Origin of the sequence: Streptomyces sp. NPDC088097, assembly GCF_044741845.1 — a bacterium.
Taxonomy (GTDB): domain Bacteria; phylum Actinomycetota; class Actinomycetes; order Streptomycetales; family Streptomycetaceae; genus Streptomyces.
This window is the reverse complement of sequence record NZ_JBIUTJ010000001.1, coordinates 1,185,512-1,239,272: the sequence shown is the minus strand read 5'-3', so window position 1 is coordinate 1,239,272 and position 53,761 is coordinate 1,185,512. Positions and strand designations below refer to the sequence as shown.

60 protein-coding genes and 1 tRNA gene (2 of these 61 cut by a window edge) are annotated in these 53,761 nt (G+C 71.9%); 21 read left to right on the top strand and 40 right to left on the bottom strand.

Annotation, left to right across the window (positions count from 1 at the left end; genetic code table 11):
* A protein-coding gene (locus ACIOD1_RS05740; protein WP_401900324.1) for an MDR family MFS transporter crosses the window boundary here: on the bottom strand, window positions 1-46 show its start. It extends 1,301 nt beyond the left edge of the window; the window shows 46 of its 1,347 coding nt (coding positions 1-46); it begins with the start codon at window positions 44-46; its stop codon lies off the left edge, out of view.
* 162 nt (window positions 47-208) lie between these two features.
* On the opposite strand from ACIOD1_RS05740, the gene ACIOD1_RS05735 reads away from it, so the two are divergent.
* Window positions 209-970 (top strand): phosphoglyceromutase, encoded by a 762-nt coding sequence (locus ACIOD1_RS05735; RefSeq protein WP_365620529.1) that lies wholly within the window; start codon window positions 209-211, stop codon window positions 968-970.
* 94 nt (window positions 971-1,064) lie between these two features.
* Here the strand turns inward: ACIOD1_RS05735 and ACIOD1_RS05730 are convergent, their stop codons facing one another.
* Window positions 1,065-1,643, bottom strand: coding sequence for a hypothetical protein (locus tag ACIOD1_RS05730; RefSeq protein ID WP_401900322.1), 579 nt, complete (start codon window positions 1,641-1,643; stop codon window positions 1,065-1,067).
* A 398-nt stretch (window positions 1,644-2,041) separates the two neighbouring features.
* Complete coding sequence (gene phoU, locus ACIOD1_RS05725) at window positions 2,042-2,719, bottom strand: phosphate signaling complex protein PhoU (protein ID WP_365620524.1); 678 nt, start codon at window positions 2,717-2,719, stop codon at window positions 2,042-2,044.
* 206 nt (window positions 2,720-2,925) lie between these two features.
* Between phoU and ACIOD1_RS05720 the strand changes: the two genes are divergently transcribed.
* Window positions 2,926-4,164, top strand: a complete 1,239-nt coding sequence (locus ACIOD1_RS05720) for an ATP-binding protein (RefSeq protein ID WP_365620521.1) — start codon at window positions 2,926-2,928, stop codon at window positions 4,162-4,164.
* Entirely contained in the window at window positions 4,161-4,841 is a 681-nt protein-coding gene (locus ACIOD1_RS05715; RefSeq protein ID WP_030387286.1) for a response regulator transcription factor, read from the top strand. The genes ACIOD1_RS05720 and ACIOD1_RS05715 overlap by 4 nt, the downstream gene beginning before the upstream one ends.
* 123 nt (window positions 4,842-4,964) lie before the next feature.
* On the opposite strand, the gene ACIOD1_RS05710 is transcribed toward ACIOD1_RS05715, so the two are convergent.
* Complete coding sequence (locus tag ACIOD1_RS05710; protein WP_365620518.1) at window positions 4,965-5,636, bottom strand: DUF461 domain-containing protein; 672 nt, start codon at window positions 5,634-5,636, stop codon at window positions 4,965-4,967.
* Window positions 5,637-6,190: 554 nt separating this feature from the next.
* On the opposite strand from ACIOD1_RS05710, the gene ACIOD1_RS05705 reads away from it, so the two are divergent.
* From ACIOD1_RS05705 to rlmB, 5 genes are all read left to right on the top strand, one after another.
* Complete coding sequence (locus ACIOD1_RS05705; RefSeq protein WP_206960214.1) at window positions 6,191-6,673, top strand: CarD family transcriptional regulator; 483 nt, start codon at window positions 6,191-6,193, stop codon at window positions 6,671-6,673.
* Between the two features lie 191 nt (window positions 6,674-6,864).
* The gene (gene ispD, locus ACIOD1_RS05700; RefSeq protein ID WP_365620515.1) at window positions 6,865-7,629 is read left to right on the top strand and encodes a 2-C-methyl-D-erythritol 4-phosphate cytidylyltransferase; all 765 of its coding nucleotides are present in this window, start codon (window positions 6,865-6,867) and stop codon (window positions 7,627-7,629) included.
* Entirely contained in the window at window positions 7,619-8,137 is a 519-nt protein-coding gene (gene ispF, locus ACIOD1_RS05695; protein ID WP_365620513.1) for a 2-C-methyl-D-erythritol 2,4-cyclodiphosphate synthase, read from the top strand. The genes ispD and ispF overlap by 11 nt, the downstream gene beginning before the upstream one ends.
* Window positions 8,138-8,269: 132 nt before the next feature.
* Entirely contained in the window at window positions 8,270-9,670 is a 1,401-nt protein-coding gene (cysS, locus tag ACIOD1_RS05690) for a cysteine--tRNA ligase (protein WP_401900317.1), read from the top strand.
* Between the two features lie 113 nt (window positions 9,671-9,783).
* The gene (gene rlmB, locus ACIOD1_RS05685; protein WP_365620507.1) at window positions 9,784-10,755 is read left to right on the top strand and encodes a 23S rRNA (guanosine(2251)-2'-O)-methyltransferase RlmB; all 972 of its coding nucleotides are present in this window, start codon (window positions 9,784-9,786) and stop codon (window positions 10,753-10,755) included.
* Window positions 10,756-10,846: 91 nt separating this feature from the next.
* Here rlmB and ACIOD1_RS05680 read toward each other — a convergent pair whose 3' ends face one another.
* Complete coding sequence (locus ACIOD1_RS05680; RefSeq protein WP_401900314.1) at window positions 10,847-11,086, bottom strand: hypothetical protein; 240 nt, start codon at window positions 11,084-11,086, stop codon at window positions 10,847-10,849.
* Window positions 11,087-11,663: 577 nt separating this feature from the next.
* Here ACIOD1_RS05680 and ACIOD1_RS05675 point away from each other — a divergent pair.
* The gene (locus ACIOD1_RS05675; RefSeq protein ID WP_401900312.1) at window positions 11,664-13,250 is read left to right on the top strand and encodes a hypothetical protein; all 1,587 of its coding nucleotides are present in this window, start codon (window positions 11,664-11,666) and stop codon (window positions 13,248-13,250) included.
* A 185-nt stretch (window positions 13,251-13,435) separates the two neighbouring features.
* Here ACIOD1_RS05675 and ACIOD1_RS05670 read toward each other — a convergent pair whose 3' ends face one another.
* The 3 genes from ACIOD1_RS05670 to ACIOD1_RS05660 all read right to left on the bottom strand — a co-directional run bounded on the left by ACIOD1_RS05670 (window position 13,436) and on the right by ACIOD1_RS05660 (window position 16,050).
* On the bottom strand, window positions 13,436-14,206 hold the full coding sequence (locus tag ACIOD1_RS05670; RefSeq protein ID WP_401900309.1) for an NDP-sugar synthase: 771 nt from the start codon (window positions 14,204-14,206) through the stop codon (window positions 13,436-13,438).
* 54 nt (window positions 14,207-14,260) lie between these two features.
* Window positions 14,261-14,674: a hypothetical protein gene (locus ACIOD1_RS05665; protein WP_365620497.1), complete on the bottom strand. Its 414-nt coding sequence runs from the start codon at window positions 14,672-14,674 to the stop codon at window positions 14,261-14,263.
* Window positions 14,675-14,955: 281 nt separating this feature from the next.
* Window positions 14,956-16,050, bottom strand: a complete 1,095-nt coding sequence (locus ACIOD1_RS05660; protein ID WP_365620494.1) for a sn-glycerol-3-phosphate ABC transporter ATP-binding protein UgpC — start codon at window positions 16,048-16,050, stop codon at window positions 14,956-14,958.
* Window positions 16,051-16,205: 155 nt separating this feature from the next.
* On the opposite strand from ACIOD1_RS05660, the gene ACIOD1_RS05655 reads away from it, so the two are divergent.
* Together ACIOD1_RS05655 and ACIOD1_RS05650 are read left to right on the top strand one after the other, a co-directional pair.
* A complete protein-coding gene (locus ACIOD1_RS05655; protein ID WP_401900306.1) occupies window positions 16,206-16,886 on the top strand; it encodes a hypothetical protein in 681 nt (226 codons plus the stop codon).
* A gap of 107 nt (window positions 16,887-16,993) precedes the next feature.
* Window positions 16,994-17,068, top strand: a tRNA-Thr gene (locus ACIOD1_RS05650).
* A 47-nt stretch (window positions 17,069-17,115) separates the two neighbouring features.
* On the opposite strand, the gene ACIOD1_RS05645 is transcribed toward ACIOD1_RS05650, so the two are convergent.
* The 17 genes from ACIOD1_RS05645 to ACIOD1_RS05565 form a co-directional block, all read right to left on the bottom strand.
* Window positions 17,116-18,525: a tyrosine-type recombinase/integrase gene (locus ACIOD1_RS05645; RefSeq protein ID WP_401900305.1), complete on the bottom strand. Its 1,410-nt coding sequence runs from the start codon at window positions 18,523-18,525 to the stop codon at window positions 17,116-17,118.
* A 79-nt stretch (window positions 18,526-18,604) separates the two neighbouring features.
* Entirely contained in the window at window positions 18,605-18,805 is a 201-nt protein-coding gene (locus ACIOD1_RS05640; protein ID WP_401900302.1) for a helix-turn-helix domain-containing protein, read from the bottom strand.
* A gap of 173 nt (window positions 18,806-18,978) precedes the next feature.
* Window positions 18,979-20,232 carry a DUF3631 domain-containing protein gene (locus tag ACIOD1_RS05635; protein WP_401900300.1) on the bottom strand — a complete coding sequence of 418 codons (1,254 nt, stop codon included), beginning with the start codon at window positions 20,230-20,232 and terminating at the stop codon, window positions 18,979-18,981.
* Window positions 20,232-20,552 (bottom strand): hypothetical protein, encoded by a 321-nt coding sequence (locus tag ACIOD1_RS05630; protein WP_401900298.1) that lies wholly within the window; start codon window positions 20,550-20,552, stop codon window positions 20,232-20,234. Before ACIOD1_RS05630 ends, ACIOD1_RS05635 begins: the two co-directional genes overlap by 1 nt.
* On the bottom strand, window positions 20,549-21,436 hold the full coding sequence (locus ACIOD1_RS05625; RefSeq protein ID WP_401900296.1) for a bifunctional DNA primase/polymerase: 888 nt from the start codon (window positions 21,434-21,436) through the stop codon (window positions 20,549-20,551). The genes ACIOD1_RS05630 and ACIOD1_RS05625 overlap by 4 nt, the downstream gene beginning before the upstream one ends.
* Window positions 21,437-21,608: 172 nt before the next feature.
* Entirely contained in the window at window positions 21,609-22,337 is a 729-nt protein-coding gene (locus ACIOD1_RS05620; RefSeq protein ID WP_401900293.1) for a DNA methylase, read from the bottom strand.
* Between the two features lie 93 nt (window positions 22,338-22,430).
* Window positions 22,431-23,069 (bottom strand): XF1762 family protein, encoded by a 639-nt coding sequence (locus ACIOD1_RS05615; protein WP_401900291.1) that lies wholly within the window; start codon window positions 23,067-23,069, stop codon window positions 22,431-22,433.
* Window positions 23,070-23,131: 62 nt separating this feature from the next.
* On the bottom strand, window positions 23,132-23,632 hold the full coding sequence (locus ACIOD1_RS05610) for a hypothetical protein (protein ID WP_401900496.1): 501 nt from the start codon (window positions 23,630-23,632) through the stop codon (window positions 23,132-23,134).
* A gap of 19 nt (window positions 23,633-23,651) precedes the next feature.
* A complete protein-coding gene (locus tag ACIOD1_RS05605; RefSeq protein ID WP_401900289.1) occupies window positions 23,652-23,840 on the bottom strand; it encodes a hypothetical protein in 189 nt (62 codons plus the stop codon).
* Between the two features lie 237 nt (window positions 23,841-24,077).
* The gene (locus ACIOD1_RS05600) at window positions 24,078-26,180 is read right to left on the bottom strand and encodes a hypothetical protein (protein WP_401900287.1); all 2,103 of its coding nucleotides are present in this window, start codon (window positions 26,178-26,180) and stop codon (window positions 24,078-24,080) included.
* Window positions 26,180-27,823, bottom strand: a complete 1,644-nt coding sequence (locus ACIOD1_RS05595) for a hypothetical protein (RefSeq protein WP_401900284.1) — start codon at window positions 27,821-27,823, stop codon at window positions 26,180-26,182. The genes ACIOD1_RS05600 and ACIOD1_RS05595 overlap by 1 nt, the downstream gene beginning before the upstream one ends.
* An 84-nt stretch (window positions 27,824-27,907) precedes the next feature.
* Window positions 27,908-28,369, bottom strand: a complete 462-nt coding sequence (locus tag ACIOD1_RS05590) for an NUDIX domain-containing protein (RefSeq protein WP_401900282.1) — start codon at window positions 28,367-28,369, stop codon at window positions 27,908-27,910.
* 21 nt (window positions 28,370-28,390) lie between these two features.
* Window positions 28,391-28,729: an RRQRL motif-containing zinc-binding protein gene (locus ACIOD1_RS05585; protein WP_401900280.1), complete on the bottom strand. Its 339-nt coding sequence runs from the start codon at window positions 28,727-28,729 to the stop codon at window positions 28,391-28,393.
* Window positions 28,726-29,583: a hypothetical protein gene (locus ACIOD1_RS05580; RefSeq protein WP_401900278.1), complete on the bottom strand. Its 858-nt coding sequence runs from the start codon at window positions 29,581-29,583 to the stop codon at window positions 28,726-28,728. The genes ACIOD1_RS05585 and ACIOD1_RS05580 overlap by 4 nt, the downstream gene beginning before the upstream one ends.
* Window positions 29,580-29,858: a hypothetical protein gene (locus ACIOD1_RS05575; RefSeq protein WP_401900275.1), complete on the bottom strand. Its 279-nt coding sequence runs from the start codon at window positions 29,856-29,858 to the stop codon at window positions 29,580-29,582. The genes ACIOD1_RS05580 and ACIOD1_RS05575 overlap by 4 nt, the downstream gene beginning before the upstream one ends.
* On the bottom strand, window positions 29,855-30,127 hold the full coding sequence (locus ACIOD1_RS05570; protein ID WP_401900274.1) for a DUF6284 family protein: 273 nt from the start codon (window positions 30,125-30,127) through the stop codon (window positions 29,855-29,857). Before ACIOD1_RS05570 ends, ACIOD1_RS05575 begins: the two co-directional genes overlap by 4 nt.
* A gap of 82 nt (window positions 30,128-30,209) precedes the next feature.
* On the bottom strand, window positions 30,210-30,380 hold the full coding sequence (locus tag ACIOD1_RS05565) for a hypothetical protein (RefSeq protein WP_401900272.1): 171 nt from the start codon (window positions 30,378-30,380) through the stop codon (window positions 30,210-30,212).
* 661 nt (window positions 30,381-31,041) lie between these two features.
* Between ACIOD1_RS05565 and ACIOD1_RS05560 the strand changes: the two genes are divergently transcribed.
* A complete protein-coding gene (locus ACIOD1_RS05560) occupies window positions 31,042-31,782 on the top strand; it encodes an XRE family transcriptional regulator (protein ID WP_401900271.1) in 741 nt (246 codons plus the stop codon).
* 2 nt (window positions 31,783-31,784) lie between these two features.
* Window positions 31,785-32,258: an NUDIX domain-containing protein gene (locus ACIOD1_RS05555; protein WP_401900269.1), complete on the top strand. Its 474-nt coding sequence runs from the start codon at window positions 31,785-31,787 to the stop codon at window positions 32,256-32,258.
* Here ACIOD1_RS05555 and ACIOD1_RS05550 read toward each other — a convergent pair.
* The 4 genes from ACIOD1_RS05550 to ACIOD1_RS05535 all read right to left on the bottom strand — a co-directional run bounded on the left by ACIOD1_RS05550 (window position 32,251) and on the right by ACIOD1_RS05535 (window position 36,096).
* Entirely contained in the window at window positions 32,251-32,814 is a 564-nt protein-coding gene (locus tag ACIOD1_RS05550; protein WP_401900266.1) for an HD domain-containing protein, read from the bottom strand. The genes ACIOD1_RS05555 and ACIOD1_RS05550 overlap by 8 nt on opposite strands.
* A 25-nt stretch (window positions 32,815-32,839) precedes the next feature.
* Window positions 32,840-33,274 carry a GntR family transcriptional regulator gene (locus tag ACIOD1_RS05545; RefSeq protein ID WP_401900265.1) on the bottom strand — a complete coding sequence of 145 codons (435 nt, stop codon included), beginning with the start codon at window positions 33,272-33,274 and terminating at the stop codon, window positions 32,840-32,842.
* A 142-nt stretch (window positions 33,275-33,416) separates the two neighbouring features.
* Window positions 33,417-34,328, bottom strand: coding sequence for a hypothetical protein (locus ACIOD1_RS05540; RefSeq protein ID WP_401900264.1), 912 nt, complete (start codon window positions 34,326-34,328; stop codon window positions 33,417-33,419).
* Window positions 34,329-34,716: 388 nt separating this feature from the next.
* Window positions 34,717-36,096, bottom strand: a complete 1,380-nt coding sequence (locus ACIOD1_RS05535; RefSeq protein WP_401900263.1) for an NAD(P)/FAD-dependent oxidoreductase — start codon at window positions 36,094-36,096, stop codon at window positions 34,717-34,719.
* Window positions 36,097-36,257: 161 nt separating this feature from the next.
* Here ACIOD1_RS05535 and ACIOD1_RS05530 point away from each other — a divergent pair, with 161 nt between their 5' ends.
* Both ACIOD1_RS05530 and ACIOD1_RS05525 read left to right on the top strand, forming a co-directional pair.
* Entirely contained in the window at window positions 36,258-37,154 is an 897-nt protein-coding gene (locus tag ACIOD1_RS05530; RefSeq protein ID WP_365620487.1) for an aminoglycoside phosphotransferase family protein, read from the top strand.
* 31 nt (window positions 37,155-37,185) lie between these two features.
* Window positions 37,186-37,662 carry a GNAT family N-acetyltransferase gene (locus ACIOD1_RS05525; RefSeq protein WP_365620484.1) on the top strand — a complete coding sequence of 159 codons (477 nt, stop codon included), beginning with the start codon at window positions 37,186-37,188 and terminating at the stop codon, window positions 37,660-37,662.
* A 69-nt stretch (window positions 37,663-37,731) separates the two neighbouring features.
* Here ACIOD1_RS05525 and ACIOD1_RS05520 read toward each other — a convergent pair whose 3' ends face one another.
* Window positions 37,732-38,724 (bottom strand): zinc-binding dehydrogenase, encoded by a 993-nt coding sequence (locus ACIOD1_RS05520; RefSeq protein WP_401900494.1) that lies wholly within the window; start codon window positions 38,722-38,724, stop codon window positions 37,732-37,734.
* A gap of 433 nt (window positions 38,725-39,157) precedes the next feature.
* On the opposite strand from ACIOD1_RS05520, the gene ACIOD1_RS05515 reads away from it, so the two are divergent.
* The gene (locus tag ACIOD1_RS05515) at window positions 39,158-39,805 is read left to right on the top strand and encodes a pentapeptide repeat-containing protein (RefSeq protein ID WP_401900492.1); all 648 of its coding nucleotides are present in this window, start codon (window positions 39,158-39,160) and stop codon (window positions 39,803-39,805) included.
* Between the two features lie 56 nt (window positions 39,806-39,861).
* Here the strand turns inward: ACIOD1_RS05515 and ACIOD1_RS05510 are convergent, their stop codons facing one another.
* From ACIOD1_RS05510 to ACIOD1_RS05495, 4 genes are all read right to left on the bottom strand, one after another.
* Window positions 39,862-40,365 carry a hypothetical protein gene (locus tag ACIOD1_RS05510; RefSeq protein ID WP_365620476.1) on the bottom strand — a complete coding sequence of 168 codons (504 nt, stop codon included), beginning with the start codon at window positions 40,363-40,365 and terminating at the stop codon, window positions 39,862-39,864.
* Between the two features lie 72 nt (window positions 40,366-40,437).
* On the bottom strand, window positions 40,438-40,560 hold the full coding sequence (locus ACIOD1_RS05505) for a M4 family metallopeptidase (protein WP_365620473.1): 123 nt from the start codon (window positions 40,558-40,560) through the stop codon (window positions 40,438-40,440).
* Window positions 40,561-40,854: 294 nt separating this feature from the next.
* Window positions 40,855-41,487 carry a response regulator transcription factor gene (locus ACIOD1_RS05500; RefSeq protein ID WP_365620470.1) on the bottom strand — a complete coding sequence of 211 codons (633 nt, stop codon included), beginning with the start codon at window positions 41,485-41,487 and terminating at the stop codon, window positions 40,855-40,857.
* On the bottom strand, window positions 41,484-42,608 hold the full coding sequence (locus ACIOD1_RS05495) for a sensor histidine kinase (protein WP_365620725.1): 1,125 nt from the start codon (window positions 42,606-42,608) through the stop codon (window positions 41,484-41,486). Before ACIOD1_RS05495 ends, ACIOD1_RS05500 begins: the two co-directional genes overlap by 4 nt.
* Before the next feature lie 447 nt (window positions 42,609-43,055).
* On the opposite strand from ACIOD1_RS05495, the gene ACIOD1_RS05490 reads away from it, so the two are divergent.
* Window positions 43,056-43,589, top strand: a complete 534-nt coding sequence (locus tag ACIOD1_RS05490; protein ID WP_365620467.1) for a heme-binding protein — start codon at window positions 43,056-43,058, stop codon at window positions 43,587-43,589.
* A gap of 95 nt (window positions 43,590-43,684) precedes the next feature.
* A complete protein-coding gene (locus tag ACIOD1_RS05485; RefSeq protein WP_401900257.1) occupies window positions 43,685-45,133 on the top strand; it encodes a M1 family metallopeptidase in 1,449 nt (482 codons plus the stop codon).
* 16 nt (window positions 45,134-45,149) lie between these two features.
* Here the strand turns inward: ACIOD1_RS05485 and ACIOD1_RS05480 are convergent, their stop codons facing one another.
* Window positions 45,150-45,665 carry a GNAT family N-acetyltransferase gene (locus ACIOD1_RS05480; protein WP_365620461.1) on the bottom strand — a complete coding sequence of 172 codons (516 nt, stop codon included), beginning with the start codon at window positions 45,663-45,665 and terminating at the stop codon, window positions 45,150-45,152.
* Between the two features lie 81 nt (window positions 45,666-45,746).
* Entirely contained in the window at window positions 45,747-46,322 is a 576-nt protein-coding gene (locus ACIOD1_RS05475; protein WP_365620458.1) for a TerD family protein, read from the bottom strand.
* A gap of 156 nt (window positions 46,323-46,478) precedes the next feature.
* Here ACIOD1_RS05475 and arfB point away from each other — a divergent pair, with 156 nt between their 5' ends.
* Window positions 46,479-46,904 carry an alternative ribosome rescue aminoacyl-tRNA hydrolase ArfB gene (gene arfB, locus ACIOD1_RS05470; RefSeq protein WP_365620455.1) on the top strand — a complete coding sequence of 142 codons (426 nt, stop codon included), beginning with the start codon at window positions 46,479-46,481 and terminating at the stop codon, window positions 46,902-46,904.
* Between the two features lie 77 nt (window positions 46,905-46,981).
* On the opposite strand, the gene ACIOD1_RS05465 is transcribed toward arfB, so the two are convergent.
* The gene (locus ACIOD1_RS05465; RefSeq protein WP_365620452.1) at window positions 46,982-47,572 is read right to left on the bottom strand and encodes a flavin reductase family protein; all 591 of its coding nucleotides are present in this window, start codon (window positions 47,570-47,572) and stop codon (window positions 46,982-46,984) included.
* A 339-nt stretch (window positions 47,573-47,911) separates the two neighbouring features.
* Here ACIOD1_RS05465 and cdgB point away from each other — a divergent pair, with 339 nt between their 5' ends.
* Together cdgB and ACIOD1_RS05455 are read left to right on the top strand one after the other, a co-directional pair.
* On the top strand, window positions 47,912-49,642 hold the full coding sequence (cdgB, locus tag ACIOD1_RS05460) for a diguanylate cyclase CdgB (RefSeq protein WP_365620449.1): 1,731 nt from the start codon (window positions 47,912-47,914) through the stop codon (window positions 49,640-49,642).
* 68 nt (window positions 49,643-49,710) lie between these two features.
* On the top strand, window positions 49,711-50,766 hold the full coding sequence (locus ACIOD1_RS05455) for a CBM35 domain-containing protein (RefSeq protein WP_365620446.1): 1,056 nt from the start codon (window positions 49,711-49,713) through the stop codon (window positions 50,764-50,766).
* Between the two features lie 28 nt (window positions 50,767-50,794).
* On the opposite strand, the gene ACIOD1_RS05450 is transcribed toward ACIOD1_RS05455, so the two are convergent.
* The 3 genes from ACIOD1_RS05450 to ACIOD1_RS05440 all read right to left on the bottom strand — a co-directional run.
* A complete protein-coding gene (locus tag ACIOD1_RS05450; RefSeq protein WP_401900252.1) occupies window positions 50,795-51,718 on the bottom strand; it encodes a 1-phosphofructokinase family hexose kinase in 924 nt (307 codons plus the stop codon).
* Between the two features lie 124 nt (window positions 51,719-51,842).
* On the bottom strand, window positions 51,843-52,994 hold the full coding sequence (nagA, locus tag ACIOD1_RS05445) for an N-acetylglucosamine-6-phosphate deacetylase (protein ID WP_365620441.1): 1,152 nt from the start codon (window positions 52,992-52,994) through the stop codon (window positions 51,843-51,845).
* Window positions 52,994-53,761, bottom strand: partial view of an ROK family protein gene (locus ACIOD1_RS05440; RefSeq protein ID WP_365620723.1) — the 3' portion only. It continues 165 nt past the right edge of the window; the window shows 768 of its 933 coding nt (coding positions 166-933); its start codon lies beyond the right edge, outside the window — the gene reads right to left on this strand; it ends in the stop codon at window positions 52,994-52,996. Before ACIOD1_RS05440 ends, nagA begins: the two co-directional genes overlap by 1 nt.

Below are 53,761 nucleotides of genomic sequence, written 5' to 3'. Positions count from 1 at the left end.
CCGACACGCTCTCCCGGGCGGCCCGTCTCAACCCATCAACGGACATAAGGAATCCCCCCGGTGCGGTAAGCGTCTCTGGTGCTCCTGGCACGTTACGAGCGGGGCCCCGCGACCGCCACTGGATTGACGCCGGGCGTCAATCGAGGGGCCTTCGACGGGTCCCCGCCGCGCGCGCGGGGTGGCCGGGGCGTCCATTAGGCTCGTACGCATGGCCGACGCACCGTACAAGCTGATCCTCCTCCGCCACGGCGAGAGCGAGTGGAACGCGAAGAACCTGTTCACCGGCTGGGTGGACGTCAATCTCAACGAGAAGGGCGAGAAGGAGGCGGTCCGCGGCGGAGAGCTGCTGACGGACGCCGGTCTGCTCCCCGACGTCGTGCACACCTCGCTCCAGAAGCGCGCGATCCGCACCGCGCAGCTGGCGCTGGAGTCCGCCGACCGCCACTGGATCCCCGTGCACCGCTCCTGGCGCCTGAACGAGCGCCACTACGGCGCCCTCCAGGGCAAGGACAAGGCCCAGACCCTCGCCGAGTTCGGCGAGGAGCAGTTCATGCTGTGGCGCCGTTCCTACGACACCCCGCCGCCGGCCCTTGAGGACGGCACCGAGTTCTCGCAGTCGGCCGACCCGCGCTACGCGGACATCCCGCCGGAGCTGCGCCCCAAGACGGAGTGCCTCAAGGACGTCGTCGTCCGCATGCTGCCGTACTGGTACGACGCCATCGTCCCGGACCTCCTGACCGGCCGCACCGTCCTGGTCGCCGCGCACGGCAACTCCCTGCGCGCGCTGGTCAAGCACCTGGACGGCGTCTCCGACGCCGACATCGCGGGCCTCAACATCCCGACTGGCATCCCGCTCTCCTACGAGCTGGACGCGAACTTCAAGCCCCTCAACCCGGGCGGCACCTACCTCGACCCGGACGCCGCGGCGGCGGCCATCGAGGCGGTCAAGAACCAGGGCAAGAAGAAGTAACCCTCGCGATCACGCCTCCCACCCGCGCGTACGGCGGGGGTGGGAGGCATTTTCATGCTCCGGGGCCGGCTGGGGGCCCTGGGGGCGATGCCTTTCAGGTGTGCGAGGTGAGGCCGGTGGCGGGGTCGTGGGAGAGCAACGTCGCCATCCCCGGGTCGTATCGGACGGTCTCGCCGGTCAGCAGAGCCGGTCGTCGGGCGGCCGTCGCGACCTCGACCAGGAAGCGCAGCACGGCGGCCACGCCCGCTAGGTCGAGAACGTCCTCGGGTCGGACGGAGAACTCGATCTCCTCTTCCTCGCAGGGCAGGGCGAAGAACCACACGGCGCCGAACCGAGCCCGGAAGCAGAAGCCCGATCTCTCGTCCTCCGGCTCGTCCGCCCACGCGCGGAAGAGGTCGGCGGCGGCGGGACGCACGGGATCGAGCCGGGGATAGGGGTGCTCCACCTCGGTCTCGTCGGCCATGACCCGCAGGCGTTCGAGGACCGCGATCCACTCGACGCGGCTCGTGTCGAGGACCCGGATGTCCCTCAGGCTGCCGTCGATGTGGAAGACGCGGCACATCCACGGCTCCGGCAGGCACCGCGCGCGGGCACCGTGCTCACAGGCGTGGACGGCCTCGTGCGCGACCTCGTGCGCGACCTCGACCCGCCCCCTCGCACCCGTCTCTCCCATGGCACCACGGTAGGCGGTCGCCACGGTGGTGGAACGTGCCCCGCCCCCCGGGGGCCGGGAGGGGGCGGCACGCGAAGGGCCCCGTCCGGGGTGGACGGGGCCCTTGTGGCGCGGGCGGGGTCAGCCGCCGCACTGGCACGGGGCGCCGGACTGGCAGCCGCAGCCGCAGCCGGAGCCACAGCCGCAGGCCGCGAGCAGAGGGAGCCGCAGGGGCTCCGTACGGGGCGGCTGCTGATCCTTTTCCGGGGTGATGGGGACGGGGGAATCGGGCATGGATCCTCCTCGTGGGCGGCGTACGGGACTTCGTACGACGGACCGCCTTCGCCTCATTCATGCCCAGCCACCCCGGCGCGTCAACGGCGCATTGGGGCTCGGACGCGCAGGGGACGCGGGGTCGGTCAGACCCCGTCGACCTGGGTCGCCTGCTGGAGCTCGTCCGCGTGCTCACCCGTCACCAGGTAGACGACGCGCTTGGCCACCGACACCGCGTGGTCCGCGAAGCGCTCGTAGTAGCGGCCCAGCAGGGTCACGTCCACGGCGGTCTCGATGCCGTGCTTCCAGCGGTCGTCCATCAGGTGCTGGAACAGCGTGCGGTGCAGCTGGTCCATCTCGTCGTCGTCCTGCTCCAGCTGGAGCGCCAGGTCGACGTCCTTCGTGATGATGACCTCGGCGGCCTTCGCCATCAGCCGCTGCGCGAGCTGACCCATCTCCAGGATGGTCGCGTGCAGGTCCCTCGGCACCGCGGTGTCCGGGAAGCGCAGCCGCGCCAGCTTCGCCACGTGCTGCGCCAGGTCGCCGGAGCGCTCCAGGTCGGCGCTCATGCGCAGCGAGGTCACCACGATGCGCAGGTCGGTCGCGACCGGCTGCTGGCGGGCCAGCAGTGCGATGGCGCGCGCTTCGAGGTCGTGCTGGAGGTCGTCCACCTTCTGGTCGGCGGCGATGACGCTCTCCGCCAGCTTCAGGTCGGCGTCCAGCATCGAGGTCGTGGCCCGCCCGATCGCGGAACCGACGAGCCGGGCCATCTCGACCAGGCTTTCTCCGATCGAGTCCAGTTCCTCGTGGTACGCGTCGCGCATGGTGTCCCTCTCTTAACCGCTTCTACTGCCTGCTCGCCTGCTGCGTGGCCTCTTGCCCCACGGTTACACGTTCGGTCGCCAACGCGTCCGACTCCGGCACCACAAGTGAATCAGCCCCGTCGTCAGGGTGAACTCTGGGCGACGAGTGTTCGAGGTGCCACCCGAACGGCTGTGGAAGTGTCGTTCTGCCTGCTTAACCTGGACACATGGACGTGAACGCGGCGGTCGCCGCAGCTGCAGCGATAGCCGGTCTTTGTACCGGTGTCATCGCCATGCTGGCGTTCCGCTGGAGCGAGCGCGACCAAGCCCGCCCCACCCGGAGCTCCATGCGCCCCGACATCAACGCGGTGCTCCCCCCCGGTGTGGACACCGTCCTCTCCGTGCTCCGCTCCTCCGCCGTCGTGCTCGACGAGGGGGACGCGGTGGTCAAGGCCAGCTCGGCGGCGTACGCCCTCGGGCTGGTCCGCGGCGGCAAGCTCGCCGTGGAGCCCATGCTGCACATGGCCCGCGACACCCGCCGCGACGGGGAGATACGCCAGATCGAGCTCGACCTGCCCCGGCGCGGAACGGGCCGGGGTGAGGCCCTGGCGGTCTCCGCCCGGGTCGCCCCGCTGGGATCCCGGCTGGTGCTCCTGCTCGTCGAGGACCTCACCGAGGCCCGCCGCATCGAGGCGGTGCGGCGCGACTTCGTCGCGAACGTGTCGCACGAGCTGAAGACCCCGGTCGGAGCGATCTCCCTGCTCTCCGAGGCGGTCATGGACGCCGCGGAGGATCCCGAGGCGGTCACCCGCTTCGCGGGCCGCATGCAGATCGAGTCCACCCGCCTGATCAACCTCGTGCAGGAGCTGATCGACCTCTCCCGGGTGCAGAACGACGAGGCACTGGAGGACGCCGAGCCCGTGCGGGTGGACACCCTCGTGGCCGAGGCCATCGACCGGTGCCGCCACACGGCGACGTCGAAGCAGATCATCATGGCCGCCGGCGGCACCGCCGACCTGCGGGTATGGGGTCACCGGGGGCAGCTGGCGGCAGCCCTCGGCAACCTGGTCGAGAACGCCGTGAACTACAGCCCGGCCCGCACCCGCGTCGGCATCGCCGCGCGCCGGGTGACCGCGCCGGGTGGAGACTTGATCGAGATAGCCGTGACCGACCAGGGCATCGGCATCCCGGAAAAGGACCGCGAGCGCGTCTTCGAGCGCTTCTACCGCGTGGACCCGGCCCGCTCCCGCGCCACGGGAGGAACCGGACTGGGTCTCGCGATCGTGAAGCACGTGGCGGCCTCGCACGGCGGGGAGGTGTCGGTATGGAGCTCCGAGGGCCAGGGCTCCACGTTCACCCTGCGCCTGCCCGAGGCGGCCGCGCAGATCCCGACGGACGCCCCCGCACCCGCCCGACCCCAGCCTGAAACCGAAACGCCCATCCCTGCCCCGGAGGTCCTTCCGTGACCCGAGTGCTCGTCGTCGAGGATGAGGAATCCTTCAGCGACGCCCTGTCCTACATGCTCCGCAAGGAAGGCTTCGAGGTCGCGATCGCGGCCACGGGCCCCGACGGGCTCGACGAGTTCGAGCGCAACGGCGCCGACCTCGTCCTCCTCGACCTGATGCTGCCCGGCCTGCCGGGCACCGAGGTCTGCCGGCAGCTGCGCGGACGCTCCAACGTCCCCGTGATCATGGTGACCGCCAAGGACAGCGAGATCGACAAGGTCGTCGGGCTGGAGATAGGAGCCGATGACTACGTCACCAAGCCCTTCTCCTCCCGCGAGCTCGTCGCCCGCATCCGCGCGGTGCTGCGCCGTCGCGGCGAGCCCGAGGAGGTCACCCCGGCGGCCCTGGAGGCCGGACCCGTACGGATGGACGTGGACCGGCACGTGGTCACCGTCGCCGGCGGCAAGGTGGACCTCCCGCTGAAGGAGTTCGACCTGCTGGAGATGCTGCTGCGCAACGCGGGCCGCGTGCTCACCCGCATGCAGCTCATCGACCGGGTCTGGGGCGCGGACTACGTCGGCGACACCAAGACCCTGGACGTCCACGTCAAGCGCCTGCGCGCCAAGATCGAGCCGGACCCGGGCGCGCCGCGCTATCTCGTGACGGTCCGCGGCCTGGGCTACAAGTTCGAGCCGTAGGCCGACGACGGACGCCGGCTCGGCCGCACGGACGAGCCGTAAGCCGACCCGCGCGAGCGAAGAGGTACGAGGAAGGCCCCCGACCGAAGTGGTCGGGGGCCTTCCTCGTGCGTGCCGATGGGCTCAGTGGCCCGCGCTGCGCGAGGGCGAGCCCGACGGGGTGCCCGAGGCGGAGCCCGACGCGGTGGCGCCGGCCGCTGGGGAACCGGAGGGGCTGCCGGACGGGGTGCCCGACGCGCTGCCGGACGGGCTGGCCGACGGGCTCGGGGCCGCGGCGGGTGCCTCGGTGGGGCCGAAGCCGGCGTACATGCCGGTGGACGGGACCACGTAGGCGGCCAGGGCGACGTCGCCGGCGCGGCTGAGCTGGAAGACGACTTCCTGCGCGTTGCCGGGCTCGACGGCCGCGCTGCCGCCCTCGATGACGGCGGAGGCGTTGCCCTTGCCACCGATGACCACGGAGCCGCCGGCGGGGACGGTGACCTTGCCCGAGCCCTCGGCCCCCTTCAGGAGGACCTTGGACTTGCCACCCGGGAGGGTGATGCCGTCGAGGGTCTGCGGGGCGGCGCCGGCGTTGAACACGGTCGCGGAGACCGAGGCCGGGCCCTTCTTGCCCTTCTCGCCCTGGGTGATCACCAGTGCGTTCTGGACCTTGATGTCGCCCTTGGTGACGGCGGCGTTGTCCGGCTTGATCTCTAGAGTCTGCGCGTCGGTTCCCGCACCACACGCGGCGAGCGAGGCGAGCGAGAACACGACGGCGGAAGCGGCGAGGGCGCCGCGTCGAAGGCTGCGGCTCACGGCGGCGGCATCTCCTAGGACGTACGGACGGGAGGGTGGGCTCTCGGGACGGCCGAGGTAAAGCCGCCCTAAGGGTGTGTCAGCGGGCTTAGGTTACCGAGCCGCCGCCCCGCCCCCGCACCCGACCCTCCGCAGGGCGCGCACCGTGCTGCGGCGCTCCCGCGATCTTGCATTCCGGATTTCGCTCCGGCACCGCCCGGTGATCAATTTCCCGATTCCCTCGAACATCGCCCCGTGATCAATTCCCGATTGGGCCGGAACCGACTGCGTACGCGTGGCCGCCAGTCGAACGGAGTACGCCGGTTTCGCGCCATGAAACCCGGCAAAACGGGACGTACGGCACACTGGTGGGCTCCTCCTCCAGGTGTAACGTGGCCGTTTCGCCCGGTCCGCACAGCGCCTCCGACCTGCGAATACCCGCTTCCGTGAGCCCTTCGCAGCACGATCGTGTCGCTGTTGTCAAGCCCCGAGATGTGCTCTGACCTGCGAAAACGCCATTCATAACAGTCAGTTCTCGTGTTACCCTGGATAGCCACGGAAGGGGTACCTGTCACATGACGTTCAAGGTTGGCGACACCGTGGTCTATCCCCATCACGGGGCCGCGCTGATCGAGGCCATTGAGACTCGTCAGATCAAAGGCGTGGACAAGACCTACTTGGTGCTCAAGGTCGCCCAGGGCGACCTGACGGTTCGTGTGCCTGCGGACAATGCGGAGTTCGTCGGCGTTCGCGACGTAGTCGGCCAGGAAGGGCTGGACCGGGTCTTCGAGGTGCTTCGCGCACCGTTCGCAGAGGAGCCGACGAACTGGTCCCGACGCTACAAGGCAAATCTGGAAAAGCTCGCTTCTGGCGATGTCATCAAGGTCGCCGAAGTCGTGCGTGACCTGTGGCGTCGTGAGCGTGAGCGCGGGCTCTCCGCGGGCGAGAAGCGCATGCTCGCGAAGGCGCGCCAGATCCTGGTGAGCGAGCTCGCGCTCGCCGAAAACACCAACGAGGACAAGGCTGAGGCCCTCCTCGACGAGGTTCTCGCGTCCTGACGCGTTGACCCCATCACAATCGTTGTGCCCGTCGCAACAGTTGTGCCAGTTGTGCCGCGGTGCCCGATGACACGCCCTCTCCTCCACGAGAGGGCTGTTGCCGGGCGCTGCGGCATGTCTGGACTCCTACCCGGCACCCTCCAGGCCATACCCATGTCGGCCGAAGTCACAAACCTGGCTCGGAGCTACTGATGTCTGACGTATCGCGCCCCGACGGATCGCGCCCCCACCGGACCGCCGCCGTCATCCCGGCCGCCGGTCGCGGGGTGCGCCTGGGCCCCGGAGCGCCCAAGGCTCTGCGGACCCTCGGCGGGACGCCCATGCTCATCCACGCCGTCCGGGCGATGGCCCGCTCCCGCGCCGTGTCGCTCGTCGTGGTGGTCGCACCGCCCGACGGCGCCGCCGAGGTGCGCCAGATGCTGGACGAGCACGCGCTGCCCGAGCGCACCGAGGTCCTGGTCGTGCCCGGCGGGGAGACCCGCCAGGAGTCGGTGCGCGCCGGCCTCGACGCGCTCCCGGCCGACGTGACCTCCGTACTCATCCACGACGCGGCCCGCCCGCTGGTCCCCGTGGAGACCGTCGACGCCGTCGTCGAGGCCGTCCGGCAGGGCGCCCCGGCCGTGGTGCCGGCCCTGCCGCTCGCCGACACCGTCAAGGAGGTCGAGCCCGCGACCCGGCCCGGCGAGCCCGAGCCGGTCGTCGCCACGCCCGAGCGGGCCCGGCTGCGCGCCGTGCAGACCCCGCAGGGCTTCGACCTCGCCACCCTGCTGCGCGCCCACGAGGCCATCGCCGTCAGCGGCGAGGGAGCCACCGACGACGCCGGCATGGTGGAGCGCACCGGGGGCACCGTCGTGGTCGTCCCGGGCCACGAGGAGGCCTTCAAGGTCACCCGCCCGCTCGACCTGGTCCTCGCCGAGGCCGTACTCGCCCGCAGGAGGGCCACCGATGTCTACTGAAGCCGCCGCCCCCGCCGGGGCCCCGCGTCCCGTCATGCCGCTCGTCGGCATCGGCACCGACGTGCACGCCTTCGAGGTCGGCCGCGAGCTGTGGTGCGCCGGGCTGCTGTGGGAGGGGGAGGACGGGCTCGCCGGGCACTCCGACGGTGACGTCGCCGCCCACGCCGCCTGCGACGCCCTCTTCTCCGCCGCCGGCGTCGGCGACCTCGGCGCGCACTTCGGCACCTCCCGGCCCGAGTGGTCCGGTGCCTCCGGCGTCACGCTGCTGGCCGAGGCCGCGCGCATCGTCCGGGCCGAGGGCTTCGAGATCGGCAACATCGCGATCCAGGTGATCGGCGTACGTCCGAAGATCGGGAAGCGGCGCGAAGAAGCGCAGAAGGCGCTCGCGGCCGCGGCGGGCGCCCCCGTCTCCGTCTCCGGCACCACCACCGACGGCCTGGGGCTGACCGGCCGCGCCGAAGGGCTCGCGGCCATCGCCACCGCCCTCGTCCACCGCGCGTCCGCGTAGGGGACGAACAGCCGGAAACCACCCGCCACAGACGTGACCCGAGACCCCTCGTGTCACGTCTTCGGAGGAAAGTGTCACCCTCGTGCCCAAAGGGTCGCGGGGCACTGCTAGAGGCCCACTACCCTGGATGCCGTGACTATTCGCCTGTACGACACCAGCGCCCGGCAGATCCGTGACTTCACCCCGCTCGTCGCGGGCTGCGTCTCGATCTACCTCTGTGGCGCCACCGTGCAGGCGGCACCGCACATCGGGCACATCCGCTCCGGCCTCAACTTCGACATGATGCGCCGCTGGTTCGCCTACCGCGGCTACGACGTCACCTTCATCCGCAACGTCACGGACATCGACGACAAGATCATCGCGAAGTCGGCCGAGCAGCGCCGCCCCTGGTGGTCCATCGGTTACGAGAACGAGCGGGCCTTCAACGACGGCTACGGCGCCCTCGGCTGCCTGCCGCCCACCTACGAGCCGCGCGCGACCGGGCACGTCACCGAGATGGTCGAGATGATGCGCGGGCTCATCGAGCGCGGGCACGCCTACGAGTCCGAGGGCAACGTCTACTTCGACGTGAAGTCCTTCCCCGGCTACCTGTCGCTCTCCCGCCAGGAACTCGACAACATCCGTCAGCCGGAGTCGACCGGCGAGACCGGCAAGCGGGACGCGCGCGACTTCGCGATGTGGAAGTCCGTCAAGCCCGGCGAGCCCTCCTGGGAGACCCCCTGGGGCCGCGGCCGTCCCGGCTGGCACCTCGAATGCTCCGCCATGGCGCACAAGTACCTCGGCGAGGCCTTCGACATCCACGGCGGCGGCCTGGACCTGATCTTCCCGCACCACGAGAACGAGATCGCCCAGGCCCGGGCCTTCGGCGACGAGTTCGCGAAGTACTGGGTGCACAACGCCTGGGTCACCATGGCCGGCGAGAAGATGTCGAAGTCCCTCGGGAATTCGGTCCTCGTCTCCGAGATGGTCAAGCAGTGGCGTCCGATCGTGCTCCGCTACTACCTCGGCACCCCCCACTACCGCTCGATGATCGAGTACAGCGAGGAGGCCCTGCGCGAGGCGGAGTCCGCCTTCGCCCGCATCGAGGGCTTCTACCAGCGCGTCATCGAGAAGGCGGGCGGCCCCGTCGAGGCCGCCGCCGAGGTCCCCCCGTCCTTCGCCGAGGCGATGGACGACGACCTCGGGGTCCCGCAGGCCCTCGCGATCGTCCACACCACCGTCCGCCAGGGCAACAGCGCGCTCGCCGCCGACGACAAGGACGCGGCCATCGCCCGTCTGTCGGAGGTGCGGGCCATGCTGGGCGTGCTCGGCCTGGACCCGCTCGACCCGCAATGGGTGGGCGAATCCGACCGCGGAGAGGACCTCCACGGCGCCGTGGACACCCTCGTACGCCTCGTCCTGGACCAGCGCGAATCCGCCCGGGCCCGCAAGGACTGGGCCGCCGCCGACGCCATCCGCGACCAGCTCCAGCAGTCCGGCCTGGTCATCGAGGACAGCCCCACCGGACCCCGCTGGACCCTCGGCCCGCGCTAGGCGCGTACGACCGACAGGGCCCACCGGAGCAGTCCGACTGTGCCGCCCGGCGATCCGGGCGGCACACTCTTCATACGTACATATCGCAGCACCAACGAAAACAGGTAGAGGTCATGGCCGGGAACAGCCAGCGCAGGAACCGCCGCACGTCCAACAAGAAGGGCGCCACGGTCGGCAGCGGTGGCCAGCGGCGCAAGGGCCTGGAAGGCAGGGGCCCCACGCCCAAGGCCGAGGACCGCAAGAAGCACAAGGCCAACCGCATCAGCAACGCCATGGCCCGCCAGGCCGCCAAGCGCCGTCCCGCCCCGCGCCGCGGTGGCCCCAAGGGCACCAGCGAGATGGTCGTCGGCCGCAACCCGGTCTTCGAGGCGCTGCGCGACGGCGTTCCCGCCACGACCCTCTACGTGCAGCAGTTCATCGACAACGACGAGCGCGTCCGCGAAGCCCTCCAGCTCGCGGCCGAGCGCGGCAACATCAACCTGATGGAAGCCCCGCGCCCCGAGCTCGACCGCCTCACCAACGGGCTGAACCACCAGGGCCTGGTCCTCCAGGTCCCGCCCTACGAGTACTCGCTCCCGGACGAGCTCACCGCCTCCGCGTACGACAACGGCGAGGACCCCCTCATCGTCGCGCTCGACGGCATCACCGACCCGCGCAACCTCGGCGCGATCATCCGCTCCGTCTCCGCCTTCGGCGGCCACGGCGTGGTCGTTCCCGAGCGCCGCGCCGCCGGCATGACCGCCGGCGCCTGGAAGTCCTCGGCCGGCACCGCGGCCCGTACCCCGGTCTCGCGCGTCACCAACCTGACCCGCGCCATCCAGGACTACAAGAAGGAAGGCATGACCATCGTCGGCCTCGCCGCCGAGGGCACGCACGAGGTCCACGAGCTCGAAGCGCTGGGCGGCCCCGTCGTCATCGTGATCGGCTCCGAGGGCAAGGGACTGGGCCGCCTCGTCGGCGAGAACTGCGACGTCCTGGTCCGCATTCCGATGCCGGGCGGCGCCGAGTCGCTCAACGCCGGTGTCGCCGCGGGCGTCGTCCTCTACGAGGCGGCCCGCCGCCGCGCCGTGGCCCCGCGCACCTGATCCGCGCCCGAACGCCCGACCCGACCCGGCCCGTCGCGGGGCCGCCCCCAGGGGCGCCCCCGCGACGGGCCGGGGTCCCGGGACCCCGGGGTCAGGTCCCCAGGCCCGCGAGGCGGGCGCGCAGCAGGGCCGCCATCGTGAAGGCGTCGGTGATCCGGCCGTCCGCGACCATCGCCTCCGCCTCGGCGAACGGCACGGTCAGCGCGCTGCGGATGCCTTCGCCGTGCGCCAGTTCGCCCATCCCGTCGATCCGTGCCGCGTACAGCAGCACCCGGTCGCCGAGCACACCCGTGTCGGGGTGCAGCACGCCCAGCGGGATCAGCTCCCGCACCGCCGCCCCGATCCCCTCGCGCAGCTCCTTGGCCGCGTTCGCCGGATCGTCCAGACCGCTGGTCCCGAAGCCGCGGGGCAGTTCCCGGTGCCAGGACCGGGTGGCGTGGCGGAACTGCTCAGGCTCGGGGCCGGTTCGGCCGCGTCGAGCCGTTGTAGGACGCGGGGCTGCTGGGAGAACCAGTTGGCGATCCGAGCGGTCGTCGGCCCGTTGAGCGCGTCCAGGGCCTGGGCCATCACCGGAGAGTCGGTGAGGTCGCTGAAGACCAGCTGGTTGGGCGCCCGCTGCGCCGGTAACACGAGTCCTCGCGGGGGGCCGTTCGGGTCATCGGCCGGCAGGTCCTCCGCCCGCGCGGACGGCTCTTGCGGTTCGCCTGACTGATCCTGTTCGGACGCGCGGTGGGACATGTGCGGCTCCCCCCAGATGACCGGCTGACACAACTCCCCTGCTTCTCCCACCAGATGGCGATCTCCTGCCGAACATTGGTTCCATCTCGCCACGTCCGACGGGATCTTGACGGGCCTCGGACACATCCCTGCTGTCAAGGCAGTGTCCTAAACACTGATCACTCGGTTAGATGAGTGTGGACACCAGAACGTCAGGGTTCGACGACCAGCCCGCGCTGAGCATGGTCAAGGTGCCGTGCGACCCCGCACAGGTCATCGTCAACCACGCCAGCTTCCGCGTGCGGCTCGCACCGAGCCCGAGCGCGCGTTCCAAGCCCTCGAACGCCCCCGGAGGTCGCGCGCCCGTGCTGGGCGCGGCCGTCCTCGCCGCCGCCGGAGCCACCCGCCGCAGGCCCGTCGTGTGGAGCGGCAAGTCCGCCCCCGGCGACGCCGCGGCCATGGGAGGTCTCCTCCAGGCCGTACGGGACGCCGGGCGCGGCCTCGACGAGTACGACGGAGGGGCCACCCAGACCATCCCCCGGATCGACCTCGCGCACGACCTCGCCGAGGACACCCTCGCGAGCCCCACCGTCATCGGCCAGCGCAGCTACGGCGACGCGGACGACACCCGCGCGATGGCCCCCGTACGGGACCTGCCGCACGGGGCGTACGACGAGGACCACGAGGCGTACGACTCCCCGTACGGCGATCGCCAGGACGGGCCGGGCGGCGGCCGGGACACCCGGCGCGCGGGCACCGACGCCCGCGGCCAGGCCTCCTACTACCCCGGCCGGCGGATGAACCTCGGGGTCGTGCTGCTTCCGCTGCGCGTCTTCCTCGGCTTCATCTCCGTCTACGCCGGCATGGGCAAGCTGTGCGACCCCGTCTACTTCGACGGCGGCGAGCGCGGCTCCATGGTCACCTGGTTGCAGACCCTGCACCCGTGGGCCCTGGCCGAACCGCTGCGCGACTTCGCGATCGCGCACCCGGTGGGGGCGGGCCTGACCGTGGCCTTCCTCCAGGTCATCGTCGGCGTCCTGACCGTCTTCGGGCTGTGGCAGCGCTTCGCCGGCTGCATCGGCGCCCTGCTCTCCGCCGCCCTGCTGATGACGGTGAGCTGGAAGACCGTCCCGGCCTACGACGCGCCCGACATCATCTACCTGGCCGCCTGGAGCCCGCTGATCATCGCGGGCGCGCCCGTCTACTCCCTCGACGGACGCCTCGCGGGCGAGGCCTGGCGCACGCTCGGCCCCCGCACCGAGATCTGGCGGCTGCGCCGCCGCGTCCTGCGGCGCGGGGCCGTGATGGCCACCATCGTGTGCGGGCTCACCCTGCTCATCGGCTCCCTGCTGGGCGGGGCCGTCCGCTCGACGACCGTGGTGACCGTGCCCGGTCCCGGCGAGGCCCCGAGCAACTACCTCCCCGGCACGCCGCTGCCGCAGGCCACGGGCAAGCAGCCCTCGGCCCCGGCGAAGCAGCAGCCCACCCGGTCCGCCTCGCCCTCGGCGACGCCCTCCGGGTCCCCGTCGAAGCCGGCCCGCACCGCGAGCGGCTCCACCTCCAAGGAGAGCGCCGGCGCGGGCGCCGGGGCGCCGAGCGCCACCAAGGGCAGCAGCGGCAGCGGGCAGAGCCCGCGCAGCAGCGCCCCGAAGCAGTCCGGTGCGCAGCAGCCGCCGTCGTCCCCGTCGGGGCGCGGTGGCGGTGGCAACGGCAGCACCGGCGGCGGTGGCGGGGCTCCGGCCAAGCAGCCCGGTCTGGTGGGCGGTCTGCTCGGCTGAGGCCGGGCGGGAAGGCGTACGTAGGGAAGGGCCCGGCGCGCGGGAAGCGTGCCGGGCCCTTCGGCGTGGGCGCGGGGGCCGCGGTGAGGCCTTGGCGGGCTCGGGCGGCTTGGGGCTTCATGTGTCCCGGGCTTCAGGCGGCTCGGGCTTGGGCGGGGCTTCGGGTGGCTCGGGCTTCGGGCGGCTCAGGCGGGGCTTTGGGCGGCCAGTTCGCGGGCGGCCTCGGTGAGGTCCTTCGCGGTGTCGATCGCCCGCCAGTAGGCGCCCTGGGGCAGCGGGAAGCCCGCGAGGCGCCGCTCGCGGGCCAGGCGCGGGAAGGTGGTGCGTTCGTGGTCGCCCAAGTCGGGTAGCAGGGCGGCGAATTCGGGGGCGAAGACGTACACGCCGGCGTTGACCGGGTAGGGCGACGGCGGGGCCTCGATGAAGTCCAGGACCTGCCCGAACTCGTTGGTCTCCACGACCCCCCACGGAATGCGCGGGCGGGCGAGCGCCAGTGTCGCGGTGGCCCCGCGCTCGGTGTGGAAGGCGGCCATCTCGCGCAGCGAGAACCGGGTCCAGATGTCACCGTTGGTCGCGTACCAGGGCCGGTCGGGATGGGGCAGCCGGCGTGCGGCGAACTTGAGGCCGCCGCCCCGGCCGAGCGGTTCCTCCTCGACCACGGTGGTGACGCGCAGCGGCAACGGGGTGCGCTCCAGCCACTCCTGGAGCACGTCGGCGAGGTGGCCGCAGGAGACGACGGCGTCGGTGACCCCCTCGGCGGCCAGCCAGGCCAGCTGGTGCCCGATGATCGGCACGCCCGTCCCCGGGATCTCGACCATCGGCTTCGGCCGGTCGTCGGTGTACGGCCGCAGCCGCGAACCCTGGCCGCCCGCCAGGACGACCGCCTGGGTGGGCGAGGCCGGGAACGCGGCCGCGTAGTCGGTGGACTGGGTTGGTGCGGGGGGAACTTCGGTCATGCCGGCCAGCGTAGGGACGGCCCCTGCCCCGGCGGTGGCAGGCGCGGCGTCGGTTCAGCCCATCGAGGCGACGCCGGTCGCGTACGAGGTGTCGCAGACCGGGCGGGCGAACGACTGGGCCTTCGTGGGCCCGTAGGCGTCCACGGCGGCGCGGCCGATGGCGCGGGCGATGCCCATGCAGTGGTCGGCGAGCGAGGGGCGCTTGTCGACCTCCTGCTGGAGGTGGGTGAGGACGTCGCCCGGCTCCTCGCCCTGCTGGAGCTCGCCCAGCAGCTTGTCGCGCAGCACGTCCTGCGCGGCGCGCGGCTTCGCGGGGACGGAGACGTCCTCGGCGGAGGCGGTCAGGATCTGTGAGGGCGTGTTGTCCGCCCAGGGGACCATGGTGACCGCGAGCGTCCCGGACAGGACCAGGACGACGGGCAGGACCAGGGCGAGGGAACGGCCGATACGGCGGGCAGTGTGGGTCACGAAGGCGAGAGTAGCGCTCGGTGAAGATTTGGCGACATTTAGTCACCCGCTCGGGGGATGGTTCGACGTGGCTTTTCGAATATGGGGTTGACGGGTGCGGCCGAATGGCCCGATCTGCCGGGGTTTTGCGGAGCCGGCGCCACAACTGCCGAAGAAGGGGCGCCCCTTGGTGGGACGCCCCTTCAACGATGGTGCGTACGGGTGCCGGTCGGCCGGTCCGTCTGGTCGGCCGGTCCGTCTGGTCGGCCGGCCCGTCTGGTCGGACGGCCCGGACGGTCGGGTCAGCCGGAGAGGCGGGCGCCCGAGGAGGTCGAGAAGACGTGGATCTCCTCGGGGCGGGGCACCAGGTGGAGGGACGAGCCCTTCTCCGGGACCTGGCGGCCGCCGACGCGGACCACGATGTCCTGCGGGGTCTTGTCCATGCCGAGCGCGGTGCTGCCGTAGACGTAGCCGTCGGCGCCCAGTTCCTCGACGACGTTCACCGTGATGGTCAGGCCGCCCGTGTCGCCGACGTCGAAGTGCTCGGGGCGCACGCCGATGGTGACGGTGGTGTCGCCGGCGGCGGACGCGGCCGACAGGGCCTCGCGGGACACCGGGACGACGCTGTCGCCGAACTTGATGCCGCCGTCGGTGATCGGGACCTTGACGAGGTTCATGGCGGGGGAGCCGATGAACCCGGCCACGAAGAGGTTCGCGGGGCGGTCGTACATGTTGCGCGGGGTGTCGACCTGCTGGAGCAGCCCGTCCTTGAGGACCGCGACGCGGTCGCCCATGGTCATGGCCTCGACCTGGTCGTGGGTGACGTAGACCGTGGTGATGCCCAGGTTGCGCTGGAGGGCGGCGATCTGCGTGCGGGTGGAGACGCGGAGCTTGGCGTCGAGGTTCGACAGCGGCTCGTCCATGAGGAAGACCTGCGGCTTGCGGACGATGGCGCGCCCCATCGCGACGCGCTGGCGCTGGCCGCCGGAGAGGGCCTTCGGCTTGCGGTCGAGGTACTCGACGAGGTCGAGCATCTTCGCGGCCTCCTCCACCTTGCGGCGGATGGTCGCCTTGTCCTCGCCGGCGATCTTGAGCGCGAAGCCCATGTTGTCGGCGACGGTCATGTGCGGGTACAGCGCGTAGTTCTGGAACACCATCGCGATGTCCCGGTCCTTGGGCGGCAGGTGGGTGACGTCGCGGTCGCCGATGCGGATGGCGCCGCCGTTGACGTCCTCCAGGCCGGCGAGCATGCGCAGGGAGGTGGACTTGCCGCAGCCGGAGGGGCCGACGAGGACGAGGAACTCGCCGTCCTCGATCTCCAGCTCCAGCTGGTCGACGGCGGGCTTGTCACCGCCCGGGTAGAGGCGGGTGGCGCGGTCGAAAGTCACAGAAGCCATGGGTGTGAATCCCTTCTACCGGCAGGAACGTGCCGGACGATCCGAGTGGAAGGTCTAGTCCAGTGGACCGGACTGCGCCCGACGCTACCCGCCCCGAAGCCTCCTGTCAGCACCCGCACCCCGCGAATGTCGGCCCGGCCTGGTTTCCTTCCGCCATGACCGTTCGCGACCTCCTCACCGCCCTCCCCGACGTCCCCACCCTGCGCGACCGCTGCCGGGCGCTCGCCGCGCTGGAGGCGGTGATGGACCCCGTGTACGGCCACTTCTCGTACGCCCCGGCGTGGTCGGACCGTGAGCAGGTCGCCCTGATGGACAACGGCTCGGGTGACGACTACGCCATCGTCTTCTCCGACGCCGGGGCGTACGCGCGCGGCTTCGCGCACGAGTCCGTGATGAGCCCGTACGCGGACGAGGACGAGGCCCCCTGGCCGGGACTGGTGGACGCGGTCCCGGAGGCCTTCCGCCCGTACGTGACGGAACCGGCGTTCTGCGACGACCTCGGCGCGGGCCCCGTCCCGCGCGCGACGGTGGTCTTCTGGCGAGAGGCGGGCGACACCGCTTGGCACACGGGCCCGGTGGAGATGCCGACCGACGGGGCTCGCGGGTTCGCCGACGGCGCGGACTTCCTCTTCGACGTGCTCGCGGCGGGCACCCCTGAGGCCTACCGGGACTTCGCGGCGGACTACTACGAACGCCCCGTCGACCTGGACGCGGTCCGCCACGTCTTCGCCCTGCGCCCCCTGTCGGGAGCGGTGGCCCTGGCCCTGAACCCGGCCGCCGTTGCGGAGCGCGCCCTGGAGGCGGCGAGGGCGACGGGTTATCCGGTGGCCTCGTGACACAACACCCCGGTGGGAGCGCCGGGGCCCCTTTTACGCGATGGCCCGTGGAATCGGCCGCTGTGTAGAGTGATGGCGGTTCACGCGCGGCAACGCGGGTGGCCCACGCCCCCTTAGCTCAGTCCGGCCAGAGCAACGCACTTGTAATGCGTAGGTCGTCGGTTCGAATCCGACAGGGGGCCCCGCCGGAATCCCAGCTCAGATCTTCTTTGAGCTGGGATTTCCTGTTTCAGCGGGTCTTGCGGCGGCGCCGGGCGCGGGCGGCGCGGGTGCTTCCTGTCTCAGTTCTGGTCTCAGACGGGGGTCCCGGGGCCGGTGCGGGAACGGGCGCGGGACCCGGCATGAACGCCTCTCCCATCCGCCGCATCGCCTCGCGGGACAGCTCGGAGCGGCCCTTCACGTAGCGCCGCGTCTGGCTGATCTGGGTGTGCCGGAGGATCTCCATGATCGTGGGCATGTCCACCCCCAGCTCGTTCAGGATCGTGCCCGCAGTGTGACGGCTTCCGTCGTGCTGGCGGCGGTTGCTGATGCCCGCCTCGCCCAGCAGGTCCTTGAACTCCTGCCAGTCGGCCCGCGGGTCCAGCGGTCGACCGTCGTCGCGGGTGAACACCGCGTCGCACTCCTCCCACAGCTCCCCGGCGGCTTGGCGCTGCTCCTCCTGCCGCGCCTTGTGCTCCAAGAGGTATGGCAGGAAGGGCGGCGGGATCGGCACGGGGTTCTGGCTCTTCTTCGTCTTGGGCCGCGTGAAGGCCAGACCCCCACCTTTGCGGTCCGGGCAGGCGCTCGCATGCCGACGGCAGGTCTTCGGGCACGGCGGCGGGCAGCCGCGGACGTAGCCCTTGTGCGCCGAGCAGCCGGGCGGGCACGGCTCGAACCGGTGGAGCCGAGCCCCGCAGGCCTGCGCGTCCCGGCATCCGTGCTTCCAGGTGAGCCGCTGGAGCTGCCAGGCGGGGTGGAACAGCCCGTGCTCCAGGTCGACGTACGACCAGCGCAGGCCCAGCGCCTCGCCCTGCCGAAAGCCCATGCCGACCCCGATCGCCCAGCGCATGAACGTCGGACGCTCCGCGGCGGCGGCGAGGAACGCCTTCGACTCGGTGCGCGAGAACGGATTCGCCTCGGTCTCGTCCACGGAGGGCGGGTCCACGAGGGTGGCGACGTTCTCGTTGATGATCCGGCGACGGTGCGCGATCTTCAGGGCCCGGGACAGGATCCGGTGCACTTTCAGCACGTGCGAGGCGGCGTGCCCCTCCTCCAGCATCGCCGCGTACATCACCTCCAGATGCTCCGGAGCGAGCTTGTCGAGACGGTGCCTGCCGACCCCCGGGACGATGTCGTTGCGGGTCTTGGACCAGTAGTCGTCCAGCGACCGCGGCTTGAGCTTCAGGCTCGCGATGGTCGACAGGTAGGTGTCCATCCACTCCGCGACGGTCGGTTTCCGCCCGGCCTTCGTGGCGCGGCCCTCGTCGCGCAGCTTTTCCAGCTCGCGGACCTTCTTGGCGACGGCGGTCTCGGTCTTGGCCCGGCGGTGCCGCCGGTCGGGCCCTCCGTCGGACTTCACGCCCATTGTGACGCGGCCGTGCCACCACCCGTCACTGCCAAGGTAGATGGACGACTCCATGTTCGGCTTGCGGGTGCTCATGGGCTCCTCGGTGCTCCTGCATGCGGAAGGCGGCCGCCCCCGGCAAGTCCCCGGGGGCCGCCCGTGGGTGGCGCTGAGATCAGACGGACTGAGGCGGGAGCTGGGCGACGAACGCGTCGATGTCGGCGCGCTTGATGCGGCGGGCCCGGCCGAGCTTGATGAACGGCAGCTCGCCGGACGACATCAGCTCGTAGACGGTGGAACGACCGAGCCGAAGCAGTACGACGGCGTCCTTCACGGTGCACAGGACGGGTGCGGTGGAGTTCGTTGCGGCGGTCACTGCTGGTGCCTCCTCGGCAAAGGCTTCGGGGCCTCTTGGCCCCTCTGGGGGATCCGCAACAGCCGCCACGCCGCAACATCGCTGGTCAGCGGGCTGGTTTTGTGGCGGATCGGGATTTTGTGGCGGATCGGTGCCGCCACACGCTGGTGTGGCGGCACCGATGGTCGTGGGGGTTAGCTGGCGACGGGGAAGAGCGGTGTGGCGGTTTCCGCGTGCGTGTGGCGGATGGCTGTGGCGGTATCCGCCACAGATTCACCCCCTCTGACCTGCGGTGTGGCGGCTGTGGCGGATGTTGCGGACTTCTGGAGGTGAGGGGGGCAGTAGCGGGCCCAGGCGTCGGCGAGGTCTTCGGCGTAGTAGCCCTTGGGGGTGGCGGAGCCGACTCGGATCCCGCGGGGCTTGATGGGCTTGTTGGTAGAGGTGACGTACTGGCCGAGCATCTGGGACAGGGCTCGGGAGGTGAGGGGCTTGCCGTCCATGTCGGCCCAGGGGGCGTCGTCCATGCGCAGGAGGCATTCGAGGATGGCGGCGGTAGGCATCCGTTCCTGGCCGCGGAAGACGTGGTCGCGCAGGTCGATCAGCAGGCGGATCCCGAGGGAGGAGGCGTCGTTCTCCTTGGAGGCGGTGACCAGCTCCAGGCAGGCTTCGCGGGCCCGCTCGGGCCAGTCGCCTCCCGCGGCTTCGGCGACGGACAGGAGGGGCTCCCACACGTCGGCCGGTCGGTCGCTGATGCCGTCGGGCATGGTGGGCCAGGACCCGGTGACCTGCTCTCGGACGGATTCGGCCCAGGCGGCGAGTCGGTCGCGCAGGGCGTTGCCCTGCTTCTTGTGGATGCGTTCCCGCCAGGGCTGGCAGGACTCGTTGGGGGCCTTCTTGCGCATGCGGATGATGACGGAGCGGCTGAAGACGGTGTCGGGCAGGGAGCCGAGACCGGCGAGGGCGACGGCGCAGTAGGCGGGGAAGCCCTCCACGGTCTGGTTGGCGCCGTCCCCGACGCACCGGTACATCTTCCGGCCCCGGGTGTGACCGGCGTTGAGGAACTTGCGCAGGTTCTCGTCCCCCGCGGCCTTGGGGCCGAAGATCGTGTCGATCTCATCGAAGAGGATCGTGGGCCGTTCCCCTTCGATGCCGGCGACGGACCGGAACAGCGCGGACTGCGATGCGTCCACCGCCGCCATGGAGTTGGGCACGAGGGTCTCGATCACGTCCAGGGCGCGGCTCTTGCCGGAGCCGGGTTCCGGGGAGAGGAACGCGATCCGCGGGGTGGCGTCGAAGGCGTCAAGTAGGTGCGCATGCGCGTCCCACAACGTGACGGCGACGTAGGCGGCCTCACGGGGGAAGATGTTGAACCTGCGGTGGAAGGCCTCCACCTCATTGAGCAGGGCGGCTCCGTCGATGGGTGCGGCCTGGGGCTTGTGGTCGCTCATCAGGCGGCCTTCCCTTCCTGGTTGACGTTGGTGTTGATGCGGGCGCATGCGGTGCGGTGCTGCTCGTGATCGGCGATCAGGGCCAGTGCCCGGGCCTGCCCGGCGGCGAACAGGTCCCGCCCGCACACGCACCAGGACCGCACCGACGGGGTCACCCCGCGGCCGGGGGCGGTGATGTGGAGCCAGGCGACGGGGCGGCGCCCGTCATCCCCGCGCGGGCCAGGGCGAACAGATGAACGGACGCCTTCGGCGACGACCTTCGGCGCACCACGCTCGTCCGGGGTGGGGGCATGTTCGGCGGGACGGGGGCCGGTGGTCACGAGGTCCTCACCGTCACCGTGTTGAAGCCGCGCTGGACGGCGCGTTCGGCGTACGCCTTGGGCACGCCGACGGCGACGGCCGCGTCGATGACCTGTTGTCCGAGGGTGTCCAGTGCGCAGGGGCCGGGGCATCCGGTGTGCTGGTTGGCGAGGAACCGTGCGACGCCGTACGCGGTGCTGCCGGCGCCTTCCTCGCGGCAGGCTGCGATCCGGGCCAGACCCCGGTCCAGGCCGGTACGAACGAAGGTGTCGGTGTGGCGGCAGCCGGTGGCCACCGACCGGTCCCAGGTCGCGCGGGCCGGGGAGGAAGAGTCCACCTCCCCACGAAGGGGGCGGGTGGACTCTTCCTTGACGACAAGCGCCCGGACGATGTCCGGCAGGAGCGTGATGGGGCCGGTGCCGGGGCCGTACCAGCGCGTGTACTGCATGCGCGACTTGATGTCGACGCCGGGCCGGACCTTGTTCGCGGACTGCATGGCGCCCCGGTAGACCCAGTGCTCCCCGCGCGTCGTGGTCACGACCTTGGTGGCGGGCAGGCTCTCGCGGGCCCAGGCCACGGCGTCGGCGTGGTCGAGATCCACAACGGTGAGGTGGGCGCCGCCGGGGTGGTAGGCGACTCCTTCGGCCTGGCGCCAGGCTCGGGCCCAGGCCGGGGAGGTGAGGACGTCGGGGTCGGTGGTGGCGGCGGCCCAGCCGTGGCACGGGGCCGGGCACCGGCAGGGGCCGGCGGCCTTCATGTGAGGCCGGTCGCCACAGAAGGAGTTGGTGCAGGCCGGGCAGTTCCCGACGGGCAACTTGCTCGCGCGCAGGGGCAGAACCGGGATCGCCAGTTCAGCGAGCCAGAGTGCGGTCCGCAGGTGCCCCTTGGCGTGGGTCGGGATCATCGGTGCCCTGCCTTCCAGCAGGACGGGCAGAGGTCGCGTCCGCCAGGACGGGTTCGCCACCCGATCTCGCGACGGATCCGGCGTACCTCGGTGACGGTGTGCGCGAGGGGGTGGTGGGTCGCGTTGCAGCAGTCGGGTCCGTCACAATTGACTGCGGGGAAGTTGTCGGCACTCACAAGGCCACCGCCCCGGCCGGGGTGCGGGCGAGGAACGCGCGGCCGATCCATTCGGTGTACGCGGGCGGGATGGCCTCGGTGAGTTCCTCGCGGACGTCGGTCCAGTCGATACCCATCGCGGCCTGCATCTCGGAGATGGTGCCCTTGCCTCCGCCGGAGCCGTAGGCGGCGACGTACGGACCGTCGCGGTAGACGCCGTGGCGCCAGCCTCGGACGTAGCCGCGGTGCCGGGGATGCTGAGGCTGGCCGGTGGTCCAGCCGCCGAGTTCGAAGTTCCGGTGGCGGAGCACTCCGAGGCCGAACTGTTCGCCGCACAGGGTGACGTCGCAGCGGACGGGGGCCTTTCCGGTGGGCTGCTCGATCACGTACGGCAGGCCGGACACGTCCAGGAGCACCCGCAGTTCGGGGATGAGCTGGACGTGGGTGCGGCCCCAGCCCATGGCGCGGTTGGTGCCGACGGTGAGCGCGCATCCGTCCTGGCAGGGCGGAGAGGCGTGGATCGCCGAATAGGCGGAGATCTCCCCGGACGTGATCAGGTCGGTGAGGACGGTGAGGGCGTCACCCTGGCGGAAGGGGAACGGGTAGCGGGGCCGGCGAGCAATGTCGATGCCGGTCACGTTGAATCCGGCGCGGTGGTAGCCCATGGCAGCTCCGCCGGAACAGCAGAACAGGTCCAGTAAGGCGGGCCGGTGGCCCTCTCGCCGGATGTCGGTCGTGTGGGTCATGCTGGATTCCTCCAGTGCGCTCTGGAAGAGAGCGGCCCCGCTTCATTGGCGTGAGAAGGGGCCGCTCTCGTCGTATCCGGGGTGCTTGCGAGATCAGTTGGTCTTTGCACTTCGTGCGCGGTAGGCACGGACGCGGCAGGCAGGCGAGCAGTAGAGGGCGGGGCGGCCCCGCGGTGAGCGTGTGAGGGGCTGAGTGCAGCCGTCGGCTCGACACCCGATTTCGTTACGGATTGCGTTACGCAGGTCGGCCAGCGGCAGGGGTGGTGCCGCCTCGCGTGACTGCTCCCAGAGGTAGCGGCCCACCCGGTCCGTGCCGTGGTCCTGACGGTGGCGAGAGGGGGTATCCCAGCCCCTTCGAGGTCGCAGAACTGCTGTGAGGCGCCAGCCGGCCGCGCGCAGGCTGGTGCCGGACTCGCCGTGCTGGGTGTAGGTGACAAGGCGCTGGTATCCGGCTGCGGAGGCGGTCCTCCAGGCAGCTGCGTAAAGGGCGGAGCAGGCGTTGGGGGTGCCGTCGGTGGCGACCCTCGTGACCTCCAGGGTGAAGCCGTCCCACAGCGCGCGGGCGACAGGGCGTCCTGCGGATGCCGCACCGACGAGGCGGCCATCGGGGGTCTCGACGCCCCACCCGAACTTCCAGCCCTGCGGCGGTTGGTGGTGGCGATGCAGGCGGGCGATCGCCGCGCATGCCTCGCTGAACGAGAGCGGAACGATGATCAGCCTCGCTTGAGACATGGGAAGGCCTCCGATCCGAGCTAAGGGGAACTGTCGTCGGCAACAGTTCGCGGCCCGTGTGGTCAGCGCTGGTTGATGCTGCCCGTGGCCTTTCCGAAGAGGCCGGTGGCGGTGATGTTCTGGGTGACGTGCTGGACCGGCGCCCCTCCCCGTCCGCTCGTCGCGCGTCCTGCGCGGAGGAAGAGGGGGGCGAGGGTTCCGGCGGCGATGAGGGCGATGGCGGCCCAGAGGGCTTCGGTCATGGCGATCAGTCCCGGGGCGGCGTAGGAGATCCCGAATCCGGCTGCGGCGATCCCGCCGCCGAGGGTCGGGGCGAGGAGCGCGGTCGTCTTCGCCCACGCCGGAACCGGCTGCCCGACCGGCGAGGGGGCCGGGGCGGTGGGCTGGGGGTGGGTGTAGGCGAGGGTGCGGTAGCCGCCGGGGAGGGTGACCATCTCGACCCCGGGCGGGAGTTCCGCGAGCGGCATTGCGGGCTGGCGGATCGCGGTCGGGTAGAGGATCGGGGCGCCGTAGCGGGCGGGTGCGGTGGTGCTCGCGTTCGTGGGTTCATAGGGCACAGCGATCTCCTTCGGGGGAGATTGGTCAGAGTCCGGATATGGAGCCGACGAGGGTGGCCACGAAGGTGTGGATGGCGTCGGAGGCTCCGGTGTCGGCGAGGAAGAACCCGAACCCGGCCGCGACGGTGGCGGCGCCGGCGCCAAGGTGGCGGGTGCGGAGCAGGACGGCCAGGACGACGCCGAAGAGGACGACGAGCGAGAGGGTGACGGCCACGGGGGTCCCCGTTTCAGGGCGGGCCGGCGGCGCCGGTGGTGGTGCCGCCGGCGGGCGGATGGTGGCTGTACGTGTGCGGGGTTACTGCCTACCGCCTACTGCCTAGTGGCTACTGCCTACTGCCCAACCCGCTGATGAAGGCGGGTGTGTGGGCAGTAGGCGGGCGGTAGGAGCGTCCTCTACTGCCCACGGGGGGTGGGCAGTAGGCGGTAGGCGGTAGCTGTGCGTGAGGGTGGTTCAGGCGTGGTCGGGGTGGACGTAGACGGAGTGCGGACCCCGGTCGCGGTAGACGAGTTCGCCGCGGTCGGCGGCGGCCTTGAGGGCCTTGCGGACGGACTCGCGGCCCCGGCTGACCGCGTCCGCGATCGCGGCGGGCTTCATCCCGTCGGGCCCGGCCTCGTAGAGGGCCGTGATCGCGGCGGGCAGCCAGTCGGGCCCGCTCCCGTCGTCGGCGCGGTGCGCGGACAGGTTCAGCCCCTCCCGTGCGGGCTTTTCCTCCGGCGCCTCGTTGCTGGGTTCGGGGGTGGTGGCGAACTGGGCGTCGATCTCGCGCCGGAACTGCTCGGCGAGCGCGTCCTCATCCGGCGAGGCCGCGGAGGCGGTGGTGGTGCGGTGGGCGGAGAGGTTCAGGCCCCCGCCCGCCGGAGCGGTCCCGGGCGGGGCGGGGGTGGGCCGGTCGGTTTCGGTGTGCTGGTGGTCGGTGATCCAGGCGATGCGGGTGGAGTCCCAGCGGCGGGCGTAGTCGGGGCCGGCGGCCTTCGCGGAGATCGCGTCGAGGTAGGGGTGCCGGTCCGAGGTGGCGTGGACGATGTCGCGGATCTGGTGGGGCTTGATCCGCCAGGCCTTGAACACGGCGGGCGGTGACTCGGGACTGCCCAGGAACCCGGACCCCTTGTAGGGGGCCTGCTCGACGCGCAGTCCCCGCGCTCCGGGGAACAGCTTGGCCAGGTCCATGCCTTCCTTCTCACCGCCGGTCAGGGCGACCCTGACCTTGGCCTCGCGGCGGATCATCAGGTTTCCCAGGACGCTGCCGGTGGCGCCGAGGGCGGTGAGGACGGTGCGCAGGCCCATGGCGCGGGAGATCCGGATGACCTCCAGGATCTTCGCGGCGAGGGCTTTCATGGCCTTGTCGTTGCTGGCGAGGATCTCGGCGCCCTCGTCCACGACGAGCATGATCTGCGGGATGTCGGAGCTGATGGGCAGGAGGTCGGTGTTCGCGTCGGCCATGAGCTGCTGGTAGGCGACCTTGCGGCGGTGGGCGACCGCGATGGCGGCGTCGAGCATGAGGTGGGCTTCGTCGGGGGTGGAGGCGAGCCAGTCGATCCCGGGCCGCACCACCTCGCCCTTCCCGCCCTCGAGGGCGGGGCGGACCCAGGGCAGACCGGCCGACCCGGCGTTGAGGTCGATGACCCAGGACAGGACGTCGGTGGCGAGGGCGAACACGGCCAGGACTGTGTGGACCCAGTTCGTCTTGCCCGATCCGGTCGGTCCGGCCGCGAGCGCGCACTGCTCTCGCAGGTAGACGTTGACGGGGGTGCCGTCGGTCCGCACTCCCCAGGGCAGCCCGGTGTGGATGGACAGGGGGCTGTAGTCGGTGGGGAAGGTGATGTCCTCGGCGAGGACGTTGACGGTGGTCACGTCGATCAGGACGCGGCCCTGGTCGATCCCGGGAGAGGCGGCGGCGGTGCAGCCGTGCGGGAGGCGGGCGTCGGCGGAGAGGCGGGCGTTGTCCTTCGCGATCCGGTCGTAGGTGGTTCCCCCGGGCGGGAGTTCGGCGTCGATGGTGAACCCGGTGCCGGTGGGCCACGTCTCGACCGCCAGCACCCGGACGGTGATCCCGCAGACCCGCTGGATCCGATCCACCCACTCCGCGGCGATCGCCCGCCGCCCGGCGGACAGTTCCCGGGCGACATGGCGTTCGGCGGCGGCGATGGCCTCCAACTCCCGGGCCTCCTCGTACAACCCGACGGAGCGGGCGGCAGCCCCCATCCCGACCCCGATCACAGCCAACGATCCGAGGGACGTCCAGGTCAAAGGCCCGGTCGCAAGTGCCCAGGTGGTCCAGCCGGAGCCGAGGAGCCAGGACGCGGCCCGCGCGCCGATGGTGCGGGCGGCGAGCTTCTGGCGCAGGCCGGTCGCGGTGTGGCCGATCGCGCCGACAGAGCCGATGGCAAGGGCCCAGGTGGGGGGCATGTGGGCGAGGGTCCCGACGGTGGCGACTGCGTAGGCGCCGGTTGTCGCCGACAGGGCTCCGGTGATGGGGCCGTGTCCGGCGGCCCAGTCCAGGGCGAGCCCGTTGTGCGTCACGCTCTGGTTCTTGGTGGCGGACTTGGTGGTCATCAGACGTTCCAGCCCTTCTCGGCGTCGTGACCGTTGCGGGGGTCCTCGTGGCGGGCGATGTCCGCCTCGTGGGCCTGGCGGAAGGTGGGCCCGAGTTCCTCGGAGAAGTCGACGGAGTTGGCGAACACGCCGTAGAGGTCGGAGAGCATGTCGGCGACGACCTTCTCCAGCGGGAACTCGGAGTCGGAGCGTTCGGCGAGGACCTTGAGGATGTTGGCGATGGCGTGCAGGGCCTCGGGGAGGCCTTCGAGCATGGCGAGGATCTCCATGCAGTTCTCCGGCTCGTAGGACTGCGCGGCCTGCTCCATCTCGGCGGCCAGTTCCTCGAACCGGAACCCGGAAACGTTGCTCACGACTACTCCCTGACTGGTGGGCGGTACGGGAACCTGGACGGTGGGACGTGCGGCGGTGGCGCTGATCTCGTCGGTGTCCTGCTCCTCGGCGTCGACCTTGGCCTCGGCAGCCTGTTCGTCGTCTTCGAGCTGGTTGTGGATGTTCGCGTCGCGGTCCTCGCGCCAGGCCCGCGCCCGCTCCACCAAGCGCCGGTAGAGGCGCCGGCCGGGGTTCATCAGCCAGCCCCAACCGAGCTTCCGCCCGAGCGGCGTGGTGATGAGTCCGACCAGCCCGAGCGCGCCGCCGAGGACAGCGGCCATAGCCCGGCGGGCGTGGAACCGGGCTGCCGAACGCAGCAGGGCCTTGCGAGCGGCCTTCTGGGCGGGTGCCTTGGCGGCGGCCACCCGGGCCCGGTGCGCGGCCTGCTGAACCTGCCCGCGGTTCTTGCCGACCGTGCGGCCGGTGGCGCGGTCCTTCGCGGTGCGGGCGGCGCCGACGGCCTTGTCGCGGACGGCGGCGGCCTTGCCGAGGCCCTTGGCCAGGGTTCGGGCTGCGGCACCCCGTGGTTTGGTGCCTGCCCGACCGCCGGCGGTGCCGGTGCGTTCGGCGGCCTTCGCCGCGCGGCGGGAGTCGGCGACCTGGCGCCGGGCCTGCGCGGTCGCGGTGCGGGAGGCGGACCGGGTTGGGGACTGCGTGCGGGCTTGGGAGCGCAGGGCCTGCACCTGTCCGGCCCGGCCACCGGCCAGACCGGCCGCCGCCCGCGCGGCCCGCTGCCGGGCCGACGTGGAACCGGCCTTTCCTGCGGTCGAAGCGGAGCGGCCCCCGGCAGGCGCCCCGGCGCTACTTCGGGCCTGTCCACCGGCCGTCTTGCGGGATCCGGTCCCGGCTCCCTTGCTCGCGGTTGCGCCGGTGGTCTTGCCGGTGCGGGGCTGGGCGGGGACCCGACCCAAGAGGCCACGTCCCCCGCTTCCGTTCGCGGTCCGAGCCGAGGCCGGGGTCGGCTTCCCGGAAGGGGTCTTCTTCTTGTCGGTCTTGGCCTTGCCTCGCTGGTGGGCGGCGACGGCGCCGAGGACGGCGGCGCCGGTCGCCGCGATGGCGACGGCGACCGGGCCGCCGGTCATGGCGGCGGTCGCCAAGAGCCCGGCGGTGGTGTTCGTCCCGGACAGGGACAGCGGCACCACGGGGAAGCCCCCGGCGGTGTGCTCGATGGCCTTGCCCGAAGCGGGCTTGCTCGCATCCGGCGAGGTCGGGGTCGGGGTGGGGGTGGACTCTTCGGGTGGGGCCTGCGGTTCGGTGACGGTCTCGGTCATGCTGTACGAGCCCCCTTCGGGGAGTGAAAGGGCCCGGCCGCGAGCCTCCTACAGCAACGGCCGGGCCCTGCTTGTACGTGCAGGTCAGAGCTGGTTGGACTCCAGGGAACACCCGCTGCCGGGCCTAGCCGGGGGACGGGTGATTGCGGCGTGGATGATCTGGCCGTGGTCGAACGCCAGAGAACCGGGGGCGTCCAGCGGGACCCAGCGCACCGCGGCTGCGTCATCGCCCGCCGTGGCGGTGGCGCCGTCCGGGACGGTGACCTTGTACGCAGCCGTGACGTACCGGCCTCGCGGGTCCCGCTCCGGCGCGTCCCACACGCCGACCAGCACCAACGCATCCGGCGTGACGTGGACGCCGGTCTCCTCGAACAGTTCGCGGGCGGCGGCCTGGCGGGAGGTCTCGCCGGGGTCGACGTGCCCGCCCGGCAGGGCCAGGCGGCCCTGGTGGGGCGGCCAGCCGCGCTCGATCACCAGCACATCGTTGCCGCGGATGCACACCACGTCGGCGGTGTAGCGGATCGTCTCCGGCATGGTCTCGGTCATGGAGTCTCTCCTCGGAAGAGGTCAGGCGGCTGGCTGTTGGGGGAAGTCGTGGCAGGGCACGCACATGCCGAGCGAGGTCGGGATCACGTACCCGGCATCGGTCCGGCAGGCGGGGCACCTGCGGCGGGCGGCGTTCGCCTTGACGAGGGCCGACCGGCGGCCAGGGGTCATCGGCCGGACCGGCTTCGCCAGCTCCACGAGGTAGAGGTGGGCGATCAGCGGGCCGTGCCTGCGGCGGGGGCGTTCGAGCTGGGCGGCGACGGCTTGTCCGCCGGGCCGCAGTCCGGCCGCGCGGAGTTGACGGCGGGTGGCCATTCCGTCGGGGGCCAGGCGCCACCGGTAGACGGGCAGGGTGCTCATCCGCTCACCGCCCCGAGGAGTTCATCAGGGCCCTGGCGGTCTTCGTTGAGGCGTTGGTAGAGCTTGTGGACGTAGGAGGTGGAACGGGTGGAAAGCCGGGCCGCCTCCGGGAGGGTTTTGCCTTGCACCCAGCACGCCCGGATCACGTTCGCCGCTTCCTCGGCCGATAGGCGAGCGGGTTCAAGCTCCTCCTGGTGGACGGGGGTGGACGTGAAGGGGAAAGCCGGGTGGAACACCTGCCGGTCACCACAGATGACCAGCGGATTCACAACCGCTTGCCCTGCTACCAGGCCCGTCGGCGGGACCACGGCCGTAGGTGCCGGGGGCGGGGCGGCTGCGGGGTGGATGGGGGTGGTGTCCACCTCATCCACCGTGGTGTCCACCAGGGCTCGGAGTTCGGTGACTTTCGCGAGGATTTGGTGGCGGTAGTGGTTGATCGCTTCGGCGAGGACGATCAGGAGGACCGGGGGGACGGAGTGGAGGACGAGCCCGGCGGGGTCCACCGCGCGGGGGATTCCGAAGCCGGTACCGGTCGGCCACAGGGAGGTCCAGCAGTTCATGACCCAGGTGCCGATGCCGGCGAACCAGCGCAGTGCCGACGCCCAGCCGGAGGGGTAGAGGCCGTACTCGGAGAGGCGTCCGTCGAAGATCAGTACCGTTCCCAGGGCGACGGCGACCATGGGGTCGAGGAGCCAGGCGATCCAGGGAGAGACGTGGTGGTCGATGGCGAACATCGTCACGTTCGAGGCGGTGAACACCAGCGCCACGAACGCGACCGCGACCAGGACCCGTGTCAGCCGCGACAGCAGGCCTTCCAGGGCCTGGATCTGCTCGGCGGATGTTCGCAGGGTCACCGGTCGTCCCCGCTCACGGTCAGGTATTCGAACGGGGTGTAGGTGATCGGGTATGCGGCGCAGTGTTCGCGGATCTGACTCGCGGCGAGCCAGGGGTCGCGGCTGTGCTTGAGGTTGGCCTGCATGGTGCTCCGCACGATGCTGGTGCGGTGTTCGAGCAGCTGCCGGTAGGCGTCCTCGTCGGTGGCGGCGAGCGACGGCAGCGGTACGTCCAGCGCGTCCGCGACCGCGGCGAGGAGGTCCGCGTAGCCGGCCTTCATGGTCCGCTCGTTCATGCCGCACCGCCCGGCAGGCTCACCGCGGCGGCGGCCTGGTTGATCAGGTTCCGGCGGGCGGTGAGGACCCGGCGGCGGGCCCGGCGGATCAGCTGGGTGTCGAGGTCGGACGGGGTGCGGTCCAGAACGGCGATCTGCGCGTCGAGGAGGTCGACGTCCGCCAGGATCAGCGGCATCTCGAACTCGATCGCGTTCAGTTCCGCGTCCGAGGGCTCCAGGTCGGCCGGTAGGGCCGTAACGGGCTCCTGACGTGCAACGATGTACTTCATGAGTCGTGTTCTCCCTAGCAGGTGGACGGCTCAGCGGCCCCGGTGTTCAAGCACCGGGGCCGCACTTCGTTGAGGGGTGAGGTCAGGCCGGGCGGGTGTAGTGGCTGACGCTCGGGTTGGTGTGGAGCGGCTGGTCCTGGCAGTCCTCGGCCCAGCACTGATGGGTCCAGCAGGTCTTGCGGTCGTCGCCGTGCATGCCGGCGTCCTCCAGCTCGTTGTCACGCTGGATCGCCGCGGCGAGCTTCTTGTTCATGCGAACCCCTTCCGGGGCCGGAACATCCGGCTCCCCGCGACCCCGGCCGTACGACGCCGAAGCACCGGACGGCCGGAGGAGGCAGCCGGCGCGGCTAGAGCCGCGCGGGTGTACCGACTGCGCGGATCACCGGCATGGCCGGTGCGCTTGCGCGTCGGATCGGGGAGACGCGAAGGGCGTTCCCGCCGCGCCGGTCCAGCGAGGTCGGGGCCCAAAGTCTTAAGCGGATCACGATGTCCTCCTACGTCGTCTGAACTGGGATGCAGCACTGCAAGGGGGACCAAGTCCCCACTCTCCGGCCGTTGCTCGCGGTCGCCGGGCCACCTCGCCAGTCGGGCCAAACCGCAGCCCTGTCTCCTGGCCTTCAGCGGGATTGCAGCGTCCCCGCCTTCAGCTGTTCGCCGTTCGATGCAGGCATCCATGCAGGTCAGCGCGAAGTAGGTGCGCCCACTGCATGAGATACATGCTTGAACATGTCTCTCAGATTGGCGGTTTCGAGTGAGGCTGTCAAGCTCCTCGCCTCAGCCGGTCCGCGTTGTGGTGTGACATCAGAGTGCCGCCGAAGCGTGGGACGAAGTCACCACGTCCCTGGACGACTTGGGACGTCCTCGATAGCGTTCTGCGGGGCGGCTGCGTCCCTAGACGTCCCTGGGGGGGGCGGATGGCGAACGAGCGTTTAAGGTCCGCGATGCTGACGCAAGGCGTCGCCGTGGATGCCCTGGCGGAGCACCTTGGTGTCGACCCCAAGACGGTGGAACGCTGGATCACCAAAGGGCGGGCGCCGTACCGGCGCCACCGCCTTGCCATCTCGGCCTTCCTCCGGGAGGACGAGGGCTACCTGTGGCCCGACGGCCTGCCGGACGGGCAGCGTAAGGACGGTGCGGATGCCGAGGTGTTGAAGGTGTACCCGCACCGTTCCTACGTGCCGGCGGACCTATGGCTCCAGTTGTTCGGCCGGGCAGAACAGGAGATCGGTGTGCTGGTGCACGCGGGTGTCTTCCTCGCCGAAAATCCACGCTGGCCACAGCTGCTCAGGTTGAAAGCGGCGGGCGGTGTCCGGGCCCGCATCCTGCTCGGAGATCCGGAAAGTCCAGAGATTCGGCGCCGAGGAGATGAGGAGGAAATCGGCGAAGGCGTGGCCTACAAGGTTCGCGAGGTGATGAAGCTCTATCGCCCCCTGTACTCCGTTTCGGGGATCGAATTCCGTCTTCACCGGTCGACTCTGCACAACTCGCTCTACCGCTCGGACGACGAGTGGTTGGTGAACACGCAGGTGTACGGGGTGAGTGCGCCCCTGACGCCGGTCCTCCACCTGCGTAAGGTCGCAGGTGCTGAGCTGGTCTCCACGTATCAGCAGAGCTTCGAGAAGGTCTGGTCCGAAGCTGTCCCCATTGAAGGGTGAGCATGAGCCGCCGTACGGACTACTACAACGATCCCAGTGCGCCGAAGGCCAACAGCATCGTGCCGGCAGTGACGGCATTCGTCGTCAACGATGCGGGTGATGTTCTGATGGAGCGCCGATCGGACAACGGTCGGTGGGGAATGCCGGGGGGAGTCCAAGAGATCGGGGAAAACATCGCGGGAACGGTCGTCCGTGAGGTTCTGGAGGAAACCGGGATCCATGTTGAGGTGGTCGGCCTGGTAGGTGTCTTCACTGACCCGGGCCACGTCATCGCGTTCGCGGACGGTGAGGTTCGTCAGGAGTTCTCGCTCTGCTTCCGGGCCCGCCCGGTCAGCGGCGAGATCAGGGTGAGTTCGGAGTCCCTGGAAGTGCGGTGGGTTCCGCGCGCGGACGTGGACTCCCTTGACGTGTCGCCCACCACTCGTCGGCGGCTGGAGGAAGGATTCCGCGACTCGCCCGTTCCCCGAATTAGCTGAGCTTGGACCGCTCCGTCTCGAACCTGCGCTGACGCACCCGGGTGACACGGGCTAGCAGCTCCGGCCGAGCCGCGGATACGGCCCGGAACACGACGTGCTCCGGGCCGTATCGGTCGAGAACCTCGGTCAGTCGCTCCGCCGGATCCACGAGCGCGCCCACAGGGCTGCTGGTCAGGTCGCAGTAGGTGATCGCGTCCACCAGCACGGGCTCTGAGGGACCGAACTCCGCCAGCGCCTCGCTCAGCCCCAGCTCGGAGGCCTCCCAGGGGGAAGACGTGTGGAACGCTACGACACTGCACAGCCGAGGGTCGGCACCCACCACGTCGCGCAGATAACGTGCTCCGTCGATCATGTGCTGCCCCGTATTCACGGCCGGCCGGGCGTATCCGACGTCATGCGCGATGGCCGCTGCGGCCAGTAGTTCCGCGTCCTCGCCGAGCGTCGGGGCCAGTGTCAGGGCCTGGGAGTAGACGCGCTGAGAATGAGCCCACCGGTTCGGCAGGCTCTCGGCGAGCAAGGACTCCGCGAGTTCGTGAGCCCACTTGGCCAACTGCATGTGAGTGCCCCCAAGGCGTCGAGGATCAGGACACCGGGCCCACGAACCGCCCGACTCCGTGCTGCGCGTGAATGTGCCCCGCGCCTTCGAGTTCGTGCACTGCGCGACGGACGGTACCCCGCGCGACCCCGTAGGACTCGGAGAGCTCCGCCTCGCTGGGGAGCCGAGCGCCAGCGGGCAGCTCACCCGTCCGAATGCGGTCCAGTAGGTCTGTCATGATCCGCTTGTACGGCGCCACCTGTGACCCGCCGACCTGGCGGCCGACCCCGGCGACCGTGGTCACGTCGCCAGCTTCCTCCAGCGCGCGAAGCGCACGGCGGACAGTCGTGCGGGCAACACCGAACTCCCGCCCGATCTCCGCTTCGGACGGAATGCCGTCGGGGTAGGCCCCCTTGGCGATCCGTGCCCTCAGGACCTCCGAGATTGTCAAGTACGTCCCGCGCGGGCTGGGGTTCGTCACGCGTTCCTCCGTCGTCGTCCGCCGCGTGTGCACATTCGTTGGGCGGTCACCACACGATCCAGCTTCGCACGGCCCTTGCTGGGTAAGAGAAGTTCGATTGTGAGGCGGGCAAAGGAGGGGCCGTGCAGTCGTGGGATCACGACTAGCCGGCCTGCGACTCTCCGAAGTGGATTGAGTACCCCGACGTGGGGTGCACTGCGACCAGCATGGCGTTCTCGGTATTGGCCCCAGAGACCTTGATCTCCTCAGGTGTATCCAGCTCCAGGCCGCACATGCGGCACTTGAAGGAGTCCGGTTCCATCGTGGTGGAGGTGGCCGACTCGTTGCTCGGAGTGAGGGTGATCGACGCGTCTCCCGTGCAAGCCGGGCACGGCACAGAGTTGATCGCGAAGATGATCGACGAGCCGTTCCTTACAGTGAGTGGGCCGATTACCATCTGGCCAGCTTCGGGCGGCGGCGAGTGAAGCGCCTTCTCCTTGACTCCCTCGGGTAGCCCAGCGAATCGATCTTCGAAGCGGTGGCGCGCCTGGCGGACGCGGACCATGACATCGCGCTCAAGCTGACTACGCTTGTTGTCGATGGCCATGCGAGCGGTGTCTGCCCAGCGGCCCCAAAATTGACGAGGGTCTTCGTCTGCTCCAGATATCAGAACCTCCACGGTCTGGGCGAGCACCGGAAGGAGCGACTTGGCCTGAGCCCCGCTCGTGGCGTGGGCTACCCCGTTGCGGATGTCGATCAAGAGATCCAGGTCCTTGCTGGGTAGCAGGGCTTTAAGTGTCCGCAAGCGGGCAACCGCCTCTGTGGCGCCAATAGTGCGCAATTTGTCACACTTTCGGTGGCCCCCGAGATGGAAGAGCATCTCCGCGCTGCCACGCATCTCGACGATGTAGATCGGGTTCAACTTGACCAAGAGCGCTTTGGCGAGCTTTTCGACTGCTACCCCGGCGTGGAGTGCAAATCCGTCGTAGTCGCTGCGTCCATGGTCTTCCATGGCTTTGTGCGCTGCCTTCCGAGCCCCGCTGTAGAAGGCTTCGTATCCGAGAGACTCGTCCATGATGGGACGGTAGCGGTGCCGGCCCGTCGGCTGCCATCAGATTGCTGTGACCCATCTGTGCTCACCGTGAGGTGGCATGCCGGAACTCCGGCCAGAGCTTGAGCGGGGGTTCTGAGGTTTCCCAAGCAAGCTACGACCGGCCACGAGCCGGATGCTCGCGATCCGCGCACCGGTCTCATTTAGGGGCTCGTTTGAGACGGGATCCGTGATTGTGTGTGCATGGCTACTGTGATCTGGGAGGCCTTCTGAACAGGGATCTTGGGTCGACAGGAGACCGCTATGGAAATTGATCTGACAACTTGTAATGCGTAGGTCGTCGGTTCGAATCCGACAGGGGGCCCCGCTCATGCCCGGCTCGGGAGGTTTCCGGGCCGGGCTTTCTTGTGGGTCAGGAGCGGCCCGAGATGCGGTCGGCCAGGCGGGCCAGGGGGGTCGTCGTCGGGCGGTGGGTGGTGGATTCGTGGCGGTCCGCCTCGCGGTACGCCGCGTACAGGGCGTGGACGCCGAGCCAGCGGAAGGGCTCCGGTTCCCAGCGGCGGACGCGGTGGTGGACCCAGGGGAGGGTCGTCAGGTCGGTGGTCCCGCCCAGGACCAGGTCCCGCAGGGTGCGTCCCGCCAGGTTGGCCGTGGCGACGCCCGAGCCGACGTAGCCGCCGGCCCAGCCCAGGCCCGTCACGCCGTCCAGGCTGACCGTCGCGCACCAGTCGCGGGGGACGCCGAGCACGCCCGACCAGGCGTGGGTGATCTCCGTGCCCGTGAGCTGCGGGAAGAAGGAGGTGAGCAGGGCGGTGAGGGCGGCGATGGTGGCCGGCTGGGTGCGGCCGTCGTTGTCCGTGCGGGAGCCGAAGCGGTACGGGACCCCGCGGCCCCCGATCGCGATGCGGTCGTCGGCGGTGCGCTGGGCGTACATGTAGGCGTGGGCCATGTCGCCGAGGACCGCCGCGTCCGACCAGCCCAGGGACTCCCAGACGGACGGGGGGAGGGGGGCCGTCGCGATCATCGAGGAGTTCATGGGGAGCCAGGTGCGCTTGTGGCCCTTGAGGGCGGCGGTGAAGCCCTCGGTGCAACGCAGGACGTACGGGGCGCGGACCGTGCCGTACGGGGTGACGGCCCGGCGGGGGGCGAGTTCAGTGACGGGGGTGGATTCGTGGATGACCACCCCGAGGCGTTCGCAGGCGGCGGCCAGGCCGCGGAGCAGCTTGAGGGGGTGAACGCGGGCCCCGTGCGGGCTCCAGCTGGAGCCGACGGCTTCGGCGATGTCGATGCGGGCGCGCGTGTCGGTGGCGTCGTACAGCTCGCGGTCGCTCTCGCCGAAGCCGATCTCGGCGGCGTGGAAGGCCTTCAGGCGGGTGAGCTGGGCCGGGGTGCGGGCGACTTCCAGGACTCCGCCGCGGTGGACGTCGGCGTCGATCCCCTCGGCGGCGGCCACCTCGATGACCTCGGTGACCGTGTCGTTCATGGCCCGCTGGAGGCGCCGGGCGGCCTCGTGCCCGTGGAGGGCGGCGTAGCGGTCGCGGCCGGCGATGCCGTTGTAGAGCCAGCCGCCGTTGCGGCCGGAGGCCCCGTAGCCGCAGAACTTCTGCTCCAGGACGGTGACCCGCAGGTCGGGGGCGGACCGCTTGAGGTAGTAGGCGGTCCACAGGCCGGTGTAGCCGCCGCCGACGATGACGACGTCGGCCGTGGCGTCGGCGGTGAGGGGGGCGCGGGGTGGCTGGTGGGCGGTGGTGTCCGCCGCGTACCAGAAGGAGATGCCGCCGTTGATCGTCATGGGGGATTTGCTACACGGGCCCTTCGCGGGGTGTCCAGGTGCGTGGTGTCGTGTTTCCGGTGGCGATCCCCGGCCGAATGGTCGATGCGGGGGGCGCGGAGGGCTCCGTAGGGTGCCGGCGGGTAAGGGCGCGGGGGGACTGCGGACCGTAGGGTCGGGGCATGGTGGACGTTCCGGCGGGGCTGGTCGAGGCGCAGCTGCGGTACAACGGCGACGCCGGGCGGGAGTTCATCGCCGGTCTGCCCGCCCGCGCGGCCGAGTTCCTGGAGCGGTGGGAGCTGCGGACGACCGGCCCCGGGATGCACGGGGTGACGGCGCTGGTGCTGCCCGTGGAGCGGGCCGACGGCAGCCCGGCCGCGTTGAAGATGCAGCTCCTGGACGAGGAGAGCGCCGGCGAGCCGGCCGCGCTGCGCGCGTGGGGCGGAGGGGGCAGCGTACGGCTGCTGGAGCACGACGCCGACACGGGCACCCTGCTGCTGGAACGCCTCGACGAGCGGCGGCACTTGTCGGTGCTGGCACGGCGGGACCCGCGGGAGGCCGTACGGGTGTTGGCCGGGCTGTTGGCGCGGCTGACGGCGGTGGCGGCGCCCGCCGGGATGCGGGGGCTGGGGGAGGTCGCCGCGGGGATGCTGGCGCAGGCGCCGGCGGCGCTGGAGCGGCTCGCGGACCCCGGGGACCGGGCGGTGCTGCGGGACTGCGCGGCGGCGGTGGCGGAGGTCGCGGGGGAACCCGGGGACCGGCTGCTGCACTGGGACCTGCACGTGGACAACGTGCTCGGGAGCGTGCGCGAGCCCTGGCTGGCCATCGACCCCAAGCCCCTGGCGGGACACCCGGGGTTCGAGCTGTGGCCGGCGCTCGACGGGGCGGCGGACGCGGCGGAGGCGCGCTGGCGGTTCGACCTGCTCTCGGAGGCGCTGGGGCCGGCCGGGGAGCGGGACCGGGTGCGGGCGTGGACGCTCGGACGGGTGCTCCAGAACGGCCTGTGGGACGTGGAGGACGGCGAGGAGCGGTTGGAGCCGGACCAACGGGCACTGGCGGAGGTCCTGCTGGGGCGGTGAGCCGGCGGACGACCGACCTTAGGGTGGCGTGATGATCCGTACCGCTCAGGTTTCCGACGTCCCCGTCATCCACGCCATGGTCCGCGAGCTCGCGGAGTACGAGAAGGTGCCGCACGAGGCGCGCGCGACGCCCGAGCAGGTGCGCGAGGCCCTCTTCGGGGAGCACCCGGCCGCCTTCGCGCACGTCGCGCTGGACGAGGAGGGCCGGGTCGTCGGCTTCGCGGTGTGGTTCCTCAACTTCTCCACCTGGCGCGGGGTGCACGGGATCTACCTGGAGGACCTGTACGTCCGCCCGGACGCGCGCGGCGGCGGCCACGGCAAGGCGCTGCTGAGGGAGTTGGCGCGGATCTGCGTGGAGCGCGGGTACGCGCGCCTGGAGTGGGCGGTGTTGGACTGGAACGCGCCGTCGATCGCGTTCTACGAGGCCCTGGGCGCGCGGCCGCAGGACGAGTGGTCGGTGTACCGGCTGACGGACGGCGCGCTCGCGGAACTCGGCGGAGCGGGGTAGGCGGGGCGCGGTAGGCGGAGCGGGGTAGGCGGGGCGCGGCGGCGGGGCCGTGCTGGGCGCCGGTCGGGGTCAGGGTTCCAGGACGACCTTGCCGGTGGTGGCGCGGGACTCCAGGTCGCGGTGGGCCGTCGCCGCCTCGGCCAGGGGGTAGCGCCGGACGGCGGGGCGCAGCCGGCCCGCGGCGGCCTCGGCGAGGGCGCGGGTCTCCAGGACGCGCAGGGGGTCGGGGGCGCCGACGGCCCGCAGCATGGCCGGGCCGAGGACGTGGTGGGTGCGCACGCCCCGGGCGGTGAGGGCGTCCTGCTCGGCGTCGGTGAGGTCGAGGGGGCCGCCGGACCAGCCGAAGACGAGGTGGCGGCCGCCGGGGGCGAGGAGCCCGAGGGCGGTGCGGGCGGTGTCCCCGCCGATGGAGTCGAACAGGACGGTGGCCCCGCCGGGGTGGTGGGCGCGTACGGTGTCGGCCCAGTCGGGCGCGGTGTAGTCGAGGGCGAGGTCGGCGCCGTTGGCGGCGGCCAGGGCGGTCTTCGCGGGGCCCCCGGCGAGGGCGATGACGGTGGCGCCGGCGTTCTTCGCGTACTGGACGAGCAGGGTGCCGATGCCGCCGGCGGCGGCCGGGACCAAGGCGGTGGAGTCCGGTCCGAGGTCGGCGAACTGGAGGATCCCGAGGGTGGTGCGGCCGGTGCCGATCATGGCGACGGCCTCGGCGGGGTCGAGCCCCTCGGGGACCGGGTGGAGCCGGGCGGCGTCGGCGACCGCGTACTCGGCATAGCCGCCGGGGGCGAAGCCGAGGTGGACGACGACGGCGCGGCCGAGCCAGGCGGGATCGGTGTCGGGGCCGAGGGCGTCGACGGTGCCGGCGACCTCGCGGCCGGGGATGGTGGGCAGCTCGGGGAGCGGGGCGGGCGGCCCCTGGATCCCCTTGCGGAGGCTGGTGTCGAGGAGGTGGACCCCGGCCGCGGCGACCGCGATGCGGACCTGGCCGGGGCCCGGGAGGGGCGCGGGGGTGGACTCGTAGGAGAGGTTCTCGGCGGGGCCGAAGGCGTGGAGGCGGACAGCGCGCATCTGCGGGGTGCGGGCGGGCGTGGCGGGCGTGGAGGCCGCGGGGGCCGCGGAGGTCTTGGAGGTCCTCGGGGTCGCGGGTGTCTTGGAGGTCCCCGAGGTCCCGGAGGTCGCGGAGGTCTTGGAGGTCTTGGGGGTCCCCGAGGTCGCGGCGGGCGTGGAGGCTGCGGGAGTCTCGGAGGTCGCAGGGGTCCTGGGGGTCTTGGAGGCCCCGGGGGTCCCCGAGGTGGCGGGGGGCGTGGCGGTTGTGGGGGGCGCGGAGGGCGCGGCGGGCGTGGAGGTCATGGGGAGAGGTTCGTGCCTCAAGCGCGCTTGAGGTCAAGGGTCGGCGGAGCCCGCTGTCGGCGGGCTGCGTCACGATGGGGGGATGGCGACGAACGCACGGCAGGGACAGCAGGTTCAGCGGGGGAAGCAGGGGGAGCGGGCGCGGGACGCGGTGAAGGCGGCGCGGCGGGCCGAGGTACGGCTGCCGGAGCTGACCGTGTGGGACGGCGGCGAACTGGAGCCGGACGGGGACTACGACGGTCTGGAGTTCGCCGACCTCGACCTGGTGGGGCAGGACGGCGTAGGGGCCCGCTTCATGGACTGCGCGCTGCGGCGGTGCGCGCTGGACGAGGCGGGGCTGGCGAAGGCGCGGATCCTGGACTCCGTCCTGGAGGGGATCCGGGGCGTCGGGACGGACCTGTCCGGGGCCTCGCTGCGGGACGTGGAGGTGCTGGAGGCCCGCCTCGGCGGCGTGCAGTTGCACGGGGCGGTGCTGGAGCGGGTCCTCGTACGGGGCGGGAAGATCGACTACCTGAACCTGCGCACGGCCCGGCTCAAGGACGTGGTCTTCGAGAGCTGCGTCCTGGTCGAGCCGGACTTCGGGGGCGCCGTATTGGAGCGGGTGGAGTTCCGGGACTGCGTGCTGCGCGGGGCGGACCTGACGGGGGCGCGGTTGAAGGACGTGGACCTGCGGGGCGCGGCGGAACTGGGCATCGCGCGCGGGGTGGAGGCCCTGTCCGGGGCGGTGATCAGCCCGACCCAGCTGTTCGACCTGGCCCCGGCGTTGGCGGCGCAGCTCGGGCTCCGGGTGATCGCGTAGGGCGTGTCCCCGAAGTCCCGTCCGGCGGGCGGTCCCGGTGCCCGGCCGCCCGGGGGCTACGCCGGGACGCGGGGGAAGCGGGACTGGAGGGTCCAGATGACCGGGTTGTCGGCGAGGCCGTCGTGCATGTCGACGAGGTCGGCGATCAGGTCGTGCAGGAAGTCGCGGGCCTCGCGGCGCAGCAGGCGGTGGCTGAAGGTCAGCGGTGCCTCTTCCGGGGCCATCCAGTCGGCCTCGACGTCGACCCAGCCGAAGCGGCGCTCGAAGAGCATGCGGTCGGAGGACTCGGTGAAGTCGAGTTCGGCGTACTGGCGGTTGTTGGACCGGCTGCCGCGGGGGTCCTGGTCGATCTGCTCGACGATGTCGCACAGGGCCCAGGCGAAGTCCAGGACGGGCACCCATCCCCAGGCTGTGGACACTTCCTCGTCCTTGACGGTGTCGGCGAGGTAGACGTCGCCGCAGAACAGGTCGTGCCGCAGGGTCCGGACGTCCGCGGAGCGGTAGTCGGTCTGCGGGGGGTCCGGGAAGCGCCGGGAGAGGGAGTAGCCGATGTCGAGCACGTCACTGATGGTGTCACGGCCGCGGCTCTCCCGGCGCGGGGGTGGTCCCCGGGCGGTACGGGGGGCCGGGCGTCAGCGGACGTTGACGGCCGTCCAGGCGGCGGCGACGCGGGCGACCTCGGGGGAGGACGGGCCGTAGAGGCCGGAGGCGGCCTGGAGGGTGGCGGTGCGGGCGTAGTCGGTGGTGGACCGCATGGCGGTGGTAGAAGTGGCGGGCGGGGCCGGAGGCGGCGCCCGGGGGCGAGGGTGCCGATGTCGCGGGACCAGTAGTCGCGGGAGACGCCGTCAGCGCCGGGGCGGTTCCTGCGGCGGGGCGGGCCGGCGAGGGCGCGCTCGCCGAGGAGGTAGTCGCCGACGTCCTCCTCGTTCTCGGCGAAGAACTCCCCGGCGGTGGCGAGGAGGTCCGCGGTGCCCTCGGCGAGGCCGGCCGGTTCGCCGCTGTGGGCCCCGCGTCGTGGGTTCCGGGGTTCTGCGTGCGGGGGCCGCTCCTCAGGACGGCAGCAGGCGCTGTTCCTTGGCCACCGCGACCGCGCCCGCGCGGGTGTCGACGCCGAGCTTGTCGTAGATGCGGCCCAGGTGGGTCTTGACGGTGGCCTCGCTGATGAACAGCGCGCGGGCGATGTCGCGGTTGCCGAGGCCGCGGGCGAGCTGGCCCAGGATGTCGAGCTCGCGGTCGGTCAGCGTGGGGCGGCTGCCGCGCATGTGGGCCATCACCCGGCTGGCCACCGGCGCGGACAGGGTGGTGCGGCCGGCCGCCGCCGCGTGGATCGCGGCGAAGAGCTCCTCGGGGCGTTCCGCCTTGAGGAGGTAGCCGGTCGCGCCCGCGCCGATGGCCCGGGTGATGTCCGCGTCCGTGTCGTACGTGGTCAGGACCAGGACGTGCGGGGGCGCGGGGGGTGAGGGCAGGGCGGTGATGCGGCGGGTGGCCTCGACCCCGTCGATGCCCTCGCCGAGCTGGAGGTCCATCAGGACCACGTCCGGGCGGAGCTTGGCGGCCAGGGCGACCGCCTCCTCGCCGCTGCCGGCCTCGCCGAGCACCTCGATGTCCGGCTCGCTGCCGAGCAGCGCGAGCAGGCCGGCGCGGACCACCACGTGGTCGTCGCAGAGGAGGATCGTCGTCATCCGGTGGGCTCCAGGGGGATCGAGGCGGAGAGTACGGTGCCCTCGCCCGGGGTGGATTCGATCGTCAGGGTTCCGCCGAGCTGGCGCACCCGGGCGCGGATCGCCGGGAGGCCGTGGCCGCGGTCGGGGGTGGTGGGGGCGCCGGCGTCGGGTTCCGTGAAACCGTCGCCGTCGTCCGCGATGTCCAGGACGACCTGGTCGCCGAGGAAGCTCAGGGTCAGTGCGGCCGTACGGGCCCCCGAGTGCTCCCGGATGTTGGCCAGCGCGCCCTGGGCGATGCGCAGCAGCGCCGACTCGGCGCGGTCCGGCAGCCGGATCGGGGCGCCCTCCAGGTGGAAGCGGACCTCGATGTGCGGGCCCGCGTCCAGCGCGCGCAGGGCCTCGGCGAGGCCGGCGCCGTTCTCCAGCTCGGGCGGGGCCAGGTCGTGGACGAGCCGCCGGGCCTCGGCGAGGCCGCGGGCGGCGATGCCGGTCGCGGTGCGGACGTGCGCGCGGGCGGTGTCCGGGTCGCTGTCCCAGGTGCGGTCGGCGGCCTGCAGCAGCATCTGCTGGCTCGACAGGTGCTGGGCCAGGGTGTCGTGGATCTCCATGGACAGCCGCTGCCGTTCGGCGAGGGTGCCTTCGCGGCGTTCGGTGGCGGCGAGTTCCCGACGGGTGCGGATGAGGTCGTCGATCAGCGTGCGTTGGGCCGCCGCCTGGCGCTCCATGTGGACGAAGACGGCCGTGGCGAGGGCGGCGACGGCGGGCGGGGCCAGCAGGAGGTTCGGGTCGAACTCGGTGGAGAGCTTGAGCTGGGCCGCGACGACGAACACCGTGAGCAGGCCGACGAGGACCACCGCCGCCCGCGGGGGGAGGGTGCGCAGGGCGGTGAAGAACAGCGGCACCGCGCACCAGGCGAAGCTCGGCGCGAGGACGACGAGCACGACCCAGGTGGCCACGACGAGGCCGAGCCAGAGCCTGCGGCGCAGGGTGGGGGCGGCGCCGACGGCGGGGCCGAGGACGTAGAGCAGGGCCAGGGCGATGCCGAGGGCGATCACCCACGGGGTGCGGGGGTCGCCCGGGTGGCGGAGCAGGAAGCGGGCCACGGAGGCGCCGAGGAGGAGGAAGAACGCCGCGTGCATGACGGTGGCCAGGGCGCGGGTGTCGGAGTCGGTCGACGGGTGCGGCCGCGGGGTGTGGCTCACGGCGGGGCTCCTGGGGGTGGTGTGGATCTGTGTCTGCCTCTGCCCTGGCCGGGCGGTGCACGGGACGTCGGGGTACGAACGCCCGCGCGGGACGGGGCTCGCCCCGGCGGGCGGGTACGCGTCGAGCCTATGGCCGGGGCCGCGCGCACGAAGCCCGCCCGCTCCGAGTCGGTCGGGCCCCGGTCGGGGCTCCGGTGAGTCTCGGACGGGGGTGATCCGACCAGGTAAGCGCGCCGGGAGCCCCGCCGCATCGACCGATCGGTTGACCCCCGGGTCAGCCGGTGCGGTGGCCGTTCGGAGCCGGTACGGCGACGGGGCGCGGGGGGTTCGCGGCCCAGGCTTGGAGCAGCAGCCAGACGAGCCGATGACCCCCTTGGAGCAGACATGAAGACCCGCAGCCGCGTTCTCACCGGTGCCGCCCTCGCCCTCGCCCTCGGCGCCGGCACCTTCGGAGCGGTCAGCGCGAACGCGGCGCCCGCCGCCGCCCCGGTCAAGCAGGACAACGACCGGAACTTCACCACCTCGACCCACCTCACCGTCGACGCCGCCACCCGCGCCGCCTCCGCCGCGCTGGAGGCGGCCGAGAAGGAGAACCAGAAGGTGACCGTCGCCGTCGTGGACCGCAACGGCAACACCATCGTCACCCTGCGCGGCGACGGCGCCGGCCCGCAGTCCTACGAGTCGGCCGAGCGCAAGGCCTTCACCGCCGTGTCCTGGAACGCCCCGACCTCGGTGCTCGTCGGCCGCCTCGCCCAGACGCCGAACCTGAAGGACATCCCCGGCACCCTCTTCCTCGCCGGCGGCGCCCCCGTCCAGGCGAAGGGCGCCCCGGTCGCCGGTGTCGGTGTGGCCGGCGCCCCCAGCGGTGACCTGGACGAGAAGTACGCCAAGGCCGGCGTCGACGCCCTCAACAAGTAGTCGGACGGCCCCCTCACGGGGCCCGCTCAGGGGGCGCCGTGCCAGGCCCTGCGACCCCGGCCCTGATCCACCAGGCGCCCTCTAGGATCGGACGCGTGGAACTCCGCGCACTGACCCGCCTCGCCGTCCCCGCCGTCGCCGCCCTCCTCGTCCTCACGTCGGGATGTACGGGCGCCACGGTGCAGGGGCGGCCCGGTGCGTCCGGGCTGCGCGATCCGTACTTCCCCCGCGCGGGCAACGGCGGCTACGACGTCCGGCACTACGACCTGGACCTGGGCTACGACCCCTCCGACGGGCGGCTCGCCGGCACCGCCGTCATCACCGCCCGCGCCGAGCAGGGCCTCAGCTCCTTCAACCTCGACCTCAGCGGCCTCAAGGTGGAGGGCGTCCGGGTCCAGGGCGAGGGCGCCCGCTTCAACCGGAGCGGCAACGAGCTGACGGTCCGCCCCGCCAAGGACCTGAAGAAGGGCGAGGTCTTCCGTACGGAGGTCCGGTACGGCGGGCGCCCGAAGCCCGTCGTCGACCCGGACGGCTCGGAGGAGGGCTGGATCACCTTCTCCGACGGGCCGGACGGGGCCGACGGGGCCGACGGCCGCGACGGGGCCGTCGGCGTCGGCGAACCGGTGGGGTCGATGGGCTGGTTCCCCGGCAACCACCACCCCAGCGACAAGGCCACCTACGACATCACCCTCACCGTCCCGGAGGGCTACGAGGCCGTGTCCAACGGCGAGCTGCGCTCCCGTACGCCGGTGCGGGACGGGCGGACCGCCTTCGCCTGGCACAGCCCGGAGCCGATGGCCGGATACCTGGCGACCGCCGCCGTCGGCAGGTTCGAGGTGACCACCGGCCGGACCCCCTCCGGCGTCGCCGTCTACAACGCGGTGACGCCCGGGGAGGCGGCCGGCAGCCGGGCGATCCTCGCGAAGCTGCCGGAGGTCGTGGAGTGGGGCAGCGGACGGTTCGGCCCCTACCCCTTCACCACGGCCGGATCGATCGTGCTGCCCGCCGAGAGCCTCGGCTACGCGCTGGAGACCCAGACCAAGCCCGTCTACCCCGGCGCGCCCGACGAGGAGCTCCTCGTCCACGAGACGGCCCACCAGTGGTTCGGCAACTCGGTGTCGCCGAAGTCTTGGAAGGACATGTGGCTCAACGAGGGCTTCGCCACCTACGCGGAATGGCTGTGGTGGGAGGACCACGGCGGGGTGAGCGCGCAGCGCCGCTTCGAGGCCTTCCTCGCCGGCGACGCCTCCGTCGACCCGCACGCCAAGGGCCCCTGGGCGGCCTTCCCGCCCGCCTCGCCGCCCGGCCCGGAGGAGATCTCCGACGACCCCGTGTACTACCGGGGCGCGATGGTCCTCCAGCGGATCCGCCAGGAGGTGGGGGACGCGAAGTTCTTCGACCTGCTGCGCGGCTGGGCCACCGACCACCGCCACGGCAACGCGAGCACCGCCGACTTCACCGCGTACGCGCAGCAGCGCACGGGACACGATCTGAAGAAGGTGTGGGACGTGTGGCTGTACGGGGAGGACCGGCCGAAGGCGTAGGCCGTCTGGCCGGCTCTCAGAGGGCCTTGCGCATCACCGTGCAGGGGCGGCCCAGCTCCCGGTCCTTCGCCCGGCGCAGGGCGGTGTAGCCCTGGGCCTCCCAGAAGGCGAGGGCCTTGGTGTTGGCCTCCAGTACGGCCAGGCGCACGCCGGTGCGTCCCGCCGCGCGGAAGCGTTCCTCGACGAGGTCCGCCACGGCGCGGCCGTAGCCCTCGCGGTGGGCGGTGGAGTCGATGAGGAGCAGGCCGATCCACGGATCCGGGTCCCCCGCGTCGGGGTCGGGATGGTGGTCCAGGGTGGCGGCCAGGCCGACGAGGCGGCCGGCGGAGCGGGCGAGTAGCACCTCGGCGCCCTCGTGGGCGAGTTCGTCGGCCAGCGAGGCCGCGACCTGTTCGACGGTGATGCGGGCCGGGTCGGGGAAGTCGCCGCTGATCTCGAAGAACGCGTGGTTCGTCGCGTAGAGCGTGGCGATCTCGGTGAGGACCGGGCCGGGCAGGGCGCCGTCCACGGGGACGAGCGAGTGGAGGATCACCCGTCGAACGGTAGCGAAGCCCCCCGTCCCCATGGACGGTGGGGAGGGGGCTTCACCAGCGGTGTTGCCTCGGGCGCCGGATCAGACGTTGACGCCGAAGTCCTGCGCGATGCCGGTGAGGCCGGAGGCGTACCCCTGGCCGACCGCGCGGAACTTCCACTCGGCGCCGTTGCGGTAGAGCTCGCCGAAGACCATGGCCGTCTCGGTGGCCGCGTCCTCGGAGAGGTCGTAGCGGGCGATCTCGGCGCCGCCGGCCTGGTTCACGACGCGGATGTACGCGTTGCGGACCTGGCCGAAGTTCTGGCTGCGGGTCTCGGCGTCGTAGATCGAGACGGGGAAGACGATCTTGTCCACGTCGGCGGGCAGGCCGGCGAGGTTGACGTTGATGGCCTCGTCGTCGCCGGCGCCCTCGCCGGTGCGGTTGTCACCGGTGTGGACGATGGTGCCGTCCGGGGTCGTCTTGTTGTTGAAGAACACGAAGTGGCCGTCGGAGACGACCTTGCCCGTGGGGTTGACCGCGATGGCGGAGGCGTCCAGGTCGAAGTCGACGCCGGTGGTCGTGCGGGTGTCCCAGCCGAGGCCGACCGTGACGGCGCTGAGGCCGGGGGCCTCCTTCGAAAGCGAGACGTTGCCGCCCTTGGACAGGCTTACTGCCATTTTGACTGGTGTCCCTTCCTCGTCACATGACCGCGATATGGGGTCAAGTTACCGCTGCTCTCCATAACGTCGGGAGGGGGCCCGGAGGTTCCATTCCGTCGTGCGCCCCCGTAAATGGGGGTGACGGAGGCAGGGGCGGGGGCCGATCATAGGGGCATGCCTGGTCCCTATGTCATCCGCGGCGCGGTCGTGCTCCCCGAGGCGGAGCTCGCCTGGCGCTTCTCGCGTTCCTCGGGGCCCGGCGGCCAACACGTCAACACCTCCGACTCCCGCGTCGAACTGCTCTTCGACGTCGCCGCGACCAAGGGTCTGCCGGACGTGTGGAAGGAGCGCGCGCTGGAGCGGCTCGCGGGCCGGCTGGTGGACGGGGTGCTGACCGTACGGGCCTCCGAGCACCGCTCGCAGTACCGCAACCGGGAGATGGCGCTCGTCCGGCTGACCGCGGCGCTGGCCGAGGCGACCGCCCCACCGCCCAAGGCGCGGCGCGCCACGAAGATCCCGCGCGGCATCAACGAGCGGCGCCTGCGGGAGAAGAAGGCCCGCGGCGAGACGAAGCGCGGCCGCAACGCGCGCGACTGGTAGTCACCCCGCGACGGGCGCCCGGTGGTCGCCCCAAGCCCGATGTCGCCCCGTGCCCGGTGGTCGCCCTCTCGGACGCCCTACTGCGCCAGGTGGCGGTAACGCCCCCGGAAGTACGTCAGCGGCGGCGCGTCCGGGTTGGGCTGCGAGGCGGTCAGGACGCGGCCGATCACCAGGGTGTGGTCGCCGGCCTCGACGCGGGACTCCGTACGGCACTCCAGGGTGGCCAGCGCGTGCGACATCAGCAGCGCCCCCGACACCTCGCCCCGTACGACGGGCAGCCCCTCGAAGAGGAGCCGGTCGCTGATCCGGTTCTTCATGGCGAACCGGCCCGCGACCTGGGCCTGGCTGTCCGCGAGGACGGAGACCGCCCACAGCGGCTGGTCCGCCAGCAGGTCGTCCATCCGTGAGCCCTCGCGCACGCTCACGAGGACCAGCGGCGGTTCCAGCGAGACCGACATGAAGGCGGTGGCCGTCATGCCGACGTCCTCGCCGCGCGGTCCGTCGGCGGAAAGGGGGGCCTCGTGCGCGGTGATCAGGCACACGCCCGCCGCCAGCCGGGACATGGCAGCCCGGAACTCGTCGTTGCTCACCCCCTCAGGATGGGGGGTGGTGGTCGGCAGGGGGTGCGGCGGGGCGGTGGTCACGGGTACGGGGGTCGTCTTCGGCACGCCCCGAACGCTAGTCCCGCCGCCGTCCGCCGCACATCGGGCGATGGTCCGAGCCGTGTCCCCGCCCGAGGGCCTAGGCCGGGCGTATCGTTCCGCTCGTTGCGCCCCGTCCGTTTCGCGCACGGCGTTCGCTTCCGTGAAGAAGGGGGAGCGCTCCCACCCAACAGGGGGTGTATACCGCACTGTTGGTCATCTCATGTGACTTGAGTCACAGAGAGCAAGATTTGTTGACCCTGTGTACCTGGCGCACAGCTCACTGTGATTCAGTGGACGGGACACCGCAACGAAACGCCGATGACAAACCTGGAGTTGCTGTCGAGGTCTCGGGGAGAGCGAGCAATGGAGACCGAGTCGGAGCCGTACGTCCGTCTTGCGACCCTGCGGCAGCTGCACCGGGTGGTGGCCGAGCTGAATACGGCCCGCAGCCTGGCGGACACCCTGCAGACGGTCGTCGACGGCATCGTCCGCGGCCTCGGCTACGAACTCGCCTGTGTCAATCTCGTACGCCCTGACGGGGACCTCGTCGTCGCCGCCTTCGCAGGTGACCCCGCCGCCGAGGCGCTGATCACGGGACGCGTCGGCTCACGCCCCTCCTGGGAACGCCGGCTGACCATGGGCGAGGACTGGCACGGACTCCGCTTCATCCCGCACACCGAGGGCTGGGTCCTGCTGGAGGACGACGTCCCGCAGTGGCACACCGAGGGCCCCGATCCGCGCTTCGAGGACGAGTGGCACCCCGAGGACCGGCTCTACGCACCCATGTACGCGACCGCCGGGGAACTGCTGGGTGTCATTTCGGTGGACAGACCGCGCAACGGACGCCGCCCCGGAGCCTGGGGGCGCGAAGCGCTCCAGATGTACGCCTTCCAGGCGGCCATTGCGATCAGCAACGCACGACTGCGCGCCAACATGCAACGGGCCCTCGTCCGCCTGGAGCGCGAGCAGCAGGCCCTGCGGGCCAGTGAAGAGTCGTTCCGCCAGGCCTTCGAGTACGCGCCCAGCGGCATGGCCATCGCCGAGATGGGCGGCGACCAGCACGGCCGCCTGCTGCGCACCAACGACGCGCTGTGCCGGCTCCTGGGGCGACCCGCCTCCGTGCTGCGCCGCTACTCCTTCTCCGACCTGGTCCACCCCGAGGACATCGGCACCCTGCTGCGCACCTCCGCCGAGGGCGGCCGGGCCGAGCTGCGCCTCGGCCGGCGCGACGGGACGTACGTATGGGTCTCGCTGCGCAACTCCGTCGTCGCCGACGCCGCCGACGGGCCGCGCTTCCTGCTGACCCACGTCGAGGACATCGAGGAACGCAAGCGGCACGAGCTCCAGCTCGCCCACCGGGCCAGCCACGACTCCCTCACCGGCCTGCCCAACAGCGCCGAGCTGCGCTCCCGGCTCGGCGCCCGCCTGTGCCGGCGCCCCCAGTCGGTGCGGGCCACCGCCGTGGAGGCACTGGACGCGGCCTACGAGGGGCGCCCCGAAGCGGGCGTCGGGGCGGGTGAGCACGGGTTCCAGCCCGACGGACAGGGCGGGGCCGGCGCCCAGGCCGGTCACCCCGGATACGTCGGCCCCGGCTCCGAGCCCTTCGAGTTCGCCGGGGTCCTCGCGGGCCCGTCCGACGGCTCCTTCGAACACCACGTGCACACCGTGGCGCCCACCACGGACATCGACGACGGGACGAAGGGCCTCGCGGTGCTCTTCTGCGACCTCGACGGCTTCAAATCGATCAACGACCGCTTCGGTCACCACACCGGCGACGCCGTCCTCATCGAGGTGGCCCGACGCCTGACGACGGGCGTCCGCGACGGTGACACCGTCGCTCGGCTGGGTGGTGACGAGTTCGTCGTCCTCGCCGACGGACTGGGCGCCGCCGACGCCGCCGACCTCGCCGTTCGGCTGCGCAACGCGATCATCCCGCCCATCCGCGTGGACGGCCGGGCGGTCCGCGTCGGGGCCAGTTTCGGGATCGGCTGGGCCGGCTGCGGGATGTCGGCGGACGAGGTGCTGCGCTCCGCCGACCAGCGGATGTACATCGAGAAGAGGTCGCGCTCCAAGGCGCACCGGCGAGCCGGATGAGTCGATCGACCGCTCGGGGGCGCACGTGTTCGGGGTAGGCTCCCGTGGGTCGAAAGGAGTGACCTGCGATGACGACGCCCGCGAACAACGGCCCGCACGGTGGGGCGAACCAGCCCGAGGACGATGATCCGTTCGGCTACCTCTACGCGGACGGCCAGGCCGCCGGAGCCGCCCCGCCCACGTCGGGCGGTGGCTACGGCTACCCCGGTCCCGCGGCCGGTGGTCATTCCGGCGCACAGCCCGGTGTCCCCCGCACCTCGCACCACCAGGTGCGTTCGGTCGGCGACCGCCCGTACGGCGGCCAGCGCGGCGGGGTTCCGCCCCAGCAGCAGCAGTCCCCGGCCTACCAGGCGCAGTACCAGGCACCCGAGGCCCTCCAGGCCGGTGGCTACGGCGTCCCGCAGCAGCAGCACCACACCCAGCCGGTGGCTCCCCAGGGCGGCGGCCGGGGCTCGCACGGCAGTGGCGGCCACGGGTCGGGCAACGGCGGCTCCAGCCGCAAGGGGCTGCTGATCGCCGCGATAGCGGTGGTCGGCGCGGTCGTGATCGGCATCGGCGCGGCCCTGGCCTTCGGCAGCGACGGGGACAAGGACGACAAGGCGGGGACGGACGGGCAGACCCAGTCGGCCGCGCCCCCGAACAATCCGGACGCCCCGAAGGCGAGCGGCTCCCCGACGCCCTCCCGCAGCCCGCTGCCCAAGGGCGAGGCGGCCGGTTCCGGCATGGCCCTCACCGGGGGCGCGCTGCTCCAGAACACGGTGCAGGGTTCGAAGAGCTCGGGCGGCCAGTACGTCGGCAACTTCAACACCCCGGGCGCCGCGCTGACCTGGACGGTCGAGGTCCCCGAGTCCGGCGAGTACACGCTGCACGTGAACTACGCGGTGCCGGGCAAGGACGCCAAGGCGACCCTCACGGTCAACGGCCAGAGCCCCACGCAGTCCCTGAACCTCGCGAACTTCTCCAAGGGCGAGGCCGGGGCGTGGGACAAGGGCTGGACCCGGACGTACGCCTGGATCAACCTCAAGAAGGGCTCGAACACGATGAAGATCTCGTGCGAGTCCGGGAACCAGTGCGACGTGATCTTCGACCAGCTCGGTCTGAGTCAGGGGCACACCAACCGCTGAGCCACCGGGGGCGGCGGGCCCCCCGCCGTCACCGGACGGCCGTGACCGTCACCGACCCCCGTACCTCCTCGTAGGTGCGGGGGTCGAACTCTCCCGCCACCGGGGCGCGCACCGTGGCCGCCGAGAGGGCGACCGCCTGGACGAGGCGGGCCGGCCAGTCCAGGCCGTGGGTCAGCGCCGCCAGGATGCCCGCCACCGCGGAGTCGCCCGCACCCGTCGGGTTGCCGCCGAGCGGGCGGGGCGGGGCGGCCTGCCAGGCGCCCTCCGGGGTCGCGGCGAGCAGGCCGGCCGGGCCCAGGGAGGTCACCACCGCGTGGGCGCCCCGGCGGCGGGCGTCGCGGGTGGCCGGGAGCGGATCGCGGGAGCCCGTCAGCTCGGCCAGCTCGGCGGCGTTCGGCTTGATGATGTCCGGGCGGGCGGCGACCCCGCGCCGCAGGGCCTCGCCGCTGGTGTCGAGGAGCACCGGGGCGGCGCCGGCCGCGCGGGCCGCCCGCACGAGGACCGCGTACGCCCCCACCGGCACGCCCGGGGGCAGGCTCCCGCACAGGGCCACGGCCCGGGCTCCGGCGGCCAGTTCGGTGTACCGCTCCAGGAAGGCGGCCCACTCGGCGGCGGAGATCTGCGGGCCGGGCTCGTTGAACTGCGTGGTGTCGCCGGTGGCTTCGTCGACCACGGCCAGGGTGCGGCGGGTGGTGCCCGCGCAGGGGACCAGGGCGTCGGTCACCCCCGGCGCGTCGGCGAGCAGCTCGCGGACGAGCGCTCCGGCGGGTCCGCCCGCGAAGCCCGTCGCCGTCACCTCGTGGCCGAGGGCGGCGAGCACCCGGGCCACGTTGAGGCCCTTGCCGCCGGGGCGTTCGGTGACGCCGGTGACCCGGTGCGAGGTGTGCGGACGCAGGCGCGGCACCCGGTGGGTGACGTCGAGCGCGGTGTTGAGCGTGACGGTGAGGATCATGGCCGTTCCCGGTCTCGGTGTGTGCCGGGATCATGCCAAACGGAAGGCGGCCGGCCCAGTCCCGCGGGCCGACCGCTTGGCGCGATTCACTCCCCACCGGCACGAAGGGCCGTCAGGAAACCGCTCAGAGCTGTGGTCTGACGACCCATTCGCCGCGCCGCATGACGCCCTTGACGTCGAACGCGGCGTCGAGGACCACGAGGTCGGCGTACTTGCCGGGCTCCAGCGAGCCCACCCGGTCGTAGTGGCCGATCAGCTTGGCCGGGTTGGCCGAGATGGCCTGCACCACGGATTCCACGGGCAGCCGGTCCACGGTGACCGACCGCTTGAAGGCCGTGTCCAGGGTGAGGGTCGAACCGGCGATCGAGCCGCCCTCCACGAGGCGGGCGACGCCGTCCTCGACGCGCACCTCCAGCGGGCCGAGGTGGTAGGTCCCGTCGCCGAAGCCGGCCGCGTCCATCGCGTCGGTGATCAGCGCGACCCGGTGGGCGCCCGCGTGGTGGAAGGCCAGCTCCAGCATGGCCGGGTGCAGGTGGGTGCCGTCGTTGATCAGCTCGACGGTGACCCGCTCGTCCTCCAGCAGCGCGGCGATCGGCCCCGGGGCGCGGTGTTCCAGGCCGGGCATCGCGTTGTAGAGGTGCGTGGCGACGGTGGCGCCCGCGTCGATGGCCTGGCGCGTCTGCTCGTACGTGGAGTCCGTGTGCCCGATCGCGGCGATCACCCCGTGCTCGGCCAGCAGCCGTACGGAGTCCAGTCCGCCCGGCAGCTCGGTGGCCAGGGTGAACATCCGGGCCGCGCCGTGCGAGGCGTCGACGAGCTTGCGGACCTCGGCCGGGTCGGGGTCGCGCAGCAGGTCTTCCTTGTGGGCGCCCTTGCGGCAGGGGTTGATGAAGGGCCCCTCGAAGTGGATGCCCGCGATCTCGCCCTGCTGGGTCAGCTCGGCGAGCAGCCCGGCGCGCCGGGCCAGCTCGTCCAGCTCGCCGGTGACGGTGGAGGCGACGAGGGTGGTCGTGCCGTGCTCGCGGTGGGTGCGGACGCCCTTGAGGACCTCCTCGGCGGTGCCGGAGGTGAAGGAGGCGCCGCCGCCGCCGTGGTTGTGGATGTCCACGAAGCCGGGGACGATCCAGTGCCCCGAGAGGTCGACGACCGCCGCGCCCTCGTGGGCGGCGCCCACGATCCGGTCGCCCTCGACGATGACCCGCCCGTTGGCGACGGTCCCCGTGGGCAGCACCACCCTGGCGCCGGAAAGAACGGTGCTGTGTGCGCTTCCGGACATCAGGCAGGTACCTCCGTGGCGAGTAGGTCCCAGGCGAGCAGCCCTGCGCCCAGGCATCCGGCCGTGTCCCCGAGGGCCGCCGGAACGATCTCGGGCAGTCGCTGGAACGTCACGCGCTCCTCCACGGCCGTCCGAAGTGGTGTGAACAACGTTTCCCCCGCCTCGGCGAGCCCGCCACCGATGATCAGCGTGCGGGGGTCCAGGAGGGTGATGGCGGTCACGAGGCCGTCGGCGAGCGCGCCGATGGCGGCCAGCCACACCTCACGGGCGCGTGCGTCGCCCGACTCGACGGCCTTGGCGCAGTCCGCGGCGTCGGCGTCGGGATCGCCGGAGGCGGCGGCCCAGGCGCGGGAGACGGCGGAGGCGGAGGCCAGGGTCTCCAGGCAGCCGCGCTGTCCGCAGCCGCAGGCGGGTCCGCCCGGGCGGACCACGATGTGGCCGATCTCGCCCGCGTACCCGTGGGCCCCGGCCTCGATCCGGCCGGCGATGCCGATGGCGCCGGCGATGCCGGTGCCCAGGGGCACGAAGAGGAAGCGCTCCGCGCCCCGACCCGCGCCGATGCGACCCTCGGCGAGCCCGCCCGTGCGGACGTCGTGGCCGAGGGCGACGGGGATCCCGTCGAGACGTCTGCCGAGCAGCTCGCGCATCGGTACGTCGCGCCAGCCGAGGTTGGCGGCGTAGACGGCGATGCCTCGCTCGGCGTCGACGATGCCGGGGACGGCGACGCCGGCGGCGGAGGCGGACGTGCCGAAGCGCTCGCGGCCCAG

Bases quoted from the DNA above. Each gene is read 5' to 3' on its own strand.
- ACIOD1_RS05735 (WP_365620529.1), top strand. From the start codon at position 209: ATGGCCGACGCACCGTACAAGCTGATCCTCCTCCGCCACGGCGAGAGC.
- ACIOD1_RS05730 (WP_401900322.1), bottom strand. From the start codon at position 1,643: ATGGGAGAGACGGGTGCGAGGGGGCGGGTCGAGGTCGCGCACGAGGTC.
- phoU (WP_365620524.1), bottom strand. From the start codon at position 2,719: ATGCGCGACGCGTACCACGAGGAACTGGACTCGATCGGAGAAAGCCTG.
- ACIOD1_RS05720 (WP_365620521.1), top strand. From the start codon at position 2,926: ATGGACGTGAACGCGGCGGTCGCCGCAGCTGCAGCGATAGCCGGTCTT.
- ACIOD1_RS05705 (WP_206960214.1), top strand. From the start codon at position 6,191: ATGACGTTCAAGGTTGGCGACACCGTGGTCTATCCCCATCACGGGGCC.
- ispD (WP_365620515.1), top strand. From the start codon at position 6,865: ATGTCTGACGTATCGCGCCCCGACGGATCGCGCCCCCACCGGACCGCC.
- ispF (WP_365620513.1), top strand. From the start codon at position 7,619: ATGTCTACTGAAGCCGCCGCCCCCGCCGGGGCCCCGCGTCCCGTCATG.
- rlmB (WP_365620507.1), top strand. From the start codon at position 9,784: ATGGCCGGGAACAGCCAGCGCAGGAACCGCCGCACGTCCAACAAGAAG.
- ACIOD1_RS05675 (WP_401900312.1), top strand. From the start codon at position 11,664: ATGAGTGTGGACACCAGAACGTCAGGGTTCGACGACCAGCCCGCGCTG.
- ACIOD1_RS05670 (WP_401900309.1), bottom strand. From the start codon at position 14,206: ATGACCGAAGTTCCCCCCGCACCAACCCAGTCCACCGACTACGCGGCC.
- ACIOD1_RS05660 (WP_365620494.1), bottom strand. From the start codon at position 16,050: ATGGCTTCTGTGACTTTCGACCGCGCCACCCGCCTCTACCCGGGCGGT.
- ACIOD1_RS05655 (WP_401900306.1), top strand. From the start codon at position 16,206: ATGACCGTTCGCGACCTCCTCACCGCCCTCCCCGACGTCCCCACCCTG.
- ACIOD1_RS05645 (WP_401900305.1), bottom strand. From the start codon at position 18,525: ATGAGCACCCGCAAGCCGAACATGGAGTCGTCCATCTACCTTGGCAGT.
- ACIOD1_RS05635 (WP_401900300.1), bottom strand. From the start codon at position 20,232: ATGAGCGACCACAAGCCCCAGGCCGCACCCATCGACGGAGCCGCCCTG.
- ACIOD1_RS05625 (WP_401900296.1), bottom strand. From the start codon at position 21,436: ATGATCCCGACCCACGCCAAGGGGCACCTGCGGACCGCACTCTGGCTC.
- ACIOD1_RS05620 (WP_401900293.1), bottom strand. From the start codon at position 22,337: ATGACCCACACGACCGACATCCGGCGAGAGGGCCACCGGCCCGCCTTA.
- ACIOD1_RS05615 (WP_401900291.1), bottom strand. From the start codon at position 23,069: ATGTCTCAAGCGAGGCTGATCATCGTTCCGCTCTCGTTCAGCGAGGCA.
- ACIOD1_RS05600 (WP_401900287.1), bottom strand. From the start codon at position 26,180: ATGACCACCAAGTCCGCCACCAAGAACCAGAGCGTGACGCACAACGGG.
- ACIOD1_RS05595 (WP_401900284.1), bottom strand. From the start codon at position 27,823: ATGACCGAGACCGTCACCGAACCGCAGGCCCCACCCGAAGAGTCCACC.
- ACIOD1_RS05590 (WP_401900282.1), bottom strand. From the start codon at position 28,369: ATGACCGAGACCATGCCGGAGACGATCCGCTACACCGCCGACGTGGTG.
- ACIOD1_RS05585 (WP_401900280.1), bottom strand. From the start codon at position 28,729: ATGAGCACCCTGCCCGTCTACCGGTGGCGCCTGGCCCCCGACGGAATG.
- ACIOD1_RS05575 (WP_401900275.1), bottom strand. From the start codon at position 29,858: ATGAACGAGCGGACCATGAAGGCCGGCTACGCGGACCTCCTCGCCGCG.
- ACIOD1_RS05570 (WP_401900274.1), bottom strand. From the start codon at position 30,127: ATGAAGTACATCGTTGCACGTCAGGAGCCCGTTACGGCCCTACCGGCC.
- ACIOD1_RS05565 (WP_401900272.1), bottom strand. From the start codon at position 30,380: ATGAACAAGAAGCTCGCCGCGGCGATCCAGCGTGACAACGAGCTGGAG.
- ACIOD1_RS05560 (WP_401900271.1), top strand. From the start codon at position 31,042: ATGGCGAACGAGCGTTTAAGGTCCGCGATGCTGACGCAAGGCGTCGCC.
- ACIOD1_RS05555 (WP_401900269.1), top strand. From the start codon at position 31,785: ATGAGCCGCCGTACGGACTACTACAACGATCCCAGTGCGCCGAAGGCC.
- ACIOD1_RS05550 (WP_401900266.1), bottom strand. From the start codon at position 32,814: ATGCAGTTGGCCAAGTGGGCTCACGAACTCGCGGAGTCCTTGCTCGCC.
- ACIOD1_RS05540 (WP_401900264.1), bottom strand. From the start codon at position 34,328: ATGGACGAGTCTCTCGGATACGAAGCCTTCTACAGCGGGGCTCGGAAG.
- ACIOD1_RS05535 (WP_401900263.1), bottom strand. From the start codon at position 36,096: ATGACGATCAACGGCGGCATCTCCTTCTGGTACGCGGCGGACACCACC.
- ACIOD1_RS05530 (WP_365620487.1), top strand. From the start codon at position 36,258: ATGGTGGACGTTCCGGCGGGGCTGGTCGAGGCGCAGCTGCGGTACAAC.
- ACIOD1_RS05525 (WP_365620484.1), top strand. From the start codon at position 37,186: ATGATCCGTACCGCTCAGGTTTCCGACGTCCCCGTCATCCACGCCATG.
- ACIOD1_RS05520 (WP_401900494.1), bottom strand. From the start codon at position 38,724: ATGCGCGCTGTCCGCCTCCACGCCTTCGGCCCCGCCGAGAACCTCTCC.
- ACIOD1_RS05505 (WP_365620473.1), bottom strand. From the start codon at position 40,560: ATGCGGTCCACCACCGACTACGCCCGCACCGCCACCCTCCAGGCCGCC.
- ACIOD1_RS05500 (WP_365620470.1), bottom strand. From the start codon at position 41,487: ATGACGACGATCCTCCTCTGCGACGACCACGTGGTGGTCCGCGCCGGC.
- ACIOD1_RS05495 (WP_365620725.1), bottom strand. From the start codon at position 42,608: ATGCACGCGGCGTTCTTCCTCCTCCTCGGCGCCTCCGTGGCCCGCTTC.
- ACIOD1_RS05490 (WP_365620467.1), top strand. From the start codon at position 43,056: ATGAAGACCCGCAGCCGCGTTCTCACCGGTGCCGCCCTCGCCCTCGCC.
- ACIOD1_RS05475 (WP_365620458.1), bottom strand. From the start codon at position 46,322: ATGGCAGTAAGCCTGTCCAAGGGCGGCAACGTCTCGCTTTCGAAGGAG.
- arfB (WP_365620455.1), top strand. From the start codon at position 46,479: ATGCCTGGTCCCTATGTCATCCGCGGCGCGGTCGTGCTCCCCGAGGCG.
- cdgB (WP_365620449.1), top strand. From the start codon at position 47,912: ATGGAGACCGAGTCGGAGCCGTACGTCCGTCTTGCGACCCTGCGGCAG.
- ACIOD1_RS05455 (WP_365620446.1), top strand. From the start codon at position 49,711: ATGACGACGCCCGCGAACAACGGCCCGCACGGTGGGGCGAACCAGCCC.
- ACIOD1_RS05450 (WP_401900252.1), bottom strand. From the start codon at position 51,718: ATGATCCTCACCGTCACGCTCAACACCGCGCTCGACGTCACCCACCGG.
- nagA (WP_365620441.1), bottom strand. From the start codon at position 52,994: ATGTCCGGAAGCGCACACAGCACCGTTCTTTCCGGCGCCAGGGTGGTG.